Raw genomic sequence first — 57,671 nt, forward strand, 5'->3', positions numbered from 1 at the left:
GCCCGGTGCTCGCGTCCTTCCTGACCGGCACGTTCTTCCCGGAGGCGGGCACGCTCACCGGAGCGGTGCTGCTGCTCGCCGGCATGCTGCTGTTCACCGCGCAGCGCGCCACCGAGCCGCCGGTCGGCGCGCGTTCGAGGGCGCCGTCGCCGCTGCGCAGCCCCGGCATCCGGCCGCTGCTGGCCTGCTTCGTCGCGACCGGCATGGTGTTCGGCTCGATGGAGGTCGGCACGATCGCCTTCGCCGACGCGCACGGCCACCGCGCGGTGGCCGGTGCCGTCCTCGCGCTCCAGGCGGCGGGCTCGTGCGCGGCGGGCCTGGTGTTCGGGGCGCGCAGGCCGGCGGGGGTGCGGCTCGGCCACTGCCTGGCCGCCATGGCCGTCCTGATGGCCCTGCCGTGGGCGGCGGCCGGGGCCGCCGGTTCGCTGCCGGCGCTCGCGGGCGCGCTGCTGGTCGCGGGCATGGCGACCGCGCCGACGATGGTGACGGCGATGACCCTGGTGCAGCGGCGCACCCCGGCCGACCGGCTGAACGAGGGCATGAGCCTGGTGGTGACCGGGCTGCTCACCGGCATCGCCTGCGGCTCGGCGGCCGGCGGCTGGACGGCCCAGCACCTCTCCCCCGGCACCGCCCTCGCCGTCCCGGCCGCCGCGGCCGCGCTCGCGCTGCTCGTCCACACGGCATCGACGGGCGTCCGCCGGAACGTCAGCGCAGACGGACCGGAAGGCTGAGCAGGCCGCGGTGCCGAGGGTTGTCCTGCCACTCGGGGGAACGCTCGCGACCGGCGAGACGCAGGCCGGGGAAGCGCCGCAGTACGTGGGTGAACGCGATCTCGGCCTGCAGGCGGGCCAGCGGTGCGCCCAGGCAGTGGTGGATGCCGTGGCCGAACGCCAGGTGCCGGGAGGCGTCGCGGGTGACGTCGAAGCGGTCGGGGTCCGCGAAGACCGCCGGGTCCCGGTTGGCGGCCGCCAACGCGATCTGCACGAACTCCCCGGCCGGGATCGTGGTACCGGCGATCGTCACCGGCCCGGCCTCGATCCCGACCCCAGCCCCGGCCCCAGCCACCAGCCCGGCCTCGATCCCGACCCCGGACACGGCCCCGGTCACGGCCCCAGCCACCAGCTCGGCCTCGGTCACGGTCCCGGCACCGGCCACCGGCCCGGCCCCGGCCGCCAGTTCGGCCTCGATCCCGACCCCGGACACGGCCCCGGTCACGGCCCCAGCCACCAGCTCGGCCTCGGTCACGGTCCCGGCACCGGCCACCGGCCCGGCCCCGGCCGCCAGTTCGGCCTCGTGTGCCGGATCAGGCAGCGGCACGGTGGCGCGCCTTCGTCACCCGGACGTCCTCGACTCCGAGCAGGCCGAGGAGGGGGACCTTGGCGGAGCCCTGGTCGGGGCTGACGTCGAGTCCCGCGCCGCGCACGAGGTCCAGGAGCAGCTCGGCGAGCGGCATCACCATGTGCCGGCCCCAGCAGCGCTCGGAGGAGTGGCCGAAGGGGAGGTAGCCGGGGGCGGTGTCCGGGTCGAGGGTCTCCCAGCGCTCCGGGCGGAACGCGTGCGGGTCCTCCCACAGTTTCGGGTCCCGGTGGGAGAGGAGCGGGAGGACGAGGACGTCGTCGCCGGCGCCGATCCGGTCGTCGACGGCGGGGTACTCGGGCGACGCGTTGCGCAGGATGTTCCAGGACGGCGGCAGCAGCCGCATGGCCTCGTGCAGGATGTGCCGGTTCGGCGTATCGGGGTCGAAGGGCGAGCCGAGCCACAGCGCGTTCGCGACCAGCGTGGAGACCGTGAAGCACACCGGCGCCGCCGCCCGGCGGTACATGCCCATGGCGTACCGGCGCTCGTGGTAGCCGGTGGCGTCGGCCGTCAGGCCCGCGAGGGCGGTCGACGGGGCGCCGCGCCGGCCGGGCCGCCCCGGGAGCGCGGCGCCCGCCGCGATCACCGACCAGGTGAGCTTGGGAGTCAGTTCGAGGTTGCGGCTCATCAGGATCCGCAGCCGGTAGGGGTCCTGGCCGAGGATCAGGTCCCGCAGGAACAGATGCCCCCTGAGCGGCCAGACCCCGGACAGGTCGACGTCCCCGGGCCGGGGGCGGGTCCTCTGCAGCGCCTCGCGTACGTCGCCGCCGACGGTCCGCATCACCGAGGACGCCTCGCCGCGCGAGATCGAGCGTCCGTGCAGCGGCTTGAACGTGGGCCGCTCGGTCTCGGTGGCCCGGCGGGCGGCGAGGATCCGGTCGGCGGCCTCGTGCCCGGCGACTCCGACGGTGTCGGGTTCGAGCCGGAAGACGTCCTGCCCGAGATGGTCCCGGAACAGGGCGGCAAGCCGTGGATGGAACAACGTGCGGCGCATGCGGGTCTCCGGAAGGGCCGAGGGGCAGGCGGGCGGACACCGGGATCGCCCCCGCCGACGCGGCGGGGGCGACCTCACCGGGTTACTGCGAATCGGCCTAGTACCAGAAGTACCAGGCGCTCGCCTTCAGGCTCTTCTGAGCGGAGACCTTGTTGCGGATGGCGAAGAGAAGCTTCATCACTGCACCCCCTTTCAGGGTGGAGATTCACGCACTTCCTCTTGTGGAGTTCATGCGCAGATGGCTTCACAACACTCCCTCCCGGCCATCAACAAACGATGAACGCCGAGGTCAGACCCGGTAAGCCCGCACCGGCACGACAAAGGCCCCGCCGCTCGGAGCGACGGGGCCTTTGCCCACATGGGGTACCCCCTGAGGGGTTGGTGGAGATGGCGGGAATCGAACCCGCGTCCAACGGTGCGGAATCAGGGCTTCTCCGTGTGCAGTTCGCTGTGATTTTCTCGGCCCCGGCGATCACGCGAACAAGTCGCCGACGGGCCCAGTCACTGTGAGATTTCCCTTTTCACCCCGTGACCGGGATCAAGGTTTAGTTCCCTAGCTGATGCCAGGATCCGGGTCGGGAACAGCCCCGGGCTGACACTTCGCAAGTCGCTACTTAGGCAGCGAGGGCGAAGGAATCGCGCTTGGTGTTGGCGATTATTTTTTGCGACATATGGTTTACGAGATCATTGCCGCTTCCTCGACACGCTTCCCCTGCTTCGACAGCCGCTGTCGAAACCGATCATCCCCATGTTGTGTTTTCAAACTGCACACCGGGTCCAACCGGTGTTGGTGCCATCGTACGTGACCAACCCGGGCCGATGCCACCGTATTCCCGGCGCTCCCGTGCCGGCCGGCCTACACGCCGCGCTGCCTCCGCTTCGCCGCCGCGATCGCGCGGTCCGACTCGCGCCGGTCCTGCTTCTCCCGCAGGGTCTGCCGCTTGTCGTACTCCTTCTTGCCTCGCGCGAGCGCGATCTCGGCCTTCGCGCGGCCGTTGCTGAAGTACAGGGCGAGCGGCACGATCGTGTGCCCCGTCTCCTGGGCCTTGGACTCCAGCTTGTCGATCTCCTCGCGGTGCAGCAGCAGCTTGCGCTTGCGGCGCGCGGAGTGGTTGGTCCAGCTGCCCTGGTGGTACTCCGGGATGTGGGCGTTGTGCAGCCACGCCTCGCCCCGGTCGATCTGGACGAAGCCGTCCGTCAGCGAGGTCCGTCCCTCGCGCAGCGACTTGACCTCGGTGCCGGTGAGCACGAGCCCGGCCTCGTAGGTGTCGATGATCGCGTAGTCGTGCCGGGCCTTCTTGTTCTGGGCGACGATCTTGCGCTTGCCGCCCTTCTCGCCGTCCCTGGCCTTGGCGGCCGCGCCGCCCTGCTTGGGCTGGGACTCCTTGGGTACGTACATTCCCTTGCTCATAGTGCCGTCCATTTTCGCACTACGAAGGGGTCGCGCGGCCAGCCTTTAATCGGGGTCGCCCAGGCCGGTGAGCACGGTCTCGGCCCGCTCCACGGCGGCCTGCCCGTCGGCCTGCCCGGCATCCAGGTCGGGGGTGATCCCGCGGCCGTCGACGCTGTGGCCCAGGGGGGTGCGGTAGTGGCCGACGGTCAGCTCGGCCACCGACCCGTCGGGCAGTGTGGTCGGCATCTGGATGGAGCCCTTGCCGAAGGTGCGCGAACCGATCACCACCGCGCGGCCCCGGTCCTGCAGGGCGCCGGTGAGCATCTCGGCCGCGCTCATCGTGCCGCCGTCGACCAGGGCGACCAGGGGCCGGCCGGTGTCACCGCCGGGGGCGGCGTGCAGGGAGCGCTGGGCGCCGTCGACGTCGTACGTGGCGACGAGGCCGCCGTCGAGGAAGGCGGAGGAGGTCTCCACCGCCTCGTTGACCAGTCCGCCGGAGTTGCCGCGCAGGTCGAGGATGATCCCGCCGCCGGCCGGTGCCGCGCGGACCGCGGCACGCACGGCGTCGCCGGAGCCCCTGGTGAACGCGGCGATCCGGATGACGGTGACCCCGCCGGGCAGCCGGGAGACGGCCACCGGGTCCGTGGACAGGCTGGCCCGGCGCAGTTTCTCGGTCCACGCGCGCGTGCCGCGCTCCAGGCCCAGCGTGACGGTCGTACCGGCGGCCGCGTCGTCGGCGTCGCCGCGCAGTAAGGAGACCACGTCGGTGACCGGGCGGCCGTCGACCCTGCCGCCGTCGACGCTGATGAGCCGGTCGCCCTGGCGGATGCCGGCCCGGGCGGCGGGCGAGTCGGGCTGGACCTTGGTCACCTCGATCCGGCCGTCCTGCTCGCGGCCCGCCGACAGGCCGACGCCGGTGTATCTGCCGTCGAGGGCCTCCTGGAACTCCTGGTACTCGCCCTCGGAGTAGACGGCGCCCCAGCGGTCGCCGCTGCGGCTGACCGCCCGTTCGGCCGCCTCCATCGGGGACTTGCCGTCGGCCATCGCCTCGGCGGCGGCCTTCTGGACGTCCTCGTGCCGGGTGGCCGGCTGCGACGGACCGGCGGCGGACCTGCGCGCGTGCGCGGTGGGGACGGTGTCGATGGTCTCCGGGAAGGAGCCGGTGGCGGCACCGGCGGCCAGCACGCCGGCGAAGACCAATGTCAGGGCGGCCCCGCGGCGGATGCGGCGGGGCGGACAGAGCAGGTCTCGGCACAGTTCTCGGCCTGACATGGCCGTGAGTCTAGGACAACGAAAAGGGCCGCACGGGCAGATGCCCGTACGGCCCTCTTGGCATGCGTCACACCTTCAGGTACTTGCGCAGCGCGAAGAACGCCGCCAGCGACGGCATCAGCACGCTCGTCGCGAGGATCAGCGGCAGCTTCGTCAACACCGCGTCCCAGCCGACGAAGTTGATGAGCTGGAGCTTGTGGGCGAGGTCCATGCCGTGGTCGATCGTGAAGTACCGGCCGACCACCAGGGCGACACAGGCGAGGCCGCCGCCGATGAGCCCGGCGACCGCGGCCTCCATGATGAACGGTGCCTGGATGTAGAAGCCCGAGGCACCGACCAGGCGCATGATCCCGGTCTCGCGCCGGCGGCTGAACGCCGACACGCGCACGGTGTTGACGATCAGCAGCAGGGCGACGACCAGCATCAGCGCCATCACGCCGAGCGCGCCCCGGTTCATCAGGTTCAGCAGCGTGAAGAGGTTGTCCAGGATGCCCTTCTGGTCCTGCACCGACTGCACGCCGTCACGTCCGTTGAAGGCGCTCGCGATGACCTGGTACTTCTGCGGGTCCTTCAGCTTGATGCGGTACGACTCCTGCATCTGGTCCGGCGTGAGCGAACTGGCCAGCGGGGAGTTGCCGAACTGCTCCTTGTAGTGCTTGTAGGCCTCGTCCTGCGACTCGTACGACACCTTCTCGACGATGGGCATCTTGTGCAGGTCGTCGAGGATCTGCTTCTTCTGGTCATCGGTGACCGCGCCCTTGGCGCAGTTGGCGTCCGACTCCGCGTCGTGCTTGTTGCACAGGAAGATCGAGACGTTGACCTTGTCGTACCAGTAGCCCTTCATGGTGGACACCTGGTCGCTCATCAGCAGCGAGCCGCCGAAGAGGGCCAGGGACAGGGCGACGGAGACGATGACGGCGAAGGTCATCGTCAGATTGCGGCGGAGACCGACACCGATCTCGGACAGGACGAACTGGGCGCGCATGGCGGGTTCTTCAGGCCTTTCGGGAACAGGGTGCGGTCAGTGTCAGTGCTGGTAGCCGTAGACGCCGCGGGCCTGGTCGCGAACGAGGCGGCCCTTCTCCAGCTCGATGACGCGCTTGCGCATCTGGTCCACGATGTTCTGGTCGTGCGTCGCCATGATGACGGTCGTGCCCGTCCGGTTGATGCGGTCGAGCAGCTTCATGATGCCGACGGAGGTCTGCGGGTCGAGGTTGCCGGTGGGCTCGTCGGCGATGAGCAGCTTGGGCCGGTTGACGAAGGCCCGCGCGATGGCCACGCGCTGCTGCTCACCACCGGACAGCTCGCCGGGCCTGCGGTCCTCCTTGCCGCCGAGCCCGACGAGGTCGAGCACCTGCGGCACCGACTTGCGGATCTCGCCGCGGGACTTGCCGATGACCTCCTGGGCGAAGGCCACGTTCTCCGCGACGGTCTTGTTCGGCAGGAGCCGGAAGTCCTGGAACACGGTCCCCAACTGGCGGCGCATCTGCGGCACCTTCCAGTTCGAGAGGCGCGCGAGGTCCTTGCCCAGCACGTGCACCTGGCCGTGGCTGCACCGCTCCTCGCGGAGGATCAGCCGCAGGAAGGTGGACTTTCCGGAGCCGGAGGACCCCACGAGGAAGACGAACTCGCCCTTCTCCACTTCCAGGGAGACATCCCTGAGTGCGGGGTGGTTCTGCTTGGGGTAGACCTTGGAGACGTTGTCGAATCGGATCACGGATGCACCACGGGTCGCCGGGGGTAGATGAGCGTGACCATACGCGACCCGGGTGTGCAAGTGCAGTCGCGGGGAGAGCTTGGGCAATACTTGTACGTTTTTGTACCGGGACATGTTTACGTCCCGTGTTCCCTCCCGCGCTTCCGCCCGCTCTCCCGGTGCCCTGCGCACCGCTTGCGGGAACCTGGCACAGTGGAGTGGGAACGTTCTCGTTCCTGTGAGCGTTCTAGAAGTGATGACCGGTGCAAGGAGGGCGAGCGCATGACGTACGACCGGCTGGTGTGCGCGAACTGTGCGGCGCCCGTGAGCGAGGGCCGGTGCCCGGTGTGCCGTGCCAACCGCGAGCGACTTCAGCAAGAGGGCTTCCTCGGCGGCGTGAACCCGATGGCGCTGATCGCGCTGCTGGCGGTGCTGATCACCGCCGTGGCGCTGCTGGCGCACCAGACCGCGTAGCACGCGCGGACGGACGCGAGCGCGAGAACGCCGCGGAGACGGCCAAGGGCCCGGAGCGCCAAGCTCCGGGCCCTTGCGCGTACGGCGTGCGTACGCGGTGTGACCTTGGGGTCACGGTCAGGCGGCGGCGCCGCCCCGGCCGTTCATCAGACGCGGCAGCACACGGAAGCCGATGCCGCCGGCGATCATCGTCGCGGCGCCGATGAGCAGGAACTCGGTCGGACCGGCACCGGTCTCGGCGAGCTGCTTGTCACCGCCCTGGGCCTGGGCCTTGTTGCCGTTGTCGGAGCCCGTGTCGGTCAGGTTCGAGGAGCCCTGGTCCTGGGTGGCGTTGTTGTTGCCGCCCTGGGGCTTGTCGTTGTTGCCGCCGGTGCTGCTCGAACCGCCGGTGCTGGCGGAGCCGCCCGTGGTGCTCGAGCCGCCGGTGGAACCGCCGCCCGAGGTGCTGGTACCGCCGGTGGAGCTGGTGCCGCCGGTGGAGCTGGTGCCGCCGGTGGAGCTGCCGCCCGAGGTGCCGGTACCGCCGGTGCTGCTGGTACCGCCGGTGGAGCTGGTGCCACCGGTGGAGCTGGTGCCACCGGTGGAGCTGCCGCCCGAGGTGCTGGTGCCACCGGTGGAGCTGGTGCCACCGGTAGAGCTGGAGCCACCGGTAGAGCTGGAGCCGCCGGTGCCGCTGTCACCACCCGTGCTGCTCGAACCCCCGGTGGAGCTGTCGCCGCCGGTGACGAGACCACCGATGGTGACGCCGCCGTTGGTCGAGGAGTCCCCGCCGGTGGTGCTGGAACCGCCGGTGCCCGAGTCACCGCCCGTGGTGGAGGTGCCACCGGTGGTGGAGTCACCGCCGGTGGTGCTGGTGCCGCCGGTCGAGGAGTCTCCGCCGGTGGTGCTGGTGCCGCCGGTCGAGGAGTCTCCGCCGGTCGTGGTGCCGCCAGTGGTGCAGACGGCGACCGGGCAGCCGCCGTCGGTACCGCCGCTGTCGTTCCCGGCGTCCGTGTGCACACCCAGGCTGATCGGACCGGCCTGGACATCGATGCCCGCGGCGGAGGCCGCGCCGGCTGCGGTCAGTGACGCACCGGCCGCGATCACGGCGCCCGCGGCTATCCGCGCGACCCGGATCCGCGTCTTCTTCGTCATATGGTTGCTACCCCCAGTAGCTGTTCGTCAATGAGGCGGCGCGTGGGGCGTTGCCGTGATCGACGGGAGGCAGCCGGTGACGAAGCGCGTCAACTCATTCCCCCGGTTCACATGCGCCCCTCGAGTACGCATGCCGCGTGCAACTCTTCCCATTCTTCAAAGCAACGTCAAGGGCATTGCGGGCGCATTGTCCGTTGGGGGTGTTTATGCGGCGCCTTGGAACCTGTAATTGTGACGTAAAACCCAGACATAACGACAACTGCCGCCTCGCGGGCGGCAGTTGTCATGTCGACAAAGTTACTTCTCCTGCTGCTTGCGCCAGCGAATGCCGGCCTCCAGGAACCCGTCGATCTCACCGTTGAACACGGACTCCGGGTTGCCGACCTCGTAGTCGGTGCGCAGGTCCTTGACCATCTGGTACGGGTGCAGGACGTACGAACGCATCTGGTTGCCCCAGGAGTTGCCGCCGTCGCCCTTGAGGGCGTCCATCTTGGCCTGCTCCTCCTGGCGGCGCCGCTCCAGCAGCTTGGCCTGGAGGACGTTCATCGCCGTGGCCTTGTTCTGGATCTGCGAGCGCTCGTTCTGGCAGGAGACCACGATGCCGGTCGGGAGGTGGGTGAGCCGCACCGCGGAGTCGGTGGTGTTCACGCCCTGGCCGCCGGGGCCCGAGGACCGGTACACGTCCACGCGCAGCTCGGACTCGTCGATCTCGATGTGGTCGGTCTGCTCGACCACGGGGAGCACCTCGACACCGGCGAAGGAGGTCTGGCGGCGGCCCTGGTTGTCGTAGGGCGAGATGCGCACCAGGCGGTGCGTGCCCTGCTCGACGGAGAGGGTGCCGTAGGCGTACGGCGCCTGGACGGCGAAGGTGGTCGACTTGATGCCGGCCTCTTCGGCGTACGACGTCTCGATCAGCTCGGTCTTGTAGCCGCGCTGCTCGGCCCAGCGCAGGTACATGCGCTGGAGCTTCTCGGCGAAGTCGGCGGCGTCGACACCGCCGGCCTCGGCGCGGATGTTGACGAGCGCCTCACGGGAGTCGTACTCGCCGGACAGGAGGGTGCGGACCTCCATCTCGTCCAGCGACTTCCTGACGGCGGCCAGCTCGGACTCGGCCTCGGCACGGGTGTCCGGGTCGTCCTCCTCCTCGGCCATCTCGAAGAGGACGGCGAGATCGTCGATCCGGCCGCGCAGCGCCTCCGCCTTCCTGACCTCGGCCTGGAGGTGGGAGAGCTTGCTGGTGATCTTCTGCGCCTCGTCCGGGTTGTCCCACAGGGACGGCGCGGCCGCCTGCTCCTCGAGCACGGCGATATCTGCCCTCATCTTCTCGAGGTCCAGGACGGCCTCGATCGACTCCATGGTCGAGGAGAGGGACTTCAGCTCTTCGGATACATCGACGACTGCCACGCCTCCAGCGTAACGGCTGTGGCAAGGAGCCCGGGCAGGGCGCGGTCAGGGCGCCTGGGTGCTGTGGGTGTCCCGGGCCGGCCCGTCGTCGCCGGAGGAGGAGGCCGCGTAGGCGCCGACGCCCACCACCGCCGCCACGACCGCCCCGGCCACGCCGAGCGTGATCCGGCGCCGCCGCACCACCGCCCGGTGGCGGGCCGAACCCGGCCGGGGCGCACCGGTGGCCCGGGGAGCGCGCGCGGTCCCGTGGGCGCCGCCGGCCAGCTCGTCCGGGCCCGGCACGCGCATCGAGGTGTGCGTGTCCCGGTTGGAGTCCGGCTTGGCGCCCGGCACCAGCGAGACCGCGCCCCGGCGCCGGGCCGGCTCGGCCGGCTCGGCCGCCGGTTCCTGCGCCTCCGGCTCGTCGGCCTGGTCCGGCTCGTCCACCTCCAGGGGCGGCATCCCGGCCAGCATCGGGAGCTGCTCGCGCAGCCGTGCCGCCAGCTCCGAGGCCCGCAGCCGGGAGGCGGGGGCCTTGGCCAGGCACTGCACGATCAGCTGCCACAGCTCCTCGGGGATGCCGGGGAGCGGGACGACGGTCTCGGTGACATGGCGGCGCAGCACCGCGCCCGGGTGGCCGCCGCCGAACGGGGTGAAGCCCGCCAGCAGCTCGTACAGAACGGTGGCGAGGGCGTAGATGTCGACGGACGCGCGCGGGGGCAGGCCCTCGACGATCTCCGGGGCCAGGTAGTCCGGCGTGCCGATGATCTTGGTGGCCTTGGTCCGCTTCGGCGAGTCGATCAGCTTGGCGACGCCGAAGTCCGTCAGCAGGGCGGGGTGCGACCCGCCCGGACCCAGGGGCCCCTGCATGTCGAGGAGCACGTTCTCGGGCTTGACGTCCCGGTGGACGACCCCGGCCGCGTGGGCCGCCGCGAGCGCGTCGGCGACGTCGGCGACGATCGCCACGGCCGACTCGGGGGCGAGCCGCCGCTCGCGCTCCAGCCGGGTGCGCAGATCGGTGCCGCGCACGAGGTCCATGACCAGGGCCAGGTCGTTGCCGTCCACCACGAGGTCGCGCACGGTGACGATGTGCGGGTGCTCCAGGCCGAGCAGCGCGGTGCGCTCCTGGACGAAGCGTCCGACGAGCTCCTGGTCGGAGGCGAGGTCCTCGCGCAGCATCTTGATGGCGACGGGTCCGTCCGGCCCCTCGCCCAGCCACACCGTGCCGGCGCTGCCCCGCCCCAGGATCTGGTTCGCGGTGTACCGGCTGCCGATCTTCCGTGCCAAGACTGCTCCTACAGGCGCGCGTTGTCGCGTGGTGTCGTTAAAACTACGCGTCCGAGGAGCCAACCTTCACCGCGGAGACGGAAATCACCCGCCAGATGTCGACAAATCCGCAAACTCGCGATCGAGTTACGGGCGTTCCGGGATCAATTGCCCGAGGAACCGCCGAGGTCCTTCGCCCACTTGCTGACCTGGCCGACCCAGTGGCTCACCTCGTGCCAGTAGCTGCGGCCCTGGCCGACCCAGGTGTGCAGCGGGGTCAGCTCGTAGATCAGCCAGCTCGCCACGACCAGGATGACGATCGTGAACAGGCAGCCCTTCAGGCAGCCGAGCCCCGGGATCTTCATCGGGTTGGCGCTGCGCCGGCGCGGTTCCCGCGGCTCGCGCGCGGGGCGCTGCGGCTCCGGGGCGTACCGCTGCGGCTGCTGCGGCGGCGGGGCGTACTGCTGGGGCTGCTGCCCGTAGCCGTACCCCTGCTGGTAGCCCTGCTGCCGGCCGCGCGGCTGCGGCTGCCGGGGGCGGGCCTGGGGGGCCTGGCGCGGCTGCTGCTGGGGCCGGGCGACCTGGCGCTGCGGCCGGTGGCGCAGCGGGTCGTCCTCCGGGGCCAGGTACTGGACCTGCGTCTGTTCGTTGCGGTCGCGGGCGGCGCGCAGCTGGTTCTGCCAGGGGTGCGGCTGGTCGGGCTGCTGTCCCGGCTGCCCCTGGGGGCCGGTGCCGGGCAGCACCGCCGTCGGGTCGGCGGCCCCCGTGTTCGGCAGTACGGCGGTGGGGTCGGCGGCGCCGGCCGGACCGCCGGTGTGCGGCAGGACGCTCGTCGCGGCACTCGGGTCGTACGCCTGCGGCGCGTTCGTCGGCAGCACCTGGGTGGGATCGGCGGCGCCGGGCACGCCCGGTACGGCCGTCGGCGCCGGGTCGGGGGCGAGCAGCATGCCCACGCCCTCGGCGGCCGCGATCTGCGCCGCGTTCGCGTGCACGCCGATGCCCTCGGCGACGACGCGCAGCCCGCGCGCGAGGCTCTCGGCGCTCGGCCGTTCGTCGGGGTTCTTGCGCAGGCAGCGCTCTATGACCGTCCACAGCGGGTCCGGGACGGTGGAAGGGCGGCGCGGCTCGGCGCTCAGGTGCTGGTGCAGGACTTCGAGGGCGGTGCTGCCGGAGAACGGCGGGCGGCCGGTGACCAGCTCGTACAGCAGGATGCCGGCGCCGTAGATGTCCACCGCGGAGGTCTGCGGGCGGCCCTCGGCGGACTCCGGCGCCACGTACGCGGGCGTGCCGACGAACTCGCTGGTGCGGGTCAGTCCCGGGGAGTCGGCGAGGCGGGCGATGCCGAAGTCGGTCAGCATCGGGTGCATCTGGCCGTTGTTCTGCGCGAGCAGCACGTTGGCGGGCTTCAGGTCGCGGTGTACGACCCCGTCGGTGTGGCTCGCGGCGAGCGCGTCGGCGATCTGGGCCGTCAGCAGCGCGGCGGCGACCGGGGTGAGCGGGCCGTTCTCGCGCAGGTAGCGGTGCAGGTCGGGGCCGTCGACGAGGTCCATGACCAGGGCCAGCAGATCGCCCTCGACGACCAGGTCGCGGACCCGGACGATGTTCGGGTGGGTGAGCCGGAGCAGCACGGAGCGCTCGCGCAGGAAGCGCATCACGATGTCCGGATCGCTCGCCAGCTCCTCCTTGAGGACCTTGATCGCGAGCGTCTCGCCGGGCTGGCCGGGCACGGCCGCCTCGGCACCTGCGGTCTCCCGCTGGCGGGCACGCCAGACGGTGCCTGTGGCGCCGCGTCCGAGCGGCTCCTCAAGCAGGTACTTGCTGCCGACTGGCCGCACGTCACGCGCTCCCTGCTGCTTGCTTGCCTTCACTGCCGGTGTTCCGACCCACTGTAGTGCCGCCTTCCTGGGCACTACGTAAGCGTTCCCGAGGATGTTCGATGTGTTCGACGGAAAGACGCTCCCACCGGTGCGTCGGTTGCCGGGGAGCGGACGTGACCGATCTCAAGTGATCGTCCGCGAACCATTGGTCAGGCACTTTTGGGGGCAGAGCCGACCAATCAAGATCACTTGTCACCGGGTGCGGGGCGCGGTGTCAGTGGCAGGTGCGAGGATGCCTCCCAGTACTGGCCGACGTGCTCGTGTTGGGGTGGGGATGCAGATCCGGCTGACCGTCGTAGACCCGCTGGGCCCGGCCCCGCAGCGGGGCCGCGCCGCGAGCCGCGACGTGCTGGTCACGGCGCCCACGGGCACGGACCTGGCCGCGGTCGCGTCCGCGCTGGCCGGGGCGGTCGGCGCCGAGGCCGGCCAGGGCCAGGCCGCCTCCGGCCCGGGCCTCGTCCTGTACGCCGGCACCGAGCGCCTGGACCCGCGCCGCCGCACCCTCGGCGAACCCCCGCTGGTCGACGGCGCCGTGCTGTCCCTCGGCGCCCCCGCGGCCGCCGAGCCGCACCCCGAGCTGGACGAAGCGCCGACCCAGCTGCACGTCGTCGCCGGGCCGGACGCGGGCGGGGTCCATCTGCTGCACGGCGGCCGGATCAGCGTGGGCCGCTCGGCCGACGCCGACGTCCCCCTGGACGACCCCGACGTCTCCCGGCTGCACTGCGCGGTCACGGTCGGCGCCGACGGCCGCGTCTCGGTCGCCGACCTCGGCTCCACGAACGGCACGGTGCTCGACGGCGTGCGGATCGAGGAGCGGCCGGTGCGGGTCCCGGCCGGAGGACTGCTGCGGATCGGCGAGTCGGCCCTGCGGGTCGCTCCGGCCGGCGGACCCAGGGCGCGGATGGGCACGGTGCCGGACGGGGAGGGGTGCCTGCGGGTCACCGGCGGCGCGGCGCACGACGGCGCCCCGGGCGCGGGTGCCTCGGGCGCGGGTGCCTCGGGCGCGGGTGCCTCGGGCGCGGGTGGCGCATCCGTCGACGGCGCTGTCTGCGGGGGCGCGGGGCAGGAGCACGGGCGTGCGGAGTCGCTCCTGGTGCCCGGGCAGGGCGGGGCGCCGCGGATCGAGAGCGCGCGCGAGGCCGCTCTGGGCGGGGACACGCACGCGGGGCGCCTCGGCATCGCCGGGGCGGGCGAGGAACCGCCGGGCGACGGCCGCAAGAACACTCCGCTCCGGGGCACCGACGCCCCGCACAGCGCCCGCAAACGCGGGCTCGGCAAGTGGGCCCGGCGGCTGGCCGGGGGCCGCGCGGAGCATCCGGGGGACGCGGATGCGTACGACACCGAGGCGGACCACACCCCCGGCACCGCCCCCGTGGCCGACGCCCCGCGGCAGCCGGAGACCTGGCCGGATCCCGCCGCCCTGCTGCTGACGGCGCTCGGTCCCGGCCCCCGGCTGTGGGAGCGCGGGCCGGGCCACCGGGAGGCGCTGACCGTGCGGGTCGGCACGGCCGACCGGAGCGCGCCGGACGGCTCGGGCCTGCTGCCCGCCGTGCCGGTGACGGCGGCGCTGCGCGAGGCGGGCTCGCTGGGCCTGGCCGGTCCGCGCCCCCGGCTGTCCGGGCTGGCCCGCGCGGTGCTGGCCCAGCTCGCCGCGATGCACTCCCCCGACCTGCTGGAGATCGTGCTGATCAGCGCCGACCGCTCCCGGCCCGTCGAGGAGCGCACGGCCGAGTGGTCCTGGCTGGGCTGGCTCCCGCACGTCCGGCCGGGCCACGGCCAGGACTGCCGCCTCCTGCTGGCCTACGACCGCGAGCAGGCGGCGGCCCGCGCGGAGGAACTGCTGCGCCGGCTGGACGACCACACGGCGGCGGGCAGAAGCGCGGCCCGCCCCGGCGCCGCCCCGGCGCCGGGTCCCGCGGCCACGCGCGCCCCGCTCCCGGACGCCCTCGCCCCGGCCGCGCCCGCGGGTCCGCCCGCCCAGGGCACCCCGCCGGGCGCCCCCTCCGCACCCGGCACCGCGCCCCACCCCGGCGGCCCGGCCGCGCCCGGCGCCATGAGCCGCCCCGGCGCCTCCGGTACGGCTGCCGTCCCGGACGCCCCGGGCTTCCCCCCGTCCGGCGCGCCCTCACCCGCGCCGGGCCGGTCCGCCCACGGCCTGCCCGCCCACGAACAGGCGGCCGGCCATCCCCTGCCCGGCGTCCCGGGGCACACCCCGCCGCCCGGCACACCCGCCCACCGAACCGCCCCCGCCCGGGGAGCGCACGCCACCTTCCCCGCCGGCACCGAGCGCCGCCCCTCCTGGGCGAAGGACGGCGCGGATCCCGCCGGTGCCGACGGTTTCCCCGGCCCCTACACGGTCGTCGTCGTGGACGGCGATCCCGGCGGGACGGCCCTCCAGGAAGCTCTCGCGCGGCTCGCCGTGGCCGGGCCGCGGGTCGGGGTGCACGTGGTGTCTCTCGCCGAGACCGGCCCCGCGTCGGCGGAGTCCCCCGTGGCGGCGACGTACGAGGCGGCCTGCGCGGCGACGCCGACCCTGCGGCACTGCGGTGCCGTGGCGCTGCTCGGCGGGGACGTCGCGACCGCGCTGCATCTGGTGCGGGTCGCGCCCGGGGGGCCGGTGGGTCCCGGGGTGCTCGCCGCCGTCGACGCCGTCTCCGGCGCCTGGGCGGAGCGGTTCGCGCGGGCACTGGCGCCGCTGCGCCCGGACGGCCCGGTCGTCGAGCCGCACGCGCGCGTGGCCGCACCGCTGCCCCCGTCGGCCCGACTGCTGGACGAGTTGGGGCTGGCCCGGGCCACCCCGGCGTCGCTGATGGCGCGCTGGGCGGACGCCGCCGACGACACACAGGCGCTCGGCGGCCGGGCGCGGGCGGTGCTCGGTGCCGGGCCGCGCGGGCCGCTCACCGCCGACCTGGTGGCCGACGGGCCGCACCTGCTGGTCGAGGGACCGCCCGGCAGCGGTCGTACGGAGCTGCTGCGCTCCCTGGTGGCCTCGCTGGCCGCCGCCGAGCGGCCGGACCGGCTGGGCATCGTGCTGATCGACGGGCGGGACGGCGTCGGGGGCGGCGCCGGGCGCGGTGAAGGGCTGCGCGCGTGCACCGACATACCGCATGTCACCACCCACCTCATCGCCAACGACCCCGTGCGCATGCGGGAGTTCGCCCAGTCGCTGGCCGCCGAGCTGAAGCGGCGCGCGGAGCTGCTGGGCCGGTCGGACTTCGCCGAGTGGCACGCGGGACGCACGCTGTCGGGCCGTATCGTCGCGCAGCGCACGGCCTCGGCCGGTTCCTCCGGGGACATAGAGGTCCCGCCCAGCTCCACCCTGCGGCTGCGGCCGGGGGCCGCCGCGCGCGGGCGGGCCGAGGCGGCACCGCCGCTGCCCCGGCTCGTGGTGGTCGTCGACGACCTGGACGCGCTGGTCTCGCCCGCGCTCGGCTCGCCCGGCCGGCCCGCCGCGGGATCGGTGATGCGGGCGCTGGAGGCGGTGGCCCGGGAGGGCGAGCGGCTCGGCGTGCACCTGGTGGCGGCGACCGGCGCGGGGGGCCGTACGGCGGAGACGGAGCCGGCGCGCCGGGCCACGCTGCGGGTCGTGCTGGACGCCCCGACGACGGGTCCGGACGAGCCGGCGCCGGGGCGCGGCCGGCTGGCGTCCGCCGGCGGCCGGACCACCGGATTCCAGGCGGGCCGGGTGACGGGCCGTATCCCGCGCACCGCGACCCAGCGGCCGACGGTCGTCCCGCTGGACTGGGCCCGCATGGGCGACCCGCCGGCCCGCCGGCCGGTGCGTGAGCTGGGCAACGGCCCGACGGACCTGGCGCTGCTGGCGAGCGCGGTGGAGCGGGCGGCCCGGGAGGTGTCGGCGGCCCAGGTGCCGTCCCTGCTCTGACCGCCCCCCTCGCGCCGGTGCGCGTTTCACGTTCAGTTCGAACCCGCTCGCATACACTCTCGGTCACGAGCCGGTCACGATGACCGCTCCGGCCCCGCAGGCGCTCTTGCCCGCCCTGAGCGGCCCGTCGTACACCGGACCGCACGGGACAGTCTTCTTGACGTTCAACGGAGAACGACGAACGGGGAAGTGATGCGCAGCAGGAGCAGCAGCACCATCCGGACACACAGGACCGTCACCACGGTCGCCACCCTGCTCGCGGGAGCCCTCGCGCTCTCCGCGTGCTCCGGCGGCGGCGACAAGAGCGACACGGGGAAGAAGGGCGGCGGGACGACCCCGACCGGTTCCACCGTCAGCCTCCCCGAGCTGAACGGCACCACCCTGGAGATCGCCGCCGTCTGGACCGGCCAGGAGCAGGGCAACTTCAAGCAGGTGCTGGCCGAGTTCGAGAAGCGGACCGGCGCGAAGGTCACCTTCGTGCCCGCCCAGGACCCGATCATCAACTTCCTCGGCTCGAAGATCGCGGGCGGCCAGCCGCCGGACGTGGCGATGCTGCCGCAGCCCGGCGCCATCAAGCAGGCCGTGCGGCAGAAGTGGGCCAAGCCGCTCGGCCCGGACGCCCTGAAGGAACTGCAGAAGAACTACTCGCAGGGCTGGCAGGACATCGGCAAGGTCGACGGCAAGCAGTACGGCGTCTACTACAAGGCCGCCAACAAGTCGCTGATCTGGTACAACGCCAAGGTCTTCGCGAACGCGGGCGCCAAGGAACCGAAGACCTGGAAGGACCTGCTGACCACCGCGCAGGCGGTCTACGACTCCGGGGTCACGCCGTTCTCGGTGCCGGGCGCGGACGGCTGGCCGCTGACGGACTGGTTCGAGAACGTCTATCTGTCCCAGGCGGGGCCCGCGAAGTACGACCAGCTCACCCAGCACAAGATCAAGTGGACGGATCCGTCGGTCCGGCAGGCCCTGCAGACGCTCGCGCAGATCTGGGGCAAGAAGGACTACCTCGCGGGCGGGCAGAGCGGGGCGCTGCAGACCGAGTTCCCGGCCTCGGTCACCCAGACCTTCACCGGCGGCGACCAGCCCAAGGCCGCGATGGTCTACGAGGGTGACTTCGTGCAGGTCAACATCGGTGAGACCAAGGCGAAGGTGGGCACGGACGCGAAGGTGTTCCCGTTCCCGGCGGTCGGCGCGAGCGCGCCCGTGGTCTCCGGCGGCGACGCGGCGGTGATCCTGAAGGACTCCAAGGCGGCCCAGGCCCTGGTCACCTTCCTCGCCTCCCCGGACGCGGCGACGATCCAGGCCGGGCTCGGCGGCTATCTCTCGCCGAACAGGAACGTGCCGATCTCGGCGTATCCGAACGAGGTGCAGCAGAAGATCGCCAAGGCGCTGATCGCGTCCGGCGACGACTTCCGCTTCGACATGTCCGACCAGGCGCCGCAGGCCTTCGGCGGCACCCCGGGCAAGGGCGAGTGGAAGGACCTCCAGGACTTCCTGCGCAACCCGTCGGACGTGGCGGGCACCCAGGCGAAGCTGGAGAAGGACGCGGCGGCGGCGTACGGAAGCGGGAGCTGACCCGGCGATGGCGTCGGCAGCGGCGGCCGGGGCCCCACCGGGTCCCGCCGCACCCCCCTCCGCCAAGAGCCGCAAGAGCGTGACCGGCACCCGCCGGGCCGTGGCAGCGCTGTTCCTGCTGCCCGCCCTGGTGCTGCTCGGCGCGCTCGTGGTCTACCCCATCGGGTACTCACTGGTCCGCAGCTTCGTGGCCGACTCCGGCCACGGCTTCGCCGGAACCGACAACTACAAGACGCTCTTCGTGGATGACAGCATCCGCACCGCCTTCAAGAACAACGTCATCTGGGTGGTGTTCGCGCCCACGGTCTCCACCGCGCTCGGTCTCGTCTTCGCGGTGCTGACCGAACGGGTGCGCTGGGGAACGGCGTTCAAGCTGGTCGTCTTCATGCCGATGGCGATCTCGATGCTGGCGGCCGGGATCATCTTCCGGCTGGTGTACGACCAGGATCCGCACAAGGGGGTCGCCAACGCGGTCTGGGTGGGGGTGCACGACACCTTCGCCCCGTCGTCGGCGTTCCCGAACGCCCACCCGGGCCGCGAGTCGCCCCTGGTCGCACAGCAGGGCGGCTTCATCACCCGGGCCACCGTCCGCACCGGCCAGGCCGTCACCCTCCCCCTCGTGGGAGTCGCCCCCGACCAGATGCCGGACGGCGCGAAGAGAGCCGTGGCCGCCGGGCCGGAGCCGGGGAAGATCACCGGCACCACCTGGCAGGACTTCACCCGCGGCAAGGGCGTCGGCCGGCTCGGCGTGCCCGACCCGTCGGAGCTGGGCTACGCCGGGATGCGGATCGAGGCGGTGAAGGACGGCAGGGTGGTCGCCTCCACCACGGCGGCCGGCGACGGCACCTTCACCCTGCCCGCGTCCGCCGACGGGGCACGGCTGCGGCTTCCGGCGAGCAACTTCAGGCAGCCGTACAACGGGGTCTCCTGGCTCGGCCCGACGCTGGTCACCCCGGCGATCATCGGGGCGTACGTCTGGATGTGGGCGGGCTTCGCGATGGTGCTGATCGCGGCCGGACTCGCGGGCGTGCCCCGGGAGTTGCTCGAGGCCGCGCGGGTGGACGGCGCCACCGAGTGGCAGGTGTTCCGCAAGGTCACCGTGCCGCTGCTGGCACCCGTCCTCGCGGTCGTCACCGTCACGCTGATGATCAACGTGCTGAAGGTGTTCGACCTCGTCTACATCATCGCCCCGGGCTCCTCCCAGGCCGACGCGAACGTGCTCGCCCTGGAGCTGTACCGCAGGGGCTTCGCGGAGGACCAGCCGGGCGTCGCGAGCGCCATCGCGGTGCTGCTGCTGGTGCTGGTGATCCCGGTGATGGCGTTCAACATCCGGCGGCTGCGGCGGGAGCGGGAGGTGCGGCGATGACGGCGACCGCCGACAGCGTGACGAAAGCCGGCCCCGCCCGGACGGTGCGGGCGAAGCAGTCCCTCGGCTCGCGGATCGCGGAGCGGCTGGGCGGCGGTCTGGTCCGCGTCCTCCTGATCCTCGTGGGCCTGTTCTGGCTGGTGCCGACCGTCGGTCTGCTGCTGGCCTCGCTGCGCTCCCCGCAGGACATGAGCGCGAGCGGCTGGTGGACGGTGTTCACCAAGCCGTCCCAACTCACCTTCGACAGCTACCAGAAGCTGCTGGAGAACAGCGACATCACGGGCTCCCTGTGGAACACCGTCCTGATCACGGTCCCGGCGACGCTCCTCGTCGTCGTGGTCGGCTCCCTCGCGGGCTACGCGTTCGCGTGGATGGAGTTCCCGGGCCGGGACTGGTGGTTCCTGGGCGTGGTGAGCCTGCTGGTGGTGCCGGTGCAGGTGGCACTGATCCCGATCGCCGAACTGTTCGGAAAGATCGGCCTGTTCGGGACGATCTTCGGCGTGATCCTGTTCCACACCGGCTTCGGGCTGCCGTTCGCGGTGTTCCTGCTGCGGAACTTCTTCGCGGAGATCCCGCGCGAGCTGCTGGAGGCGGCCCGCCTCGACGGCGCCGGTGAACTGCGGCTGTTCACCCGGGTGGTGATGCCGCTCGGCGGGCCCGCCATCGCGAGCCTCGGCATCTTCCAGTTCCTGTGGGTGTGGAACGACATGCTGGTCGCGCTGGTGTTCACCAAGTCGGGCACCCAGCCGATCACGGTCGCCCTGCAGACACAGGTACGGCAGTTCGGCAACAACGTCGACGTGCTGGCGCCCGGTGCGTTCATCTCCATGGTGATCCCGCTGGCCGTGTTCTTCGCGTTCCAGCGGCAGTTCGTGTCCGGGGTGATGGCGGGCGCGGTGAAGTAGCGGCCCTCCAGCAGCCTTCCGCGAAGGGGCGGGCCTCACTCACGGGGCCCGCCCCTTCGCCGCACCGCGCGGTCCCCCACATGCCGTACGCCGCCGTAACCAATTCACTCCAACGGCCGTTCCTGGTCAGACCCCCCGCGCCGATCGACCACCGATGGATGCCCCTTGCCCAGGTTCAGTGTCATTGTCCCCGCGTACCAGGTCCAGGCCTGTCTGTCCCAGTGCCTGGACTCGGTGCTCGCGCAGTCGTGTGCGGATCTGGAACTGATCGCCGTGGACGACTGCTCGCCGGATGCCTGCGGCGCGCTCATCGACGAGTACGCGGCCGGGGACGCGCGCGTGAAGGCCGTCCACCTGGCCGAGAACCAGGGGCCCGGCGGCGCCCGGAACGCGGGGATGGCGGAGGCGAGCGGCGACTACCTGGTCTTCCTGGACGGCGACGACACCCTCGCCCCGGACGCGCTGCGGGCGCTCGCCGACCGGATCGAGGAGACCGGGGAGCCGGACGTCCTCGTGTACGACTACGCGCGCACCTACTGGGACGGCCGCCAGGTGCGCAGCCGGCTCGCCGGCCGGCTCGCCGAGGAGGGCCCCGCGCCGTTCCGGCTGGCGGACCGGCCGGGAGTGCTCAGGGTGCTGACGGCGGCCTGGAACAAGGCCTGCCGGCGGGAGTTCGTCGAACGGCACGGCTTCGCCTTCCCGCCGGGCGCCTACGAGGACACCCCCTGGACCTTCCCGGTGCTCATGGCGGCGGAGTCGATCGCCACCCTGGACCGGGTCTGCGTGCACTACCGGCAGCGGCGCCGGAGCGGCGCCCTCGTCGGCGCCGACCGTCGCCACTTCGACCTGTTCGCGCAGTACGACCGGGTGTTCGCGCACCTTGAGACGCATCCCGAACTGGACCGGTGGCGACCGGAGTTGTTCCGCCGGATGATCGACCACTACGCGGCGGTGGTCACCAGGCGGGGCCGGCTGCCGCGCGGCAGCCACGCCGAGTTCCTGCGCCGGGCCCGCGCCCACTACCGCCGGTACCGGGTCCCCGGCACCCGGATGCGGCCGCGCCACGCCCTGGTCCGCTTCGGGCTGCGCCGCACCTTCCGCGCGCTCCGGCTGGCCTCGGCCGCGCGCCGGCGCACGCTGCGGACGACGGTGAGGCTGGCCCGCGCCCTGCGCGCCGGGGCGCTGCGGCTGCACTACCGCCTCCAGCTGCGGCTGCCGGTACGCGCCGACCGGGCGGTGTTCGCCGCCGAGGCGGGTCCCGGCGACCCGGGTGCGCTGGAGGAGGCGCTGCGCGCGCACGCCCCGCACATCCGGACCGCGTGGCTCGCCCGTCCCGAGCAGCAGCACGCCGTTGCGCCGGGCCCGCGCCTCGTCCGTCCCGGCACGGCCGCCTACTGGACGGCGCTGGCCCGCTCCGCGTACCTGGTCACGGACGACGTCCTGGAGCGGCGGCTGCGCAAGCGGCGCGGGCAGGTGGTGATCCGGACCGGGCAGGGCACACCGCTCGGGCACATGGGCCTGGATCTGCTGGAGCGTCCGGCGGCGGCCCGGGGCACCGACTTCGCGGCGCTCATGCGGGCCGTCGACCAGTGGGACCACGTCCTGTCCGGCAACCGGTACGCGACGCTGGTCTGGGAGCGGGTCCTGCCGGGCCGGTACCGCACGCTGGAGTACGGCGCCCCGCGCAACGACGTCTTCCAGCGGGCGACCTCGGCGGACGTGACCCGGCTGCGCGAGTCGCTGGGCGTGCCGCCCGGCGCGGTCGCGATCCTGTACGCGCCGGCCCACCGCGACCACCGGCGCACCCAGGGCCCGCTGATCGACCTGGCGGGGGTCGCCCGCCGCCTCGGCCCGCGCTTCGTCGTCCTGGCCCGCACGCCGTACGATCCGGGCGCCGGGGGCGACGCGGGCGGCCGGATCATCGACGTGCGCGACCACCCGAGCGTGCCGTCCCTCTGTCTGGCCTCGGACGCGCTGCTCACCGACTACGCCTCGCTGATGTTCGACTACGCGTGCCTGGACCGGCCGATCGTCGTGCACACCGCCGACTGGGCGGCGTACGAGGCGGCCCGTGGCACGTACTTCGACCTGCGGGCGTTCCCGCCGGGCGCGGTCGCGCGCAGCGAGGACGAGCTGGCCGACATCTTCGCGAGCGGCCACTGGCGCGGCTCGCGCTCGGCCCAGCTGCGCACGGCGTTCCGCGAGCGCTTCTGCCCGTACGACGACGGGCGCGCCGCGGAACGCGTCGTACGGCACGTGATGCTCGGCGAGCCGCCGGAGGCGTTGCCGGCGGTGGTGCCGCTCGCGGAGCGCCATCCGGTGCCGTCGGCCTGCACGCGCGCCCCGGCGGCCACCGTGCCCCGGCCTTCCGGTGGTGTGCCGGTTACTCGATGACGAGGTCGACCTCGATGTTGCCGCGGGTGGCGTTGGAGTACGGGCAGACCTGGTGGGCGGTCTCGACCAGCTTGCGGCCGGTCTCCTGGTCCACGGTGTCGGGCAGCTCGACGCGCAGCGTCACCTTCAGGCCGAAGCCCTCGCCCTGCTTGCCGATGCCCACCTCGGCGGTCACCGCCGCGTCGCTGACGTCGACCTTCGCCTGCCGGCCGACGAGGCCGAGGGCGCTGCCGAAGCACGCGGCGTAACCGGCGGCGAAGAGCTGCTCGGGGTTGGTGCCCTCGCCGTTGCCGCCCAGCTCGACCGGCGGGGCCAGCTTGAGGTCGATCTTGCCGTCGGAGGAGACGGCACGACCGTCGCGGCCGTGGGTCGCGGTGGCGACAGCGGTGTAGAGCGCGTCCATGAGAACCATCCCTTTACGGAGTCGGTGTTCCGGCGGCCACCTGTCCTGGCCGCCTCACGACCACAAGTAGAGCACACAATTAAGTTGTGCACAATCGAATCACCCGCAAAGAGCTACCCTGGACCCATGACCGCCACGACCCGCACCACCGACACCCCCGCGGCCGCCGAGCCCGACTGGCTCCGCCTGGACCGCCAGATCTGCTTCTCCCTGCACGCCGCGTCCCGCGCCTTCAACGGCGTCTACCGCGTCGTCCTCAAGGACCTCGGGCTCACCTACCCGCAGTACCTGGTGATGCTGGTGCTGTGGGAGCGGGGCGACCTGCCGGTCAAGCAGCTCGGCGAACATCTGCGGCTCGACTCCGGCACGCTGTCTCCGCTGGTCAAGCGGCTGGAGGCGGCCGGTCTGGTACGCCGGGAGCGCAGCGCCGAGGACGAGCGCTCGGTCCGGGTCCGGCTCACCGGGGAGGGCACGACGCTGCGTGAACGGGCCCGGGAGGTGCCGCGCCGCATCGTCGCCGCGACCGGCTTCGACCCGGCCGAGATCGCCGACCTGCGCGACCGCCTGGACCAGCTCACCGACACACTGGACGCGGCGGCGGTGGCGGCCGCGGCCGGCTAGGCACGGGACGTACGGCCGCACGGTCGTCCCGCCCCGCACGAGCGTCCCACGCACGGTGAACTCCCTTGCCATGACGGTGAGTTCGACCCGTTCGACGGGGTTTTCGGAGGGCGGCGTCCATTGCCGGTCCACGAACAGCGGCGAGACCTGGGCGCCGGCACCAGCGCGCCCGGCGGCACCGGCGTCAAGGGCAGGGCCACCCCCGCGAGAGTGACACTCCCCCTCCGCGCACCCCGTCCCCGCCGCACCCCGGCCCCGGCGCGGGCCGGCACCCGGCCATGACAGGGCGGCCGCCGCAGTACTCTCGTTCATCCGGTTGTGGCGGACGGCACAGGTGACGAAAAGGGGGCGCAACGAGGGAACCCGGGGCGGATTCCGACCGTCTTCGGGGTCGAGCCGTAAGCCTTTCTTAACCGGGTATTACCGAAGATTTCTACGCTCCCGGCCCGTGGACCCCATGCGACCTGACCCGCACAGCACGCCTGAGACTTCCGAGACGCACGCCGCACCGGCGCGGCCGGCGCAGGTCGGTGTGATCGTCATCGGCTACAACGACGCCGCTCATGTGGGTGATGCCGTGCGCTCGGCGCTCGCGCAGGGTCCGGCCGTCGCCGAGGTCGTCGCCGTGGACGACTGCTCCACGGACGGCAGCGCCGACCTGCTCGACCGGCTGGCCGCCGGGGAGCCCCGGCTGCGGGTGGTGCGCCGCGAGGTGAACAGCGGCGGCTGCGGCAGCCCGCGCAACGACGGCATCGACGCGGTGACCGCCCCGTACGTGATGTTCCTGGACAGCGACGACGTGCTGCCCGCCGGTGCCGTGGACGCGCTGCTGACGGCGGCCACCGGGGCGCACGCCGAGGTCGCGGGCGGGCTGTGCGTGCGCCGCGAGCTGCCCTCGGGGCACGAGACGCCCTGGCAGGAGCCCCTCTATACGGCGCACACGGTCCTCGCGCGCCCCACCGAGCGCCCCCGACTCGTCCACGACACGCTGTGCGTCAACAAGCTGTACCGCACCGACTTCCTGCGCGAGCACGGCATCCGCTTCCCCGACGGCCGCTTCCTCTACGAGGACATCGTCTTCACCTCGCGCGTGCTGGCCGCCGGCCCCCGCATGGCGCTCGTCCCGGACCGCGTGTACGTGTGGCACGTGCGCCGGTCCGCCGAGCAGCTGTCGCTCTCGCTGGACCGGGAGCGCATCGGGAACTGGCAGGCGCGCACGGAGGCGTGCGCGCTGGCGTACGAGACGCTGCTGAACGCCGGGCAGAAGGAGCTGGCGCGGGCGGCGCGGGCCAAGTTCCTCGACCACGAGGTGCGGATGTACGCGCGCGAGCTGGGCTTGCGCGACACGGACTACCAGCGCGCGTGGTGGACGCACACCAAGGAGTACCTCGCGCGCTACGACGCCGCCGACTGGGAGCTGAACCCGGGGGCACCGGGCCGCGTGCTCGCGCGTGTCGTGCTCGAGGCACCCGAGCCGCGCGACCTGCCGCGCCTGCGGGAGCTCGCCGCGCGCCCCGCGCGTCTGCTGCCGCCGTACGCCCGGGACGCCGAGGGCCTCCCCGTCTGGTCCGCGGACCTCCCCCAGGTCTCCCTGACGCCGCTCCTGACCCGCCCCACCGACATCCTGCCGATCGCGGTGGACGCGGAACTGGACGTACGCGCGCGTGGCACGCGGGTGCGCCTGCGGCTGCACGAGCTGTACGGCCGAGTGGCCGAGGCCGGACCGGGCGAGCTGGACGTGGAGTGGGTGGCACGCGAGAAGCGCGGGAACACCGAGCACACGCGGGGGCGCACGACGGTCCCGCTCACTCCCTCCGGCACCGGCACGGACGCGGACGCGGGCAGTTGGACGGCCGAGGCACCGGTCGATCTGGCCGTGCTCGGCGCGGGCACCTGGGACCTGCGGCTGACCGTGCACTTCACGGACGGCGCGCGACGCGAGATCACGGCGCACGCCATGACGGGCGCCGGCCGGCTGCGCCGCCGCGCTGTCCCGAGCCCGCGGCACGGCGTGCTGCTGGTACAGCCGTACGCGACGCACTCCGGCGCGCTGGCCGTACGGCTGGCGAGCGGCGTGGGCGGCGCGGTCCGGGTGGCCCGGCGACGCCTGAAGCGCCTGCTGCGCCGGTGAACAGTCGGTACGCACGCGCGTACCGCCACGCACCTCCCCCCACCCGCTGCTTCACTGAAAGACGCCCGCTGCTCCACCGAGCGGTTCCACGGGCCAACGGACAAGAGGACGGCCTTTCCATGACCTGGCTGATCACCGGCGGTGCCGGATACATCGGGGCACACGTCGTACGAGCGATGACCGAGGCGGGCGAGCGCGCGGTCGTGTACGACGACCTGTCCACGGGCATCGCCGAGCGCCTGCCCGCGGACGTCCCGCTGGTGCGGGGCTCCACGCTGGACGCGGAGCTTGTGGCCCGCACCCTCGCCGAGCACGAGATCAGCGGGGTCGTGCACCTCGCGGCGAAGAAGCAGGTGGGCGAGTCGGTGGACCGCCCGCTGCACTACTACCGGGAGAACGTGGAAGGCCTGCGGGTGCTCCTGGAGGCGGTCACGGCGGCGGAGGTGCCGTCCTTCCTGTTCTCCTCCTCCGCGGCGGTCTACGGCATGCCGGACGTCGACCTGGTGACGGAGGAGACCCCCTGCGTCCCCATGTCGCCGTACGGCGAGACCAAGCTGGCCGGTGAGTGGCTGGTCCGCGCGACGGGCAAGGCGACGGGCCTGTCCACCGCCTCCCTGCGCTACTTCAACGTGGCGGGCGCGGCCACCCCCGAACTCGCCGACACCGGCGTCTTCAACCTGATCCCGATGGTCTTCGAGAAGCTCACCGAGGGCGCGCCGCCACGCATCTTCGGCGACGACTACGCCACGCCGGACGGCACCTGCGTGCGCGACTACATCCACGTGGTCGACCTGGCCGAGGCGCACGTCGCCGTCGCCCGCGCCCTGAGCTCCGCCCCCGGCAGGGACCTGACCCTGAACATCGGCCGCGGCGAGGGGGTGTCGGTGCGCGAGATGATCGACCGCATCAACGCGGTCACCGGCTACGACCGCCCCCCGACGGTCACCCCGCGCCGCCCCGGCGACCCCGCGCGTGTCGTCGCCTCGGCGGAGCGCATCGCCACCGAGCTGGGCTGGCAGGCCAAGTACGACGTCCAGGACATGATCACCTCGGCCTGGGAGGGCTGGGTCCACCACCACCCCGAGGCGGCCCGCGACTAGCCTCCCGGCATGACCGCCGGTTCCCGCCTCGCACGTCTCGCCGAGCGTGCGCTCGGCGCCGTACTCGGCTCCGCCGTGGGTGACGCCCCCGGAGCGCCCTTCGAGTTCGGCCCCGAGGGCGCGTTCTCCGCCCGCTTCCCCCACCCGGGAGGGGGCGGCGAGATGTGCGGGGGCGGCGGCTGGGACCCGGGCGAGGCCACGGACGACACACAGCTGGCGGTGCTGACCGCCGAGTCCCTGCTGGACCGCGGCCGTCTGGACCTGCCGGACGTCTTCACCCGCTTCCGGCGCTGGGCGGCCGCCGACCCGAAGGACATCGGTCTCCAGACGGAGGCCGTCCTGACCGGCGGCGACCCGTGGGACACGGCCGCCGCGCGCCACTTCCAGGCCAGCCAACGGGCCGCCGGCAACGGCGCGCCGATGCGGGCGGCCCCCTCCGCGGTCCACTTCGCCCGGCACGGCAGCGAGGCGACGATGACCGCCGCCCGCCGCCTCTCCGCCCTCACGCACGGGGATCCGGCGGCCTGGGAGGGCGCGGCCGCCCTGCACGAGCTGGTGCGGGTGGCCCTGACCGGAGCGGATCCGCTCGCGGCCGTAACGGACACCCTGAGCGCCCTCCACCCCGCCCACCGTGAGCGCTACGCCGTGGTTCTCGCCCCCGACTGGCACCCGGACCGGGCCACGGAATTCAACGGCGCCGTCTGGCCGTGCCTGGGCTCGGCGGTCTGGGCCCTGCGGACCACGGGCTCGTACGAGGAAGCGGTCCGCGCGGCGATCGACCTCGGCGGCGACACGGACACGGTGGCGGCGGTCACCGGGGCGCTGGCGGGGGCGGTGTACGGCCTGGGCGCGATCCCGGCCCGCTGGACCGAGCCCCTGCACGTACCGCTGCCGGGCTTCGGCGAGCGCGTGCTGCGGGCCGGGGACCTGACGCAGCTGGCAGGCAGGCTTCTCGCTCCGTAGCCCACGCGACCCCCGCGCCGCGCGCCTACAGGGCCTTCAGCGCCCCCGCCGTGGCCCGGGCCAGGTTCTCCAGGTAGCCCTTCGGCGGCTTCGGGGACCTGATCACCACCGCGCGCCAGTACAGGGGGCCCGAGATCAGGTCCAGGGCGAGGTCGGGGTCGATGCCGGCCCGGACCTCGCCTCTCGCCTCCGCCGCCGCGAGGATCTTGCTGGCCACGCCCTCCTGGCCGTCCCGCAGGGCCTTCTGGAAGGCCTCGGCGATGTCGGGGTTGCGGGCCGCCTCGGCCTGGAGGTCGGGGATGATCTGCGAGGCCACCGGGTGGCGCAGGGCGCGGGACGTGACCTCGTACAGGAGGCGGAGGTCCCCCTCCAGGGCGCCCGTGTCCGGGGCCGGGAGGCCCAGGACCGCCATCGCCGAGACCACGTCGAGCACCAGGTGCAGCTTGGAACGCCACCGGCGGTACACGGCGGTCTTGCCGACGCCCGCCCGGCGCGCGATGCCCTCGATGGACATGCGGGCGTAGCCCACCGCCGCGAGCTCCTCGAAGACCGCGGCCCGGATGGCCTCGGTCACATCCTCCCGGAGCACGGCGGCCCCGGCGGGAGTCCTGCGGCGTGCACGCTTCGGGAGCTCGTCGGCGTTCGTCGTCATGACTCACAGCATAGTTGCGCGACGACGATACGGTTGCGTTCCGACGTGGATTGGCTCTACTCTCGCGTTGCGACGATACGGTCTCGTCCTGGCGTAAGAGAACGTGAAGAGAAGCGTAAGGAAACGTCGGACGACCGACCCCGACGCGCCCCGGCGGCCAGTCGGACGCGCACCCCCCTCCCCCGAGCGAAAGCAGCGGATGTGAGCCAGGTCCTCGACACACCGCCCCCCACCCAGGTCCCGGAAGACGATCTCGCGGCACTCGCCGCCCGGCACGGCCTGACGGTCAGCGGTGCCCGCCCGACCCTGCCCGAGTACGTCCGCCAGCTGTGGGACCGGCGCCACTTCATCACCGCCTTCGCCACCGCCAAGCTCACCGCGCAGTACAGCGAGGCGAAGCTCGGCCAGGTCTGGCAGGTCATGACGCCGCTGCTGAACGCGGCGGTCTACTACTTCATCTTCGGTGTGCTGCTCGGCACCAAGCACGGCGTCCCGGACTACATCCCGTTCCTGGTCACGGGCGTGTTCGTGTGGACGTTCACGCAGAGCTCGATCCAGGTCGGCACCCGGGCGATCTCCGGCAACCTCGGCCTGGTGCGCGCCCTGCACTTCCCGCGCGCCGCCCTGCCGATCTCCTTCTGCATCCAGCAGCTCCAGCAGCTGCTGTTCTCGATGGCCGCCCTGGTCGTCATCCTGCTCAGCCTGAGCGTGCCGATCTCCTTCTCCTGGCTGCTGGTGATCCCGACCCTGATCCTGCAGTTCGCATTCAACGCGGGCATGTCGCTGATCATGGCGCGGATGGGGGCCAAGACCCCGGACATCGCCCAGCTGATGCCGTTCATCCTGCGCACCTGGATGTACATGTCCGGCGTGATGTGGAGCATCAGCAAGCTCACCAAGAGCGACCACCTGCCGCACATCGTCACGATCCTGCTGGAGAGCAACCCGGCCGCGGTCTACATCGACCTCATGCGCTACGCGCTGATCGCCAGCTTCCACGCCAAGCAGTTGCCCCCGCACGTGTGGCCGCTCGCCGTCGGCTGGGCCCTGGTCGCCGGCGTCGGCGGCTTCATCTACTTCTGGAAGGCAGAGGAGAAGTACGGCCGTGGCTGAGCAGACTCCCCAGAACCCCGAACTCCCGGACAACGAGGCCGAGACCCCCGAGGCACGCGAGATGCGCGAGCGCTACGAGCGCCTCGCGAAGGCCAAGACGGTCCCCACGATCGTCGTCGACAACGTCGACATCGTCTACCGCGTCCACGGCACCGGCTCCGGCCGCGGCTCCGCCACCGCCGCCCTCAACCGCATCATGCGCCGCAAGCAGGCCGAGAAGGCGGCGGGCGTGCGCACGGTGCACGCCGTGAAGAAGGTCTCGTTCGTCGCCTACAAGGGCGAGGCGGTCGGCCTGATCGGCACCAACGGCTCCGGCAAGTCGACCCTGCTCAAGGCGATCGCCGGCGTGCTCCCGGTGGAGAACGGCCACATCTACACCAACGGCCAGCCCTCGCTGCTCGGCGTCAACGCCGCCCTGATGAACGACCTCACCGGCGAGCGCAACGTCTGGCTCGGCGGCCTCGCCATGGGCATGTCCCGCGAAGAGGTCAGGGATCGATATCAAGACATCGTCGACTTCTCCGGGATCAACGAGAAGGGTGACTTCATCACCCTTCCGATGCGCACCTACTCCTCCGGCATGGCCGCGCGTCTGCGCTTCTCCATCGCCGCCGCCAAGGACCACGACGTCCTGCTGATCGACGAGGCCCTCGCCACCGGTGACCGCAGGTTCCAGATGCGCTCCGAGGACCGGATCCGCGAGCTGCGCGAGAAGGCGGGCACGGTGTTCCTGGTCAGCCACAACAACAAGTCGATCCGCGACACCTGCGAGCGGACCATCTGGCTGGAACGCGGCGAGCTGCGCATGGACGGTCCGACCGAGGACGTCATGAAGGAGTACGAGGCCTTCAGCGGCGAGAAGGGCGCCAAGAAGAAGGCGGCCTGACCCCGAGTAAGCGGCTCGCAAGGGCTTGAGTAAGCACATCACAAGAACGACAGTAAGAAGGCGGCTGGAAAGTTACGTCGAAAGAAACCCCAGGCCGCGGAAGTTCGTCTTCCACTCTGGGCCCCTCGACCGGCCGCCCTCTTACTCCACCCCGGTTATCCTTTTCATACGCTTAGTGACAGTATGTTATGAAGAGTGGCCTGAACCGACGATCTAAGGAGTCCACCGCGATGCCCCAACTCAGCGTCATCGTCTACGGACCGAACGCACAGGGGCACCTGACAGAGCTGCTGGACTCCGTGGAAGCCCACCCCCTCCTCGACGCCGAGATCATCGTCGCCGCGGTCGGCGACTGGGCCCGGGAGACCGCCGAGGGCCACGCCCCCGAGACGATCGTCGTCCCCCTTCCGGAAGGCACCGGGGACGCCGCCGCCCGCGCGGCCGGCGCCGCCCGCGCCTCCGGCCGCTGGCTGCACTTCGTGCACGCCAAGGACGGCCTGCCGGCCGGCGCGCCGCGCCAGCTCGCCGAGCGCACCGCCGAACTCGACGCCGAGCCCGGCGCCCCGGTGGACGTACTCCTCTTCGACCACGTCGTCACCACCTGGCAGACCGCCGCCCGGGCCTCCCGCGACGGCCGCCTGCTCGCCGCCGTCGGCCGCGAGGGCCTCCCCCTGAACGAGGCCGCGGACCTGCTGCGCCTCACCCCGATCCTCGGCAACCGCGCGCTGCGCGCCGACTTCTGGCGGGCGCACGAGGAGCAGCTCACCGCCGACGACGAGCCGCAGGCCGCCCACGCGACCCTGCTGCACGCCGGCCGTGTCGCCTGCCTGAACCAGGCGGCGTACGAGAACCGCGAGCTGCGCCCCGAGAGCCTGCCGCCCCTCGACCCCGAGGACCGCTTCGCGCTCATCGACCGCTACGAGTCGCTGCTCCCGCTCGCCAGGGACCGCCGCGCCACCCGCGCGGTGCTGTACGACCTGATGATGCGCGACCTGGTGCGCACCTTCGCCGGTGAGAACCTCCCCGACGCGGTCGCGCGCGAGTTCTTCCGCCGCGCCTCCCTCGTCGCCGTCCGCTGGCGCCCCGAGAACCACGAGCGCCCGGCGGGCGTGGAGGGCGTGCGGCACGCGCTGCTGGAGGAGGGCGCGTACACCAAGTACCGCGCGTTCCAGGCCGCCAACCGCACCCGCCGCGCCGCCAAGAAGGCCGTCAAGAGCCGGAAGAAGGAGCTGGGCGCCAAGCTGCGCGACCAGCAGTACCAGCGTGCGCTGAGCCGCCCGGTCAACCCTCACCTGGCCGTGTTCGCCGCCTACTGGGAGCGCGGTGTGGCCTGCAACCCGGCCGCGATCGCCGCCAAGACGGCCGAACTGGCCCCGCACATCCACCCGGTGTGGGTGGTGTCGAAGAGCAACGAGGCCCTGCTGCCGCCCGGCACCGACTACGTCATCCCCGGCACCCGCCGCTACTGGGAGACCCTGGCGACCGCCAAGTACCTGGTGAACAACGTCAACTTCCCCAACGCGGTGGTCAAGCGCCCGGACGCGATCCACCTCCAGACCCACCACGGCACCCCGCTCAAGCGCATGGGCCTGGACCAGATGGAGCACCCGGCCGCCGCCAAGGGCCTGGACTTCGACGCCCTGCTGGGCCGTATCGACAAGTGGGACTACAGCGTCAGCGCCAACAGCCACTCCACCCGCATGTGGGAGCGCGCCTACCCGGCCCGCTTCACCTCGCTGGACTACGGCTACCCGCGCAACGACGTCTTCTACACGGCCACCGCCGACGACGTCCGCGCCGCCCGCCGCCGCCTCGGTATCGCCCCCGGCAAGAAGGCCGTGCTGTACGCCCCGACCCACCGCGACTACGAGGCAGGCTTCACCCCGCGCCTGGACCTCGCGGAACTCGCCGACCGGCTCGGCGAGGACACGGTCCTGCTGGTGCGCGCCCACTACTTCTACGGCGGCGCCGCCTCCCCGCTCACCGGCCTGCGCCGCTCCGGCCGGATCATCGACGTCTCCTCCTACGACCCCGTCGAGGAGCTGTGCCTGGCCGCCGACGCGCTGGTCACGGACTACTCGTCGATCATGTTCGACTACGCCAACCTGGACCGCCCGATCGTCGTCTACGCCGACGACTGGGAGACCTACCGGACCACCCGCGGCGTCTACTTCGACCTGATGGAAGAGCACCCCGGCCAGGTCGCGCGCACCCAGGAGGAGCTGACGGAGATCTTCGTCTCCGGCGCCTGGCAGGGCGAGAGCGCGGCGAAGGCACGGGCCGCGTTCCGCCGCCGCTTCTGCGAGTACGACGACGGCCGCGCCGCCGAACGGGTCGTACGCCGGGTGTTCCTCGGCGAGCCGGAGGAGTCCCTGCCCCCGGTGCTCCCGATCGAGGACCGCACCCCCGCCCCGACCCCCGAGGAGGCCTCGGCATGACGACCACGACCACGACCCCTGACGTCACGGTCACGGTCATCGTCTTCAACGACGCGGAGCGCCTGCCCCGGGCCGTGGAGTCGCTGCGCGCACAGACGCACGCGAACATCGAGATCATCATCAGCGACGACCACTCCACCGACGACACGCCCACCGTGGCACGCCGGCTGGAGGCGCAGGACGAGCGCGTGCGCTACCTCCGGCTGCCGGAGAACAGCGGCGGGTGCAGCGCCCCGCGCAACCGGGCCATCGAGATCGCCCGGGCGCCGTATCTGATGTTCCTCGACAGCGACGACGAACTCCCGCCCCGCGCGGTCGAGTTGCTGCTCGCCGCGCACCGCGAGCGCGAGGTCGACTTCACCATGGGCGCGGTCCGCCGCGTGCGCGTGGACAACGGCAGGCGCTCGACGTGGATGCCCCACCTGGTGACCGAGAGGCGCACGGTCGAGGGCATCGAGAAGGACCCGCGCCTGCTGTTCGAGCACCTGTCGACGAGCAAGATGTACGCGCGGTCCTTCCTCGACCGGCACGAACTGCGCTTCCCCGAGGGCATCCACTACGAGGACCAGCTGTTCTCGGCCCAGGCCTACTGCCTGGCGACGGCGTTCACGATCATCCCGGACCCGGTGTACGTCTGGTACATCGACCCGTTCGCGGCGGCCGCCTCGGCGTCCATCTCCAACCAGCGGCACAAGGTCCAGAACGTCGCGGACCGGGTCAACGTCCAGCGCATGATCGACGACTTCCTGGTCGAGAGCGGGCATGCCGGGCTGCGCGAGGACAAGGACTTCAAGTTCCTCAAGCACGACTTCCGGATGTACGCGGGCGACCTGCCCTACCGCGACGAGGAGTGGATGCGCTCCTTCGCCGAGATCATGAACCCGTACCTGGACACGCTGGCCGACGGCGCCTACGCCCGGCTGCCGCGTCCGGAGCGGGTGGTGCTGGGGCTGCTGCGGGACGGCCGTCTGGCCGACGCCCAGCTCGCGGCGCGCGGTCTCGGCGACAAGGTGGCTCCGCGCCAGGTCACGGCCGACGCGTCGGGCGTCCCGTACTGGGGCGGCGAGGTCCCCTCCACCGACCGCGCCCGCCGCGAACTGGACCTGTCCGACCTGGAGTTGGACACGCGTCCGTTCCCGAGCGCGCAGTTCCGCCACGAGATCACGCAGCTCCAGCGGGAACGCGGGGCCGCCCTGACGCTCTCGATCCGCACGTACGACCCGGGCCTGCGCCTGCCGGTCGGCCCGCAGCGCGCGAGCCTCCTGCTGTCCCCCGGCAACCGCCGGATGACGGTCCCCTTCCGCCTCGACCCGATCAGCCCGGGCCTCTTCGAGGGCACGGTGCGTCTGGACCTGTCGGCGGCTCCCGTCCCGCTCCAGGGCTTCGAGGGCCTGCGGCACCCCCAGATCCGGCTCCAGCAGCAGGGTCTGGCCCACTCGGGCGTCCTGCTGGCCCCGCTGGACTTCCCGGCGGTCACGGCGCGCATCGAGTACCGCTCCGGCGCGACCCCGCACGACGTCACGATCGAGCCGGAGGGCCGCAACCCCGGCCGCCTCCAGATCCGCTGGCGTCCGGTGGGCGTGACGGCCAAGGTGATCCGCCCGGTCATCAAGAAGGTGGCGCGACCCAAGATCCGTAAGGCGGCGAAGCTGCTGTCCAGCGTGCTCCGGTAGCTGTTCCGGGCCGTTGTGTCGGAAGGGGCGCGGGGAACTTCCCCGCGCCCCTTCCGGCGTCACACCACCCGGTACAGGACCTGGTCCCCCGGACCCGTCGTCACCCTCTTCAGCCCCGGGCCCGCCAGGCTCTTCGACCCGACGACCCACCGCACCCTGTACTTCCGCAGGATCGCCTGCCGTTCGGCGGCGGACGTGTCCGCGGCGAAGTAGTGCGACACCGCCGCGTCCCGCTGCTTCTCGTCCGGCAGGAAGAAGTCGGGATATCCGGGCGTCACGGTGTACGGCCCGTACGCGGGGATCTGCCGCGCCGGGAACGTCTGTGCCATCACCACGTCGCCGTACTTCGCCCACGGCGTGATCCAGTGGTATCCCACCCACGGTGTGTGGTACTTGTCCGCGACCGGCGCCGGCAGCGCGCTCTTCGGGATCACATAGCCGAGCGTGCCGACCTGCGTCCACGCCCCCACGGCCAGTACGGCGCCGAGCACGCACGCCCAGCCGGTCCGGACCGCCCGCCGCCCCGCCGTCACGGCCTCCAGCGCGGCCGCGAGCTGGGCCGGGATCAGCGCGGCGGGCAGCGCGCGGCCCCAGGAGTAGTGGCCGGTCAGCCCGCCCGCGGCGAACATCAGCGCGCCCAGGGCGAAGAACAGGACCAGCGGGTCCCAGCGGTCACGCCGAAAGCGCAGGACGAGGGCCGCCACGCCCAGCAGGACGAAGCCGAAGTGCCCGGCCAGATGCTCGTAGAGCGGCTTGTGGATGGCCTCCAGGTCCGCGCCCGCCGAGAACAGGGAGAAGAAGTCGTAGTACGGCCACAGGCCCAGCAGCAGCATGCCGAGCGCCAGCGCGGCCGCCAGCCGCAGCAGCACCTCGCGTGAGGGCCGGGCCGCGATCACCATGGCCAGCGCGCCCAGGGACGAGACGACTCCGGTGAACTGGTGGCTGAGCAGGATCACGGCCCAGAGCAGGCCCAGCGCCGCCCAGTGCGCCCATGCCACCGGCTCGCTCGCACGCAGCGCGCGCGTCAGCCACGCCCAGAAGTGGAAGGTGAGGCCGATCGCGAACACGCTCGGGTACGACACCGTCAGCGCCAGCGAGTTCAGGCCCACGAAGCCGGACCAGTTGAACAGCGCCGGGCCCCACAGGAGGACCAGGCTCAGCAGGGCGAGGGCGGGCGCGGCACGGTGGGCGCTGAGGGTGCGGACGTACTGCCACACGCCCGTGACCAGCAGGCCGAGACCGACGACCGCGGCGATGCGCAGGACGACGAACACCGACAGGCCGGTCAGCTTGGCGACTAGGCCCAGCACCAGCATCCACGGCGAGTAGTACGGGCTCGGCGTGTCCGCGTCGACCAGCGGGTTGCCCGGATGCAGCAGGTTGTGGCGCAGACGCTCGATGGTGGCCGCGTGCATGCCGAGGTCGCCCGCCCAGGGCAGGCGGACGATCACGAGGAGCAGCAGCACCACGACGAGCACGGCGACGGCCTGGGGCAGTGCCCGGCCGGCCCGCGCGGTGGGGTTCTGCGGCGACTCCGTGCGGCTCACGGGCTCGGTGTCAGACGGTGCGGCGTGCATCCTGCTGACCCTAGCCGAGGTTTCTTAAGGGTCGGCAAGAAGCGAGACGCCCCGGGCCGCTGGGTGCCCGGGGCGTCTTCGGTACCGGTCCTCGCGTGCGGACCCTACGAATGCGTGCGCAGCAGCGTCCGCATCGTGCGCATCGCCACCGACAGGTTGGCGAGGTCGAAGGAGTCCGAGCTGCGGATCTCCTCCAGGGTGGTGCGCGCCCGGCCCAGGATCGCGGAGTTCTTCCCCTCCCAGGCCTCGAACCGCGCCGCCGGCGTCGAGGTGCCGTTGCCCGCCGCGAGCACGTCCGCGGTGAGCGCCGCGTGGGCCGCGTACAGGTCCTCGCGGATGGAGGCGCGGGCCATGGACTGCCAGCGGTCGTTGCGGGGCAGGTCGCTGATGCGGTCCATCAGCTGGGTGATGTTCAGCCGGTCGGCGAGGTCGTAGTAGACCTCGGCGACGTCGAGCGGCTCCTTGCCCGTGCGGTCGGCCACCGAGACGATGTCCAGCGTCGGGAAGGCCGAGGAGAAACCGGCCACGCGCGTGGCGAGCTCGTCCGGGACGCCGACCGCGGACAGCTCGTCGTACACGTGCTGGTACCACTCCAGGTCGGCGCCGCGCAGCAGCTTCGGCAGCTCCTGCCAGACCCGCTCGACCCGCTCGGCGAAGAACTCGACCGTCTCGGCGAGCTGGAGCGGCTGCGGCCGGTTGTTGAGCAGCCAGCGCGTGCCGCGCTCGACGAGCCGGCGCGAGTGCAGCCGGATGCGGGTCTGGACGTCCGCGTCGACCTTGTTGTCCAGGGCCTCGACCGCGTCCCACACCGGGGCCGAGGAGAAGATGGCGCGGGCCGCGGTCTGCGCCCGGACGATCTCCTCCAGGGAGGCACCGGTCTCCTCGCGCAGCCGGTGCAGATACGTCGTGCCGCCCGTGTTGACCGTGTCGTTGACCAGCACGGTCGTGGTGATCTCGCGGCGCAGCGGGTGGTTGTCGATCGCCTCGGCGAACCGCTCGCGCAGCGCCGTCGGGAAGTAGGCGTGCAGCAGGCCGCGCAGGTACGGGTCGTCCGGCAGCGAGGTGTGCAGCAGCTCCTCGGCGACCGTGATCTTCGTGTACGCGAGGACGACGGCCGTCTCCGGGCTGGTCAGGCCCTGCGCCTGGCCGAGGCGCTCGCGAATCTGGCGGTCGGTCGGCAGGAACTCCAGCGCCCGGTCCAGGTGCCCCTCGCGCACCAGGTGGCGGATGAACCGCTGCTGGGCGTGGAGCATGGCGTTGGCCTGCGAGAGGGCGTTGGCCAGGGCGGTGTTCTGCGCGTAGTTGTTGCGCAGCACCAGGGCGCCGACCTCGTCGGTCATCTCGGCGAGGAGCTTGTTGCGCTGCTTGACGGTCATGTCGCCGTCCGCGACCAGGCCGTTCAGCAGGATCTTGATGTTCACCTCGTGGTCGGAGGTGTCCACACCCGCGCTGTTGTCGATCGCGTCGGTGTTGATCTTGCCGCCGTGCCGGGCGAACTCGATCCGGCCGAGCTGGGTCAGCCCCAGGTTGCCGCCCTCGCCGACGACCTTGACGCGCAGGTCCTCGCCGTCGACGCGGATGGCGTCGTTGGCCTTGTCGCCGACGTCGGCGTTGGACTCGGCCGACGACTTCACGTACGTGCCGATGCCGCCGTTCCAGAGCAGGTCCACCGGCGCGTGCAGGATCGCCTTCATCAGGTCGGCCGGGGTCATCTTGGTGACCCTGTCCTCGATGCCGAGGGCCTCGCGGACGTGGGCGTTGACCGGGATCGACTTGGCGCTGCGCGGGAAGATCCCGCCGCCCGCCGACAGCAGCTCGGTGTTGTAGTCCGCCCAGGAGGAGCGGGGCAGCTCGAACAGGCGGCGGCGCTCGGCGTACGAGGTCTCCGCGTCCGGGGTCGGGTCGATGAAGATGTGCCGGTGGTCGAAGGCGGCGACCAGGCGGATGTGCTCGGAGAGCAGCATGCCGTTGCCGAACACGTCACCGGACATGTCACCGATGCCGACGACCGTGAAGTCCTCGGTCTGTGTGTCCACGCCCAGCTCGCGGAAGTGCCGCTTGACGGACTCCCAGGCGCCGCGCGCGGTGATGCCCATGCCCTTGTGGTCGTAGCCCGCGCTGCCGCCGGAGGCGAAGGCGTCGCCCAGCCAGAAGTTGTACTTCTCGGCGACCCCGTTGGCGATGTCCGAGAACGTCGCGGTGCCCTTGTCGGCGGCGACCACCAGGTAGGTGTCGTCGCCGTCGTGCCGGACCACGTCCTGCGGGGGCACGACCTCGCCGGCGACCATGTTGTCGGTGATGTCGAGCAGCGCCGAGATGAACGTCTTGTAGCTGGCGACGCCCTCGGCCAGCCACGCGTCGCGGTCCTTGGCCGGGTCCGGCAGCTGCTTGGCGACGAAGCCGCCCTTGGCGCCGACCGGCACGATGACGGTGTTCTTCACCATCTGCGCCTTGACCAGGCCGAGGATCTCGGTGCGGAAGTCCTCACGCCGGTCGGACCAGCGCAGACCGCCGCGCGCGACCTTGCCGAAGCGCAGGTGCACGCCCTCGACGCGCGGCGAGTACACCCAGATCTCGAACGCCGGGCGCGGCGCGGGCAGGTCCGGGATGGCCTGCGGGTCGAACTTCATGGAGACGTAGTCGTGCGGCGTGCCGTCGCCCTTCTCCTGGAAGAAGTTCGTGCGCAGCGTCGCCTTGATGACGGTGAGGAAGGACCGCAGGATCCGGTCCTCGTCCAGGCTCGCCACCTGGTCCAGGGCCGCGTCCAGCTCCTCCAGCAGCGCGTCGGTGATCTCCAGGCCGGCCTTCTGCCGGTCCGGCGACATCCGCGCCTCGAACAGCGAGACGAGCAGCCGGGTGGTGTGGACGTTGTTGCGGAGGGTGTCCTCCATGTAGTCCTGCGAGAAGGTCGAACCGGCCTGGCGCAGGTACTTGGCGTAGGCGCGCAGGACCATCGCCTGCCGCCAGGACAGCCCGGCGCCCAGCACGAGCGCGTTGAAGCCGTCGTTCTCGGCCTTGCCGGTCCAGGTGGCGGCGAAGGCCTCCTGGAAGCGGTCGCGGGCGTCGTCGCCGAGGTCCCCGCCGCCCGCCGCCTGGGGCACGCGCAGACCGAAGTCGTAGATCCAGGCGGTCGTACGGTCCGAGCAGCGCAGCTCGTACGGCCGCTCGTCGGTGACCTCGACGCCGAGGCGGCTGAGCACCGGCAGCACCTGCGAGAGGGAGACCGAGCCGCCCTTCTGGTAGATCTTGAACCGGCGTTCCTCGGGACCCGCGCCCACCGGCTCGTACAGGCTCAGGCTGAAGGTCTTGTCCGCGCCGAGCTGCTCCAGGTGGACCAGGTCGGCGACCGCGGCACGCGGCGTGTGGTCGGCCTTGTAGCCCTCGGGGAAGGCGGTGCCGTAGCGGCGCAGCACCTCGGCCGCGCGCTCCTCGCCACACTCGGCGGTCAGCGCCTCGGCGAACGCGTCGGCCCAGGAACGGGCGGCCTCGACGAGACGGGCCTCGATGCGGTCGCGGTCGGCGTCCGACAGCTCGGGCAGCACGGTGCCCGGCGGGACGCGGACGACGAAGTGCAGCCGGGACAGGATCGATTCGGTGTTCCAGGCGGTGAAGTCGACGCTGATGCCGCCGAGCTCCTCCTTCAGGATGTCGATGATCCGCAGCCGGACACCCGTGGTGTAGCGGTCGCGCGGGAGGTAGACGAGGGCCGAGTAGTAGCGCCCGTACTCGTCCTGGCGCAGGTACAGCCGCAGCCGGCGGCGCTCCTGGAGGTAGAGCACGGAGGTGACGATGGACTGGAGCTCGGCGACGGGCGTCTGGAACAGCTCGTCGCGCGGGTAGGTCTCCAGGATCTGGAGCAGGTCACGGCCGTCGTGGCTGTTCGGCGAGAACCCGGCGCGGTGCAGCACCTCGTCGACCTTGCGGCGGACGACGGGGACCCGGCGCACGGAGTCGGTGTACGCGGCGGACGAGAAGAGCCCGAGGAACCGCCGCTCGCCGACGACGTTCCCGTCCGCGTCGAACTTCTTGACCCCGACGTAGTCCAGGTACGACGGCCGGTGCACGGTGGCCCGGCTGTTCGCCTTGGTCAGGACGAGGAGCTTGTGCTCGCGGGCCTTGGCGCGGGCGTCGGCCGACAGCCGCTCGAAGGACGGGCTGACCGGGTGCTGATCGTCCTCGGCGTGCTGCGGGTCGGAGCGCAGGACGCCGAGACCGGTGCCGGGCACGGCGGCGAGCGTGTCGTCGTCGCGCAGCTCGTACTCGCGGTAGCCGAGGAAGGTGAAGTGCTCGTCGGACAGCCAGCGCAGCAGCTCGCGCGCCTCCTCGACCTCGGCCTTGGCCAGGTCGCCGGGTGCGGGGTCGGCGGGCAGCTCGTCGGCGATCCGGACCGCCGTGGCGCGCATCTTCTCCCAGTCCTCGACGGCCTCGCGGACGTCGGACAGCACGCGTAGCAGATCGGCGGAGATCTGCTTCAGGTCGGCGCGGTCCGTCTCCCGGTCGATCTCGACGTGGATCCAGGACTCGAAGTGCGCGTCGTGCGGGAGGTCGCCGCCGGGCGAGGTCGGCAGGACCTCGAGCAGCTTGCCGGTCAGATCACGCCGGACGACGAACTGCGGATGGACGACGACGTGGATGCCGCGTCCCTGCCGGGTCAGCTCATTGGTGACCGAGTCGACCAGGAAGGGCATGTCGTCGGTGACGACCTCGACCACGGTGTGGCTGCAGGTCCACCCGTTCTCCTCCACGGTCGGGGTGTGGACCCGCACGTTCGCCGTGCCCTGGGGGCGGGTCTCGGCGAGACGGTAGTGGGAGACCGCGGCGCCGAAGACGTCGACCGGGTCGCGGTCGGCGAGGTCTTCCGGGGCGGTGTGCAGGTAGTACCGCTGGAGGAACGCGAGCACGGACTCGCTGTCCGGGGTGTCCGGGGAGCCCTCGCCCGCGGTCCCGGTCGGTAGGTGCCCCCCGACCGGGCTGTTCTCAGCTACCCGGGCGGCCCGTTCGAGCAGCTCGGCCTTGGCTTCGTCCAGCTTGGTCTGCATTGTCCTCTGACTCCTGTCGCGCGCCGTTGCGTGACGTAGAAGGAAGTACGGTCTCTTTCCCTCCGGCTCGCCGCCACAGCCCGGGGTGTCCGGACCACTCAGACGCTATGCCGCGAGGTGAGATGAGCGGGGGGAAATCGGCCATTGTCGTCACACCCGCCGGGTGTGACGCTGCTCTCGGCACGGCCATGTCCGGGGTTGCCCGCGGCGTCCCGGGAGCCTTGGTGGCCCCGCCCCGCCCGCGAAGACCAGCGACCGTCGCCCGGCCACGGAGGTGTTCCGTGCAACCCGGGCGCAGGGCAGGGACACGATCGTCCCCGCGAACTATCGCGCTGATCACGCCACAAGGCTATCGCTCCTCACCCCGGGCCCGTCATGAGCCGTATGTGTACAAAACAGGGGGTCGAAGTTTGACGTTCTGCACAGCGGCGGGGCGGGCCCGGGTGACGTATCCGGCGGGGGCCGCCGCGGGTAGCCGGGAGGCCGGTCCGGGTAGGTGTCAGTGTCAGGTCGCGCCACGAGATCCCCGACCCCACCCTGAGAGCACACCCCGCCTGCCCGGAGGAGCCCACATGCCCGCGAAGATCCTGATCGTCACCGGCGACGCAGCGGAGTCCCTGGAAGTCCTCTACCCCTATCAGCGCCTGCTGGAGGAAGGCTACGAGGTCCATATCGCCGCCCCCTCCCGCAAGACCCTGCGCTTCGTCGTCCACGACTTCGAACCCGGCTACGACACCTACACGGAGAAGCCCGGCTACACCTGGCCCGCCGACCTGGCCTTCGCCGACGTCGACCCCGGCGAGTACGTGGCCCTCGTCATCCCCGGCGGGCGCGCCCCGGAGTACCTGCGCAACGACCCCGAGCTGCGCAAGATCCTGAAGGCCTTCTTCGACGCCGACAAGCCCGTCGCCCAGATCTGCCACGGCCCTCTGCTCACCGCGGCGATCGACACCCTGCGCGGCCGCAGGGTGACCGCGTACCCCGCCCTGGAACCGGACATGCAGGCGGCCGGCGCGGGCTTCCAGGACACCGAGGCGGTCGTCGACGGCACGCTGGTCTCCTCCCGTGCCTGGCCGGACCACCCGGCCTGGATGCGCGAGTTCCTGAAGGTCCTGCGGGCCACGGCACCGGCGGGCTGAGCAGCGCGAGGGCGAGCGGCGAGCGGGGGCGGGCGAAGCAGCGGGACGGAGGCGCGGACGCTGCTCCCGCACGCCGCAGCGGTGCCGGTCCCCGGCTACGCCGCTATTCGCCGGGCTTCCTGCACCGCCTCCGCCAGTGTGTCCACCACCGGCACGCCCACGGCCTCCAGGCTGTCCCGGCTGTGCGAACCGCCGGTGTACAGCACGGCCCGGGCGCCCACCTCGTGCGCCGCGACCGCGTCGTCCGCCGCGTCCCCGATCACCACGGTCCGCGCGGGCTCCACGCCCGTCCCGAGCGCCGCCAGATGCCGCACCATGTGCGCGGCCTTGCTCCCCCCGGACGGCCCCGTACGTCCGTCGACCCGCAGGAACTGCGCCTCGATGCCGAACCCCCGCACGAGCGGCACCAGCTCCTCGTGTCCGTACATGCTCAGCAGCGACTGGCTGTGCCCGGCCGTCCGCCATCCCGCGAGCAGCTCCGCCGCTCCGGCGGTCAGCCCGCACCGGCTCCGCTGCTCCGCGTAGTGCCGATGGAACACCCCGTCCATCAGCTCCCACTCGGCCTCGGTCGGCAGCCGGCCGAGCAGCCGCTCGTAGAACTTGGGCACCGGCACGCAGTACAGCGCCCGGTATTCCTCCATCGTGATCGGCGCGAGCCCCAGCTCCGCAAAGGCCGCGTTCGTCGCCCCGATGATCGCGTCATTGTCGTGGAACAGCGTGCCGTTCCAGTCCCAGACGATGTGCGCGCTTCCGTGCATCCCCATGCCGAAAACCGTACTCGCCCCCACTGACAATCACCCCGGCCGCATGCTCCGGGCCGACGCCGGGCCGGGCGTCAGGCGCCCCGTCCGACCAGGTTGGGGATCTCCTGCGTGGCGTACCACAGCAGCTCGTGGTCGTCCGCCCCGTCCACGACGGACTGTGCGTCGTCGTCCCCGCCGTCCGCCGCAGCCAGTGCCTGCGCCGCCGCGGCCACGTCCTGCTCCGCGTCGTCGGCGTCGATGTGCACGGCGGCCGCCTTCGCGAGCGGCACGCTCGACGCGACCGTCACCTCGCCCGGCACGGACGGGTGCGGCCCCCGGTCCCGGCCCGCGCTCGCAGCGCCGTCCGGCACGTCCACGGCGACCACGACCCGGCGCCGCGCCGCGCCCGGATCGGCCGCCAGCCGCCGCAGCGAGGCCAGCGCGGCCTGCCCGAGCGCCGCGTACTCCAGCTCCTCGACGTCCTCGGAGACGTACCACTCGCGCAGCGCGGGCGTGACGGCGTACGCGACGAAGGGGCCGCTCCCCAGCTCACCCGTCTTGTGCGCCTCGGCGAGCGCGGGAAGGGTCAGGGGGACGTAGACGCGCATACCGGCCGCTCTTTCCTGATCAAGGACTCGAAGCCTTCAGGATACGTGCGCGCGTCCCCTTTCGAGTCCCTGCCCACGCGCGTGAAGCCGTGGACACCGGGCCACGCATTCACCCGGTGCACCCCCGGGATTCCGGGGTTCCAGGACTCGCGGGTCCCCCGGATAGGTGAACTTTTCCGTCCCTCCCCGGAGCGCACCGCCACCCTTGCCACCCGGCTCCGCGGCCCCGTACAAGATCCCCACCAGCGAGTTACCGACCGGTATCAACCGAGCCCGCCGAACGGGGACCCCATGAACAAGGTCATGAGCCGTACCGTCCAGCCCCGCCCGCGACACCGCCCGCCGACCCGCCACGACACCCGCCGCCCCGGCGGCGCCCCGCCCCGCAACCTGTCGACGAGGAGCACCCGCGACACACCGCCGGCCGCCAGGACGGCCGGCCCGCCCCTCAGGGCCCCGGAGACGGCCCGGCCCGCACAGCGGCCCACCGACGTCTTCGCGGACCGCCTCCTGGCCGTCCTGAGCGGTCAGCGCCCCGTCCACTGGATGCTCCGCCACACCGCCGGCCGCGCCTACGACGACCTGGCCCGCCTCGCCGAGCGCAGCCCCCTGCGCACGCACGGCTCCCGCCCCGTCGTCCGCGACATCGGCTACTACGTCCCCTGCGAGGGCGCCCTGGAGGTCTTCGCCCGCGTCTCCGCCGGCAACCGGCTCCGCGCTCTGGCCTTCCGCCTGGAACTGGGCCAGGACCTCCGCTGGCGCTGCACCGCGGTGGAAGCCGCAGCCCAGCCCCGGGCAACGCCATAGCCCCCGCGCCACCACCGCCGAGGGCCGTGCGAACCCTCGCCACCGGCACCACGCGAAGGGCCGGGCTCCCCCGAGGGAGCCCGGCCTTGTCCAGCCGTTCTACGACCACGCGTGCGTCACTTCTTGCGGCGCCGTCCGCCCTTGGCCTGGCGACGGCGCTCGGCGCGCGTCAGGCCGTCGGACTCGGACCGCACCGGCTCGTCGTCCTCGAGGTCGCGCTCGACGACGCCGCCCTCGCCGTCCACCGTCGGCGCGGAGAAGTGCAGATCCCGCCGCTGCGGCACGTCCAGACCCTTCGCGCGGATCTCGGGACGGGCCCCCGCCTGCGCGGGGACCGTGTCCTGGACGCCCTCGGCAACCGGCTCGGCGGCCTCGACCGGGACCTCCTCGACCTGCTGCTCGACCTGGACCTCCAGGTTGAACAGGTAGCCGACGGACTCCTCCTTGATGCCCTCCATCATCGCGGTGAACATGTCGAAGCCCTCGCGCTGGTACTCGACCAGCGGGTCCTTCTGCGCCATCGCGCGCAGGCCGATGCCCTCCTGGAGGTAGTCCATCTCGTAGAGGTGCTCGCGCCACTTGCGGTCGAGGACCGACAGCACGACCCGGCGCTCCAGCTCCCGCATGATCTCGGAGCCGAGCTGCGCCTCCCGGGACTCGTACTGCTCGTGGATGTCCTCCTTGACGGACTCGGAGATGAACTCGGCCGTCAGACCGGCCCGGTCGCCGGCGGCCTCCTCCAGCTCGTCGATGTCGACCTTCACCGGGTAGAGCTGCTTGAAGGCGCCCCACAGCCGGTCCAGGTCCCAGTCCTCCGGGAAGCCCTCGGCGGTCTCCGCGCTGACGTACGCGTCGATCGTGTCGTCCATGAAGTGCTGGACCTGCTCGTGCAGATCCTCGCCCTCCAGCACGCGGCGGCGCTCACCGTAGATGACCTCGCGCTGCCGGTTGAGCACCTCGTCGTACTTCAGAACGTTCTTACGGGTCTCGAAGTTCTGCTGCTCGACCTGCGACTGCGCGGACGCGATCGCGCGCGTGACCATCTTGTTCTCGATCGGCACGTCGTCCGGCACGTTCGCCATGGACATCACCCGCTCGACCATCTGGGCCTTGAACAGGCGCATCAGGTCGTCACCGAGGGAGAGGTAGAACCGGGACTCGCCCGGGTCGCCCTGACGGCCGGAACGACCGCGCAGCTGGTTGTCGATACGGCGCGACTCGTGCCGCTCGGTGCCGAGGACGTACAGCCCGCCGAGGTCCTCGACCTCCTCCTTCTCGGCCTTGACCGCCTGCTCGGCCTTCTCCAGGGCGGTGGGCAGCGCCTGCGCCCACTCCTCGATGTGCTCCTCGGGGTCGAGGCCGCGCTGGCGCAGCTCCGCCTCGGCGAGGTCCTCGGGGTTGCCGCCGAGCTTGATGTCCGTACCACGGCCGGCCATGTTGGTCGCCACGGTCACCGCGCCCTTGCGGCCGGCCTGCGCGACGATCGACGCCTCGCGCTCGTGCTGCTTGGCGTTGAGCACCTCGTGCTGGATGCCGCGCTTGGAGAGCTGCTGCGAGAGGTACTCCGACTTCTCGACGGAGGTCGTGCCGACGAGGATCGGCTGGCCCTTCTCGTGCTTCTCCGCGATGTCGTCGACGACCGCCTCGAACTTGGCGACCTCGGTGCGGTAGATCAGGTCCGACTGGTCCTTGCGGATCATCGGCTTGTTGGTCGGGATCGGCACCACGCCGAGCTTGTAGATCTGGTGGAACTCGGCGGCCTCGGTCATCGCCGTACCGGTCATGCCGGACAGCTTCGAGTAGAGGCGGAAGAAGTTCTGGAGGGTGATCGTGGCGAGCGTCTGGTTCTCGTCCTTGATGTCCACCCCCTCCTTCGCCTCGATCGCCTGGTGCATGCCCTCGTTGTAGCGGCGGCCGGCGAGGATACGGCCGGTGTGCTCGTCGACGATCATGACCTCGCCGTCGATGACGACGTAGTCCTTGTCCTTCTTGAACAGTTCCTTGGCCTTGATGGCGTTGTTCAGGTAGCCCACCAGCGGGGTGTTCACCGACTCGTAGAGGTTGTCGATGCCCAGCCAGTCCTCGACCTTGCTGACGCCGTTCTCGTGGATGGCGACGGTGCGCTTCTTCTCGTCGACGTCGTAGTCGCCGGTCTCCTCGACGCCCTTGAGCGGGTTGCCTGCCTCGCCCTTCTTCAGGCGCGTGACCAGCTTGGCGAAGTCGCCGTACCACTTGGTGGCCTGGTCGGCCGGGCCGGAGATGATCAGCGGCGTACGGGCCTCGTCGACCAGGATGGAGTCGACCTCGTCGACGATGGCGAAGTTGTGGCCGCGCTGCACCAGCTCGTCCTTCGACCACGCCATGTTGTCGCGCAGGTAGTCGAAGCCGAACTCGTTGTTCGTGCCGTACGTGATGTCGCATTCGTACTGCTCGCGGCGCTGGGCCGGCGTCATGTTGGCGAGGATGCAACCGACGGTCAGGCCCAGGAACTTGTGGACGCGGCCCATCATCTCGGAGTCGCGCTCGGCCAGGTAGTCGTTGACCGTGATGAGGTGGACGCCGTCGCCGGACAGCGCGTTGAGATACGCGGGCAGCGTGCCGACGAGGGTCTTGCCCTCACCGGTCTTCATCTCGGCCACGTAGCCGAGGTGGAGGGCGGCGCCACCCATCATCTGCACGTCGTAGTGCCGCTGGCCGAGCACGCGCTTGGCAGCCTCACGGACGGTGGCGAACGCCTCGGGGAGCAGGTCGTCCAGGCTCTCACCGTCGGCGTACCGCTGCTTGTACTCCTCGGTGAGGGCCCGCAGCTCGGCGTCGGAGAGGTCGACGAAGTCCTCTTCGATGGAGTTGACCTGGTCCGCGATGCGGTGCAGCTTGCGCAGGATCTTGCCTTCGCCTGCACGCATGATCTTCGAGAGGACGGACACGGGGGTTTGTCTCCTTGCCGGTCGGGCCTGGGACGGTCGGTTTCCATTGGACGTACTGAGCAACGGCCATCGTATGCGAGGACCCGGCTGGGCCGGGAGGCCTGGCGGCCCGACGGCTTGCCTCATCCAGGACAACGGACGGGGCACGGGGATAGTGCCGCATCGGAGCGAGGAATTGCGCGAAATGTGATCACGCGCTCACGCATAGCGAAAAACGATGGCCCGCGCGCGGGACGCCCAGCACAATCGGTCGATGGAACCCGTCACTCTCACCACGGACCGCCTGGTCCTGCGCGCGGTCGGCCCGCACGACACCCGGGCGGTCTACGAGGCCGCCCAGGATCCCGGCATCCAGCGCTGGACCACCGTCCCGTCCCCCTACCTGCCCGAGCACGCGAGCGGCTTCACCCGGCAGCTGGTCCCCGACGGCTGGGAACAGGGTTCGATGTTCACCTTCGGCGTCTTCCTGCCGGGCGGGGAACTCGCCGGGATGCTCGGTCTCACCATGCGCTCGCTCGGCGTGGCGGAGGTCGGCTTCTGGGCGACGGCGGAGCACCGCGGCCGCGGCTACGTCACCGAGGCCACGCTCACGGCCTGCCGGTGGATCTTCACCATGGTCGGTGTCGACCGGGTCGAATGGCGCGCCGAGGTCGGCAACCACCCCTCCCGCGCGGTGGCCGAACGCGCGGGCTTCACCATCGAGGGCACCCTGCGCTCCGCGCTGAACAACAAGGGGGTCCGGCGGGACTGCTGGGTCGGCTCGCTGCTCCCCTCGGACCTGGGTCTGCCCTCCACGGCGCCGTACCTGCCGGCCCGCGGCTGACCCGCTGGGGGCGAACGCCCAGCTCAGCACGGATTGTCAGTGGCAGCCTCTAGGGTCCGGGGCATGACGACCCTTCCGCGCCCGACCACCTCCCTCACCGCGGACGACGCCCGCCGCATCGTCCTGCGGGCCCAGGGTTTCCTCGGCGCGCCCGACCGGCGGGCCGGTGTCCGCGGGGTGCTGCGCCGCCTCGGCGCGGTCCAGCTCGACACGATCTCGGTCCTGGCCCGCTCCCACGAACTCGTGCCCTACGCCCGTCTGGGCGCCGTCGGCCGCAAGGCGGTCGAATCGGCCTACTGGCGCGACACGCACGCCTTCGAGTACTGGTCGCACGCGGCGTGCCTCCTCCCGGTCGAGGAGTGGCCCCACTTCGCCTTCCGCCGCCGCGCCTACCGTCATCGCCCGCACTGGAACCACGAGCTGCCCGCCGGCGCGTACGACCAGGTCGTCAAGCAGCTGCGCGCGGAGGGCCCGCTGACCTCCACGGAGCTGGGCGGCGCGAAGAGGACGAACGACTGGTGGGACTGGTCGGGCGCCAAGGTCGCCGTGGAGCGCGCGCTGATGTACGGCGAGGTGGTGTGCGTCCGGCGGCGCGGCTGGAAGCGGGTGTACGACCTCGCCGAGCGTGCGATCCCGGACACACTGCTGCACGACGAACTGGACGACACCGAGTGCCTGCGCCGCCTGGTGCGGCTGGCCGGCGAGTCCCTGGGCGTGGGCACGCGCGCGGACATCGCCGACTACCACCGTCTCAAGGGCGAGCAGGTCGAGGCGGTGATCGCCGACTCAGGTCTGGTGCCGGTCGAGGTCGAGGGCTGGGGCAGGCCCGCCTGGGCCGACCCGGCGGCCCTGGTGACCCCGCCGCGCGGCCGGCACCGGACCACGCTGCTGTCGCCGTTCGACTCGCTGATCTGGGAGCGGGCCCGCACGGAGCGGATCTTCGGCTTCACCCACCGCCTGGAGGCGTACGTCCCCAAGACGAAGCGGGTCCACGGCTATTTCGCGATGCCGGTGCTGGCGGGCGGCCGGCTGGTCGGGCGGGTGGATCCGGCCCGCGAGGGCCGCACGCTGGTGGCCAAACAGGTCACTGTGGACGACGCGAAGGCCGTCCCCGCGGTCGCGCAGGCCCTGGTCGAGGCGGCGGGCTGGGTGGACTTGACGGACGTCCGCGTCGAGCGCGTGACGGTACCGGAACTGCGCGAGCCACTGGTCAGAGAGCTCGCCCGCGCCCTCGGCTGAGCTCCGCCGGGCCCGCCGCCGTCATGCCCTACCGGATCTCGAGGATCTTCTCCCGCATCGCGTAGACCACCGCTTCCATCCTGGAGTGCAGCTGGAGCTTCTCCAGGATGTTGCGGACGTGGTTCTTCACGGTGTTCTCGGAGATGAACAGCTCTTTCGCGATGTCCCGGTTGTTCATCCCCGTCGCGACGAGCTTGAGGACCTCCAGCTCCCGGTCGGTCAGCCGCGGCGCGGGCACCAGCCGGCGCTCGTCGGTGCGCTGGATCATCGACTTGAACTCGGTGAGGAGCTTGGACGCCATGGACGGGCTGATCTGCGACTGCCCGTCGGCCACCGCGCGAATGGCGGTGGCCACCTCGTCCGTGGAGATCTCCTTGAGGAGGTATCCGGTCGCCCCCGCCTTGATCGCGTCGTAGAGGTCGGCCTCCTCGTCGCTGATCGTCAGCATGATGATCTTGGCGCTGGGAACGACCTCCTTGATGGAGGTGCAGGCCTCGATCCCGCCCCGCTTGGGCATGCGGACGTCCATCAGCACGATGTCGGGCAGCAGGTCGGCGGCCTTCTCCACGGCCTCGGCGCCGTCGCCGGCCTCGCCGATGACCTGGATGTCCTCCTCGGCCGCGAGCACGATCTCCAGGCCCCGCCGGAAGAGGGCGTGGTCGTCCACGACCAGGACTCTGATCGGCTCGCTGCGTGAAGGGCCCGCGTCCGGGCTCCTGTTGATGACACCGTCGTCGGCGTCTTCGTCCCGCATCGGTCCGAAGGTGTCCGCCATCGTTCCTCCCCCTGAAGGCTGTGGCCTGTTGTCCCGCGCCATCGCCAACCCAAGGCAACGGCCCACCGGTTGGGCCGGTTCGGCCATGATTTCATGCCCGGGCGACGCAGAGGTGACATGCGGGGCGTGAACTGGTCGCACACCGGTGCCCCCGGGGGCGCACACGCGCCGCCAGGGGCACCGTTTCCGCTTCTTCCGGGTGGATCAGCCGCCCAGCGTGCCCCCCGCCGCGGGGGCCTGCGCCTCAGCGACCATCTGGTCCTGGTCGAGATGGATCACGCCGTAGTCGTAGGCGTGGCGCCGGTAGACGACGCTCGGCTGCTTCGTCTCGGCGTCGACGAACAAGTAGAAGTCGTGCCCGACCAGCTCCATCTCGTAGAGGGCCTGGTCGAGGGTCATCGGTGAGGCGACGTGGGTCTTCTCGCGGACGATGAGGGGGCCCTCCCCCTTGATCTCCAGCGAGCCGATCTTCTTCGTCGGTACCCCGTCCATGTCTTCCTCGTGGACGGGCAGGCCGTTGCCGTTCAACGTCGCCGCGCCGGGGACGTGGTCGGGAACCTCGGCCGCCGAGATCCGGCGGGCTCCTCGCCGCGAGAAACGCTTGTCGTGCTGCTTGCGCAGCCGGGCGTCCAGCTTCTCCGCCGCCAGGTCGAGTGCCGCGTACGGGTCGCTGGCTGCCGCTTCCGCCCGGATCACCGGGCCGCGGGAGCGGAGGGTGATCTCCACTCGGTCACAGCGGTCGGCCTGTCGGGGGTTGGGCTCCTTGGACACCTCGACGTCGAGGCTGATCACCTTGCCGTCGAGCTTCTGGATCTTCTCCAGGTTCAGCTTCTCGGCCACGTGCTTGCGGAACCGCTCGGGCACCTCGGTCTTGCGGCCCTTGACGACGATGTCCACGCAGAACTCCGTTCCCGGATCGCTCCGCTCGGTCGGCGGAGCATCTCCCTTTTGCACCAGGTCCGGTGAGCACCGGACCTCGGACTCGGTGACTTCACCTCCTCCTCCCCCATGGGCGAGATCTCCACCCCATGCGCGCGGGTGATTGCGGAAAACCCGCGCCACGGCATTCGGATATGAGAGGTGTGGCCTGCGCCTTTCCTCACAACCGAACATATCTCGCCTGGACGGATGTCGTCACCCTCTACTGCGGCGTACCTCCGTTCAGGTGAAATCCCCCTCTCACTACCTGCAACGATGCAGGTTGACGGTCAGTTCCTGTTTATTTCGAAAGAATCCCGAGGAGCGGCGACCACGGCCGCACGGAGCGCGTACCCAAGGGCGTTCGATGCCGTCATTTCTGGTGCACCATGCACCCACTTCCCGTCGTCCGACCGCGTTCCGCTCCGTCGTTCTCCCCTTCCTTCCCGAGTTACGGCCGCGTACACGGAGGTTCTCACTCCGCGCCCCTCTTCTCGACTCGACAGGGCCGTATCCCGCAGTGCCCGCGCCGCCTCCGCGAGGCTGGCGCCGGTGGTGATCAGGTCGTCCACGAGCACGATCCGTCCCGCGTCCAGCAGCCGACCGCCGCCCGCCGTCACCTCCAGCGCGCCGGAGAGGTTCTCCAGACGCTGTCGCGCGTCGAGTGCGGCCTGGTCCGCCACCGCCCGGCGCTGGCGCAGTACGGCCGCCACCCGGGCCGGTGTCCCGGTACGCCGCAGCTCCCCGGCCGCCGCGAGCGCCATCCGTCGCACCGGATCGTGCCCACGCGCCCGCACGGCCCACCGGGCGGAGGGCACCGGAACCAGCACCACGGTCCGCTCACCCGCGGCGCCGCCCGACCCGTCGCCGGTGGCTCCGGCGTCCGGACGGACGCGGGCACCGCCGCCGTTCCGGCCGAGCCCCGCCCGCACGGCCCCCGCCAGAGCCGCCCCCAGCACTCCCGCGAGCGCCAGCACGCCCCGCTCCTTGTGCGCCAGCAGCAGCTCCCGTACCTCCTGCGCGTACGGCGCCGCCGCGTACACCACCGGCAGCCCGGCCGGCTCCGGCGCCGGTCGCACCCGCCGCGGTGCGCGCCCGTCCAACACGGCCCGGCACCGCGGGCACAGCACCGTACGCGGTGCTCCGCAGCCCGCGCAGTCGGCCGGCAGCACCAGGTCGGTGAGGTCCCGCCACCACCCCCGCATGCCCACCACTGTGCCAACGCCGAAGCCGCCCTGCCACCCCTGTGGACAACGCCCTGTGGACAACTCGGGGCACCGCGCGACGCCCGTCACCCACACGGGTGAACAGGGAGACGACGGGGTGCGGGACGTGAGTGCGGGACGCGGCGTTCGGCGCGGTTGCGGCCGCGCACGCCCCGCAGGTGACAGGACCGTCAGCCCGGATAGACCGGTGCCGTTCCGTCCTTGTCCACCTTCTGCCACTGTGCCCCGGACGGCAATCGTACGATCCCGTCGTCCTCGGAGTAGGCCACCAGCGGCACCCGCTCGTCCTCGGACGCGGCGATGGACTTGACGCCGGTGAGGGCACCGGGCGCCGGACCGTCCAGCGTGGAGCCGTCGACCTGGACGTACCGCATCTGCAGCACCCCACCCTGCTCCCTGCCCACCGCGAGCAGCCTGCTGTCCCCGGCCCACGACATGGCGCTGACCTGCTCCAAGTCCGGCGCCGCCGACCGCAGTTCCACCACCGAGGTGCCCTGTCCGGTGCCGCCGTCGCGCTGGATCCGGCCGATGAGCAGGGACTGCTTGCCGTCCTTGTTCTCCACGACCAGTGCGATCCGTACCCCGTCGGCCGCCACCCGGGCGTCCTTGATCTGGCCGGACAGCTCCGGGATCGCGACCTCCTGTGCTTTGGCGGTGCCCTGCTCGACGACGTACAGCCGCGCGTGGTGCGGGTCGCGGTCGGCCACCCACAGGTCGCCGCGGGCGTCCCAGCTCGGTGTCGTCAGCCGGTCGCTCTGGGTCGGGCCCGCGCTGGTCACCAGCGCGTTGCCGAGCGAACCGCCCGACGCCAGCGACGTCACGTACAACGACTTCCCCGCGTCACCGACCCCGGCGGCACTGTGCTCGTCGCGCGAGACGGCAACCGACTCCAGACCCTTGTCGCTCTCACCGAACACACCCGGCACCGGAAGCGCGCCGGTCCCCGTGCTCCCCGTCGGCATCCGCACCAACCGGTGCTTGTCGTCGAGGAAATACAGGTAGTCGGGGCTCTTGGCCGACCCGTGCCAGGCGGCGGACTCGGCGCGTTCCTCGCTCAGGTCGCACAGCCTGCGGCCGTCGGCGCCCTCCAGCTCGACCGACTCCAGCGTCGGCGTCAGGTTCCGCAGCGTGAACAGCACCTGCGTCGCCATCTCGGTGCACTTGCCCGGCGCGACCTGGGACGCCTTGAGGTTCAGCGGCACCGTCAGCTTGTTCTGGTCGTCGGGCGCCAGCCCCGACACGTCCTTCTGCAGGGCCGTACCGGTCGGGAAACCGGACCTGACGACCGGGCCGAGCCAGCTGGTCGGGCCGTTCAGCAGCGAGCGGACCATCTGTGTCATCGCGTCGACCTTGCTGCGCACGAACACCGGGTCGGCCACCGCCACCGGCTGTCCCGTCGCCCCGGCCGTCGTGTCCGAGGCGAAGTAGTACTTGTCGACGGACGTGTAGTTGCGCTGGAAGTCCGACTTGCCCATCACGACGCCGTCGGGCAGTCCGTCGATGCGCCACTGTCCGGTCTTGGCACTCCGCGTGAGGTGCACCTTCTTGCGGTAGGAACCGTCGGCGGGCTGGTACGCCTGCTGCGCGTCCACGGTCGCGACCCGGGTGCCCGCGAGGACACAGGTGACGCTGTCGGTCGGCTCCTGGCCGGCGCCCGCGCGGCAGTCGGTCTCGATGCTCGGCCCGTTCGCGAGGACCGTGGTCGACCGCTCCGGCCGCCACGTGCGCGCCGCGTCGTCCGACAGGTACTTGCGAGCCGTGTCGTACGAGGGATCGTCGCTGGTCAGCGCCTCCAGGAAGCCCTGCATGATCTCGGCCGGACCCGCGCCCTCGGCCGGCGGCATCGCGAACACCCGCACCCCGGTGTCCTGCCGGGGCGTGGACTCCACGTTCCGCAGGTCCCCGCTGTCGGGCATCGAGGCGCACCCCGCCAGCAGGACGACTCCCACAGCGGCGTACGCCACCGCGCGCCCGGGTCTGTGCCGGGCGCCCCCCTTGCGGTCAGCGGCCACGAAATGCCTCCCCTGGCTGGGTCGAGTCCTGCGGCGGGGCCGCATCCGCACTGGCCGCGGATCCCGCGGCGGGCCCGTCGTCCGGGCGCCGCACACCGCCACCGGGGCGGGGCACCACACGGGCGCCATTGCCGTTGCCGGGCAGGGCGGTCGGGTCGGCGGCCGGGGTCACCCCGGCCAGCCGCGGCGCGATCGGCGCGCGCGGCGGCAGCGCGGGCGCCTGGGCGCCGCCCTGCTGCACCGGAACCGTGGCCCGCTTCTCCCCGCCCCCGCCGGGCAGGCCGGCCTCGTCCAGACCGCGGTTACGGCGTGAGTCCTTGGGCTCCAGCGGTATCGGCGAACCCCGCAGCGGCTCGTCGGCGGTCCTCGGCAGCGTCAGCCGGAACTGCGAGCCGCCCCCCGGCTCGCCCCAGGCCTGCAGCCAGCCGCCGTGCAGCCGCGCGTCCTCCAGGGCGATCGACAGCCCGAGGCCCGTACCACCGGTGGTACGGGCGCGCGCCGGGTCCGCCCGCCAGAACCGGCTGAAGACACGCGTGGCCTCGCCCGGCTTGAGCCCGACGCCGTAGTCGCGCACCGCTACGGCCACCGCGCCGCCCGCGGAGGCGAGCTTGACGACGACGTCCCTGCCCTCGCCGTGCTCGACGGCGTTGACCACGAGGTTGCGCAGCACGCGCTCCACTCGGCGGGCGTCCGCCTCGGCGACCACGGGCTGCTGGTCGCCGAGCACGCGTATGTGCGTGCCCTTGCGCTCGGCGAGCGGCTCGGCGCCGCTGACCACGCGCCGGACGACCTCCCTGAGATCTATCGGCTCGGCCTCCAGCGCCGCCGCGCCCGCGTCGAACCGGCTGATCTCCAGCAGATCCGCCAGCAGCGACTCGAACCGGTCCAGCTGGTCGGCGAGCAGCTCGGCCGACCGCGCGGTCACCGGGTCGAAGTCCTCACGCGCCTCGTGGATGACGTCGGCCGCCATCCGGACGGTGGTCAGCGGTGTGCGCAGCTCGTGCGAGACGTCCGACACGAACCGACGCTGCATCCGCGACAGGTCCTCCAGCTGTTGAATCTTCACCTGGAGGTTCTGCGCCATCTTGTTGAAGGCCTCGCCGAGGCGCGCGATGTCGTCCTCGCCGGTGACCTTCATCCGCTCCTGCAACCGCCCGGCGGACAGCCGCTCCGCGATCCCGGCCGCCATCCGCACCGGCGTGACGACCTGCCGCACCACCAGCCAGGCGATGGCGCCGAGCAGCACGACGACGAACAGCCCGGCGGTCGCGAGCGTGCCCTTGACCAGGCTCAGGGACTTCTCCTCCTGCGTGAGCGGGAAGAGGTAGTACAGCTCGTACGGCCGCCCGTTGGGGTCGCTGACCTGCTTGCCGATGACCAGCGCCGGCTGCGATTCCTTGCCGTTGGAGTAGACGATCCGCGTGTAACTCTGGGCGGCCGTCGTACCGCTGTTGACCCGCTCGCGCAGGTCGGCGGGCACGCTGGAGGTCGGGTTGACGTACCCGGAGCCGCGCGGGCTGCGTCCGCCGCCGCTGTCGTCACCGACGGGCAGCGTCACCACGTCGAAGGCGCCCGCGCCACCGCTGGACAGCGAATCCACGAGATCGCTCATCCACGGAATGACGTTCTGCGCCTGCCGCCCGTCCGCGGTCGAGGTGCCGTCGCCCGAGGTGGTGGCCGCGTTCGTCCCCGTGGCGGTCCCGCTCGCCGCCTCGTCCGCCTTCTGCTTGGCCACCGCGAACCCGCCGGTGGCCTGGCTCTGCGAGGCCTTCACCTTCGCGTCCAGCAGGCCGTTGCGCACCTGCCCGATCACGACGAAGCCCAGCAGCAGGACGACGCCCAGCGACATCAGCAGGGTCGTGGCGACGACCCTGAGCTGGATGTTGCGCCGCCACAACCGCATCACCGGCAGCAGCGGACGGCGCACCCAGCGCAGGAACAGCCGCAGGACCGGGCTGCCCTGGACCCCGCCCTGGAGCAGCCCGCCCTCGAAGAGCCGCCTGAACCGCGCACCGGCACTCCGGCCGACAGGCCGCCCCTGACGGGCCCCGGACCGGCCGGGAGCCGAAGCGGCGCTGTCCCCGGACATGTCAGCTCGGTCCGGCCTTGTAACCGACACCACGGACAGTCACCACGATCTCCGGCCGCTCCGGGTCCTTCTCGACCTTGGAACGCAGCCGCTGGACATGCACGTTGACGAGCCGCGTGTCGGCGGCGTGGCGGTAGCCCCACACCTGCTCGAGCAGCACCTCGCGCGTGAACACCTGCCACGGCTTGCGCGCGAGCGCGACCAACAGGTCGAACTCCAGCGGGGTCAGCGCGATCGACTGCCCGTCCCGCTTCACCGAGTGCCCAGCCACGTCGATGACCAGATCACCGATGGTCAGCTGCTCCGGCGCCGGCTCCTCCGACCTCCGCAGCCGTGCCCGGATCCGGGCGACCAACTCCTTCGGCTTGAACGGCTTGACGATGTAGTCGTCGGCGCCGGACTCCAGGCCCACGACGACATCGACGGTGTCGCTCTTCGCCGTGAGCATCACGATCGGCACCCCGGACTCCGCCCGGATCAGCCGGCACACCTCGATGCCGTCCCGTCCGGGCAGCATCAGGTCGAGCAGCACCAGATCGGGCTTGGTCTCCCGGAAAGCGGCCAGCGCCTTGTCGCCGTCGGCTACGAAAGACGGCTCAAAACCTTCACCACGCAGCACGATGCCGAGCATCTCGGCCAGTGCGGTGTCGTCGTCGACGACAAGGACTCGTCCCTTCATAAACGACATCATCCCATTAGCTAATCGTTACCTGGCGTGACCTCGCACACAGCTCCGCAAGAGCCTCGGCGGTCACGGGCGAAACGGCTCCCCCTTCGGTGACGATGGCCGTCACCAGC

General features: G+C 71.9%; 44 protein-coding genes and 1 other RNA gene (2 of these 45 cut by a window edge). 19 read left to right on the plus strand and 26 right to left on the minus strand.

The annotated features are described in order from the left end of the window. Nucleotides 1-731: the 3' portion of an MFS transporter gene (locus BIV23_RS28655; RefSeq protein WP_071383864.1), read on the plus strand. 496 nt of this gene lie to the left of the window's left edge; 731 of the gene's 1,227 nt are visible here — the last part of the coding sequence; its start codon lies beyond the left edge, outside the window; its stop codon occupies nucleotides 729-731. On the opposite strand, the gene BIV23_RS53630 is transcribed toward BIV23_RS28655, so the two are convergent. The 8 genes from BIV23_RS53630 to ftsE all read right to left on the minus strand — a co-directional run bounded on the left by BIV23_RS53630 (nucleotide 706) and on the right by ftsE (nucleotide 6,732). After that, on the minus strand, nucleotides 706-1,317 hold the full coding sequence (locus BIV23_RS53630) for a cytochrome P450 (protein ID WP_071383865.1): 612 nt from the start codon (nucleotides 1,315-1,317) through the stop codon (nucleotides 706-708). The genes BIV23_RS28655 and BIV23_RS53630 overlap by 26 nt on opposite strands. After that, nucleotides 1,304-2,350: a cytochrome P450 gene (locus BIV23_RS28665; RefSeq protein WP_071383866.1), complete on the minus strand. Its 1,047-nt coding sequence runs from the start codon at nucleotides 2,348-2,350 to the stop codon at nucleotides 1,304-1,306. The genes BIV23_RS53630 and BIV23_RS28665 overlap by 14 nt, the downstream gene beginning before the upstream one ends. A 97-nt stretch (nucleotides 2,351-2,447) precedes the next feature. Next, nucleotides 2,448-2,528 (minus strand): tryptorubin family RiPP precursor, encoded by an 81-nt coding sequence (locus tag BIV23_RS54060; protein ID WP_218161885.1) that lies wholly within the window; start codon nucleotides 2,526-2,528, stop codon nucleotides 2,448-2,450. Nucleotides 2,529-2,729: 201 nt separating this feature from the next. Further along, nucleotides 2,730-3,098: a transfer-messenger RNA gene (gene ssrA, locus BIV23_RS28670) on the minus strand. Between the two features lie 108 nt (nucleotides 3,099-3,206). After that, entirely contained in the window at nucleotides 3,207-3,749 is a 543-nt protein-coding gene (gene smpB / locus BIV23_RS28675; protein WP_071383910.1) for an SsrA-binding protein SmpB, read from the minus strand. A 57-nt stretch (nucleotides 3,750-3,806) separates the two neighbouring features. Next, a complete protein-coding gene (locus BIV23_RS28680) occupies nucleotides 3,807-5,015 on the minus strand; it encodes a S41 family peptidase (RefSeq protein ID WP_177240065.1) in 1,209 nt (402 codons plus the stop codon). A 67-nt stretch (nucleotides 5,016-5,082) separates the two neighbouring features. Next, complete coding sequence (gene ftsX, locus BIV23_RS28685) at nucleotides 5,083-6,000, minus strand: permease-like cell division protein FtsX (protein WP_071383868.1); 918 nt, start codon at nucleotides 5,998-6,000, stop codon at nucleotides 5,083-5,085. Nucleotides 6,001-6,042: 42 nt separating this feature from the next. Then, nucleotides 6,043-6,732, minus strand: coding sequence for a cell division ATP-binding protein FtsE (gene ftsE, locus BIV23_RS28690; protein ID WP_071377746.1), 690 nt, complete (start codon nucleotides 6,730-6,732; stop codon nucleotides 6,043-6,045). Nucleotides 6,733-6,993: 261 nt separating this feature from the next. Here ftsE and BIV23_RS28695 point away from each other — a divergent pair, with 261 nt between their 5' ends. Next, complete coding sequence (locus tag BIV23_RS28695) at nucleotides 6,994-7,185, plus strand: hypothetical protein (RefSeq protein ID WP_071377745.1); 192 nt, start codon at nucleotides 6,994-6,996, stop codon at nucleotides 7,183-7,185. 117 nt (nucleotides 7,186-7,302) lie between these two features. On the opposite strand, the gene BIV23_RS28700 is transcribed toward BIV23_RS28695, so the two are convergent. The 4 genes from BIV23_RS28700 to BIV23_RS28715 all read right to left on the minus strand — a co-directional run bounded on the left by BIV23_RS28700 (nucleotide 7,303) and on the right by BIV23_RS28715 (nucleotide 12,803). Beyond that, nucleotides 7,303-8,319, minus strand: coding sequence for a hypothetical protein (locus BIV23_RS28700; RefSeq protein WP_071383869.1), 1,017 nt, complete (start codon nucleotides 8,317-8,319; stop codon nucleotides 7,303-7,305). 297 nt (nucleotides 8,320-8,616) lie between these two features. Continuing rightward, nucleotides 8,617-9,723, minus strand: a complete 1,107-nt coding sequence (prfB, locus tag BIV23_RS28705) for a peptide chain release factor 2 (protein ID WP_071383870.1) — start codon at nucleotides 9,721-9,723, stop codon at nucleotides 8,617-8,619. Nucleotides 9,724-9,768: 45 nt separating this feature from the next. Next, nucleotides 9,769-10,989, minus strand: coding sequence for a serine/threonine-protein kinase (locus BIV23_RS28710; RefSeq protein WP_071383871.1), 1,221 nt, complete (start codon nucleotides 10,987-10,989; stop codon nucleotides 9,769-9,771). A 143-nt stretch (nucleotides 10,990-11,132) separates the two neighbouring features. Next, nucleotides 11,133-12,803 carry a serine/threonine-protein kinase gene (locus BIV23_RS28715; RefSeq protein WP_071383911.1) on the minus strand — a complete coding sequence of 557 codons (1,671 nt, stop codon included), beginning with the start codon at nucleotides 12,801-12,803 and terminating at the stop codon, nucleotides 11,133-11,135. A 316-nt stretch (nucleotides 12,804-13,119) separates the two neighbouring features. On the opposite strand from BIV23_RS28715, the gene BIV23_RS28720 reads away from it, so the two are divergent. From BIV23_RS28720 to BIV23_RS28740, 5 genes are all read left to right on the plus strand, one after another. After that, nucleotides 13,120-16,728: an FtsK/SpoIIIE domain-containing protein gene (locus tag BIV23_RS28720; RefSeq protein ID WP_071383912.1), complete on the plus strand. Its 3,609-nt coding sequence runs from the start codon at nucleotides 13,120-13,122 to the stop codon at nucleotides 16,726-16,728. Between the two features lie 192 nt (nucleotides 16,729-16,920). Further along, nucleotides 16,921-18,306: an ABC transporter substrate-binding protein gene (locus tag BIV23_RS28725; protein ID WP_071383872.1), complete on the plus strand. Its 1,386-nt coding sequence runs from the start codon at nucleotides 16,921-16,923 to the stop codon at nucleotides 18,304-18,306. A 7-nt stretch (nucleotides 18,307-18,313) separates the two neighbouring features. Then, on the plus strand, nucleotides 18,314-19,672 hold the full coding sequence (locus BIV23_RS28730) for a carbohydrate ABC transporter permease (RefSeq protein ID WP_079173433.1): 1,359 nt from the start codon (nucleotides 18,314-18,316) through the stop codon (nucleotides 19,670-19,672). Beyond that, nucleotides 19,669-20,577, plus strand: a complete 909-nt coding sequence (locus BIV23_RS28735; RefSeq protein WP_071383873.1) for a carbohydrate ABC transporter permease — start codon at nucleotides 19,669-19,671, stop codon at nucleotides 20,575-20,577. Before BIV23_RS28730 ends, BIV23_RS28735 begins: the two co-directional genes overlap by 4 nt. A gap of 165 nt (nucleotides 20,578-20,742) precedes the next feature. After that, nucleotides 20,743-22,971 carry a bifunctional glycosyltransferase/CDP-glycerol:glycerophosphate glycerophosphotransferase gene (locus tag BIV23_RS28740; RefSeq protein ID WP_071383874.1) on the plus strand — a complete coding sequence of 743 codons (2,229 nt, stop codon included), beginning with the start codon at nucleotides 20,743-20,745 and terminating at the stop codon, nucleotides 22,969-22,971. On the opposite strand, the gene BIV23_RS28745 is transcribed toward BIV23_RS28740, so the two are convergent. Further along, nucleotides 22,961-23,374 (minus strand): organic hydroperoxide resistance protein, encoded by a 414-nt coding sequence (locus tag BIV23_RS28745; protein WP_071383914.1) that lies wholly within the window; start codon nucleotides 23,372-23,374, stop codon nucleotides 22,961-22,963. The genes BIV23_RS28740 and BIV23_RS28745 overlap by 11 nt on opposite strands. A 126-nt stretch (nucleotides 23,375-23,500) precedes the next feature. Between BIV23_RS28745 and BIV23_RS28750 the strand changes: the two genes are divergently transcribed. From BIV23_RS28750 to BIV23_RS28765, 4 genes are all read left to right on the plus strand, one after another. Continuing rightward, nucleotides 23,501-23,995 (plus strand): MarR family winged helix-turn-helix transcriptional regulator, encoded by a 495-nt coding sequence (locus BIV23_RS28750; RefSeq protein WP_071383875.1) that lies wholly within the window; start codon nucleotides 23,501-23,503, stop codon nucleotides 23,993-23,995. A gap of 457 nt (nucleotides 23,996-24,452) precedes the next feature. Next, a complete protein-coding gene (locus tag BIV23_RS28755; RefSeq protein WP_079173434.1) occupies nucleotides 24,453-26,126 on the plus strand; it encodes a glycosyltransferase family 2 protein in 1,674 nt (557 codons plus the stop codon). A gap of 119 nt (nucleotides 26,127-26,245) precedes the next feature. Beyond that, nucleotides 26,246-27,226: a UDP-glucose 4-epimerase GalE gene (gene galE, locus BIV23_RS28760; protein WP_071383876.1), complete on the plus strand. Its 981-nt coding sequence runs from the start codon at nucleotides 26,246-26,248 to the stop codon at nucleotides 27,224-27,226. Between the two features lie 9 nt (nucleotides 27,227-27,235). Then, nucleotides 27,236-28,189 carry an ADP-ribosylglycohydrolase family protein gene (locus BIV23_RS28765; protein WP_071383877.1) on the plus strand — a complete coding sequence of 318 codons (954 nt, stop codon included), beginning with the start codon at nucleotides 27,236-27,238 and terminating at the stop codon, nucleotides 28,187-28,189. A gap of 25 nt (nucleotides 28,190-28,214) precedes the next feature. Here the strand turns inward: BIV23_RS28765 and BIV23_RS28770 are convergent, their stop codons facing one another. Continuing rightward, nucleotides 28,215-28,841: a TetR/AcrR family transcriptional regulator gene (locus BIV23_RS28770; RefSeq protein ID WP_071377735.1), complete on the minus strand. Its 627-nt coding sequence runs from the start codon at nucleotides 28,839-28,841 to the stop codon at nucleotides 28,215-28,217. 201 nt (nucleotides 28,842-29,042) lie between these two features. On the opposite strand from BIV23_RS28770, the gene BIV23_RS28775 reads away from it, so the two are divergent. From BIV23_RS28775 to BIV23_RS28790, 4 genes are all read left to right on the plus strand, one after another. Continuing rightward, a complete protein-coding gene (locus tag BIV23_RS28775) occupies nucleotides 29,043-29,954 on the plus strand; it encodes an ABC transporter permease (protein ID WP_071383878.1) in 912 nt (303 codons plus the stop codon). Nucleotides 29,955-30,015: 61 nt separating this feature from the next. Continuing rightward, nucleotides 30,016-30,840, plus strand: a complete 825-nt coding sequence (locus BIV23_RS28780) for an ABC transporter ATP-binding protein (RefSeq protein WP_071383916.1) — start codon at nucleotides 30,016-30,018, stop codon at nucleotides 30,838-30,840. A gap of 230 nt (nucleotides 30,841-31,070) precedes the next feature. Then, nucleotides 31,071-33,278, plus strand: coding sequence for a CDP-glycerol glycerophosphotransferase family protein (locus BIV23_RS28785; RefSeq protein ID WP_071383879.1), 2,208 nt, complete (start codon nucleotides 31,071-31,073; stop codon nucleotides 33,276-33,278). Next, nucleotides 33,275-34,951 carry a glycosyltransferase family 2 protein gene (locus BIV23_RS28790; protein WP_071383880.1) on the plus strand — a complete coding sequence of 559 codons (1,677 nt, stop codon included), beginning with the start codon at nucleotides 33,275-33,277 and terminating at the stop codon, nucleotides 34,949-34,951. The genes BIV23_RS28785 and BIV23_RS28790 overlap by 4 nt, the downstream gene beginning before the upstream one ends. A gap of 59 nt (nucleotides 34,952-35,010) precedes the next feature. Here the strand turns inward: BIV23_RS28790 and BIV23_RS28795 are convergent, their stop codons facing one another. Together BIV23_RS28795 and BIV23_RS28800 are read right to left on the minus strand one after the other, a co-directional pair. Next, complete coding sequence (locus BIV23_RS28795) at nucleotides 35,011-36,528, minus strand: hypothetical protein (RefSeq protein WP_425443538.1); 1,518 nt, start codon at nucleotides 36,526-36,528, stop codon at nucleotides 35,011-35,013. A gap of 104 nt (nucleotides 36,529-36,632) precedes the next feature. Continuing rightward, nucleotides 36,633-41,567: an NAD-glutamate dehydrogenase gene (locus BIV23_RS28800; protein ID WP_071383881.1), complete on the minus strand. Its 4,935-nt coding sequence runs from the start codon at nucleotides 41,565-41,567 to the stop codon at nucleotides 36,633-36,635. Nucleotides 41,568-42,139: 572 nt separating this feature from the next. On the opposite strand from BIV23_RS28800, the gene BIV23_RS28805 reads away from it, so the two are divergent. Then, complete coding sequence (locus BIV23_RS28805; RefSeq protein WP_071383882.1) at nucleotides 42,140-42,706, plus strand: DJ-1/PfpI family protein; 567 nt, start codon at nucleotides 42,140-42,142, stop codon at nucleotides 42,704-42,706. 95 nt (nucleotides 42,707-42,801) lie between these two features. Here BIV23_RS28805 and BIV23_RS28810 read toward each other — a convergent pair whose 3' ends face one another. Further along, the gene (locus BIV23_RS28810) at nucleotides 42,802-43,470 is read right to left on the minus strand and encodes an HAD family hydrolase (protein ID WP_071383883.1); all 669 of its coding nucleotides are present in this window, start codon (nucleotides 43,468-43,470) and stop codon (nucleotides 42,802-42,804) included. A gap of 71 nt (nucleotides 43,471-43,541) precedes the next feature. Further along, a complete protein-coding gene (locus tag BIV23_RS28815) occupies nucleotides 43,542-44,057 on the minus strand; it encodes a DUF6912 family protein (protein ID WP_071383884.1) in 516 nt (171 codons plus the stop codon). Nucleotides 44,058-44,348: 291 nt separating this feature from the next. On the opposite strand from BIV23_RS28815, the gene BIV23_RS28820 reads away from it, so the two are divergent. Next, complete coding sequence (locus BIV23_RS28820) at nucleotides 44,349-44,864, plus strand: Rv3235 family protein (RefSeq protein WP_071383885.1); 516 nt, start codon at nucleotides 44,349-44,351, stop codon at nucleotides 44,862-44,864. Between the two features lie 116 nt (nucleotides 44,865-44,980). On the opposite strand, the gene secA is transcribed toward BIV23_RS28820, so the two are convergent. Beyond that, nucleotides 44,981-47,791, minus strand: a complete 2,811-nt coding sequence (gene secA / locus BIV23_RS28825) for a preprotein translocase subunit SecA (protein WP_071383886.1) — start codon at nucleotides 47,789-47,791, stop codon at nucleotides 44,981-44,983. Nucleotides 47,792-48,044: 253 nt separating this feature from the next. On the opposite strand from secA, the gene BIV23_RS28830 reads away from it, so the two are divergent. Together BIV23_RS28830 and BIV23_RS28835 are read left to right on the plus strand one after the other, a co-directional pair. Continuing rightward, the gene (locus BIV23_RS28830) at nucleotides 48,045-48,614 is read left to right on the plus strand and encodes a GNAT family N-acetyltransferase (protein ID WP_071383918.1); all 570 of its coding nucleotides are present in this window, start codon (nucleotides 48,045-48,047) and stop codon (nucleotides 48,612-48,614) included. 63 nt (nucleotides 48,615-48,677) lie between these two features. Beyond that, nucleotides 48,678-49,853, plus strand: coding sequence for a winged helix-turn-helix domain-containing protein (locus tag BIV23_RS28835; RefSeq protein ID WP_071383887.1), 1,176 nt, complete (start codon nucleotides 48,678-48,680; stop codon nucleotides 49,851-49,853). Nucleotides 49,854-49,881: 28 nt separating this feature from the next. Here BIV23_RS28835 and BIV23_RS28840 read toward each other — a convergent pair whose 3' ends face one another. The 7 genes from BIV23_RS28840 to mtnA form a co-directional block, all read right to left on the minus strand. Next, nucleotides 49,882-50,628 (minus strand): response regulator, encoded by a 747-nt coding sequence (locus BIV23_RS28840; protein ID WP_071383888.1) that lies wholly within the window; start codon nucleotides 50,626-50,628, stop codon nucleotides 49,882-49,884. 204 nt (nucleotides 50,629-50,832) lie between these two features. Then, a complete protein-coding gene (gene hpf / locus BIV23_RS28845; protein ID WP_071383889.1) occupies nucleotides 50,833-51,525 on the minus strand; it encodes a ribosome hibernation-promoting factor, HPF/YfiA family in 693 nt (230 codons plus the stop codon). 311 nt (nucleotides 51,526-51,836) lie between these two features. Beyond that, nucleotides 51,837-52,751 (minus strand): ComF family protein, encoded by a 915-nt coding sequence (locus BIV23_RS28850; protein ID WP_071383890.1) that lies wholly within the window; start codon nucleotides 52,749-52,751, stop codon nucleotides 51,837-51,839. Between the two features lie 191 nt (nucleotides 52,752-52,942). Next, the gene (locus tag BIV23_RS28855) at nucleotides 52,943-54,784 is read right to left on the minus strand and encodes an LpqB family beta-propeller domain-containing protein (RefSeq protein WP_177240066.1); all 1,842 of its coding nucleotides are present in this window, start codon (nucleotides 54,782-54,784) and stop codon (nucleotides 52,943-52,945) included. Continuing rightward, a complete protein-coding gene (mtrB, locus tag BIV23_RS28860) occupies nucleotides 54,774-56,873 on the minus strand; it encodes an MtrAB system histidine kinase MtrB (RefSeq protein WP_177240067.1) in 2,100 nt (699 codons plus the stop codon). The genes BIV23_RS28855 and mtrB overlap by 11 nt, the downstream gene beginning before the upstream one ends. A gap of 1 nt (nucleotide 56,874) precedes the next feature. Beyond that, complete coding sequence (gene mtrA, locus BIV23_RS28865) at nucleotides 56,875-57,564, minus strand: two-component system response regulator MtrA (protein ID WP_191870552.1); 690 nt, start codon at nucleotides 57,562-57,564, stop codon at nucleotides 56,875-56,877. Between the two features lie 4 nt (nucleotides 57,565-57,568). Continuing rightward, nucleotides 57,569-57,671: the 3' end of an S-methyl-5-thioribose-1-phosphate isomerase gene (gene mtnA, locus BIV23_RS28870; protein WP_071383921.1), read on the minus strand. The gene runs 1,040 nt beyond the window's last position; only the last 103 of its 1,143 coding nucleotides appear in the window; its start codon lies beyond the right edge, outside the window — the gene reads right to left on this strand; the stop codon is at nucleotides 57,569-57,571.

Origin of the sequence: Streptomyces monashensis (assembly GCF_001866665.1) — a bacterium.
GTDB lineage: Bacteria > Actinomycetota > Actinomycetes > Streptomycetales > Streptomycetaceae > Streptomyces > Streptomyces monashensis.

Excerpts from the sequence above, each read along its gene's own strand:
- BIV23_RS28665 (WP_071383866.1), bottom strand. The coding sequence starts at position 2,350 with ATGCGCCGCACGTTGTTCCATCCACGGCTTGCCGCCCTGTTCCGGGAC.
- BIV23_RS54060 (WP_218161885.1), bottom strand. The coding sequence starts at position 2,528 with ATGAAGCTTCTCTTCGCCATCCGCAACAAGGTCTCCGCTCAGAAGAGC.
- smpB (WP_071383910.1), bottom strand. The coding sequence starts at position 3,749 with ATGTACGTACCCAAGGAGTCCCAGCCCAAGCAGGGCGGCGCGGCCGCC.
- BIV23_RS28680 (WP_177240065.1), bottom strand. The coding sequence starts at position 5,015 with ATGTCAGGCCGAGAACTGTGCCGAGACCTGCTCTGTCCGCCCCGCCGC.
- ftsX (WP_071383868.1), bottom strand. The coding sequence starts at position 6,000 with ATGCGCGCCCAGTTCGTCCTGTCCGAGATCGGTGTCGGTCTCCGCCGC.
- BIV23_RS28695 (WP_071377745.1), top strand. The coding sequence starts at position 6,994 with ATGACGTACGACCGGCTGGTGTGCGCGAACTGTGCGGCGCCCGTGAGC.
- BIV23_RS28700 (WP_071383869.1), bottom strand. The coding sequence starts at position 8,319 with ATGACGAAGAAGACGCGGATCCGGGTCGCGCGGATAGCCGCGGGCGCC.
- BIV23_RS28720 (WP_071383912.1), top strand. The coding sequence starts at position 13,120 with ATGCAGATCCGGCTGACCGTCGTAGACCCGCTGGGCCCGGCCCCGCAG.
- BIV23_RS28725 (WP_071383872.1), top strand. The coding sequence starts at position 16,921 with ATGCGCAGCAGGAGCAGCAGCACCATCCGGACACACAGGACCGTCACC.
- BIV23_RS28730 (WP_079173433.1), top strand. The coding sequence starts at position 18,314 with ATGGCGTCGGCAGCGGCGGCCGGGGCCCCACCGGGTCCCGCCGCACCC.
- BIV23_RS28735 (WP_071383873.1), top strand. The coding sequence starts at position 19,669 with ATGACGGCGACCGCCGACAGCGTGACGAAAGCCGGCCCCGCCCGGACG.
- BIV23_RS28745 (WP_071383914.1), bottom strand. The coding sequence starts at position 23,374 with ATGGACGCGCTCTACACCGCTGTCGCCACCGCGACCCACGGCCGCGAC.
- BIV23_RS28750 (WP_071383875.1), top strand. The coding sequence starts at position 23,501 with ATGACCGCCACGACCCGCACCACCGACACCCCCGCGGCCGCCGAGCCC.
- BIV23_RS28755 (WP_079173434.1), top strand. The coding sequence starts at position 24,453 with ATGCGACCTGACCCGCACAGCACGCCTGAGACTTCCGAGACGCACGCC.
- galE (WP_071383876.1), top strand. The coding sequence starts at position 26,246 with ATGACCTGGCTGATCACCGGCGGTGCCGGATACATCGGGGCACACGTC.
- BIV23_RS28765 (WP_071383877.1), top strand. The coding sequence starts at position 27,236 with ATGACCGCCGGTTCCCGCCTCGCACGTCTCGCCGAGCGTGCGCTCGGC.
- BIV23_RS28770 (WP_071377735.1), bottom strand. The coding sequence starts at position 28,841 with ATGACGACGAACGCCGACGAGCTCCCGAAGCGTGCACGCCGCAGGACT.
- BIV23_RS28780 (WP_071383916.1), top strand. The coding sequence starts at position 30,016 with ATGCGCGAGCGCTACGAGCGCCTCGCGAAGGCCAAGACGGTCCCCACG.
- BIV23_RS28785 (WP_071383879.1), top strand. The coding sequence starts at position 31,071 with ATGCCCCAACTCAGCGTCATCGTCTACGGACCGAACGCACAGGGGCAC.
- BIV23_RS28790 (WP_071383880.1), top strand. The coding sequence starts at position 33,275 with ATGACGACCACGACCACGACCCCTGACGTCACGGTCACGGTCATCGTC.
- BIV23_RS28795 (WP_425443538.1), bottom strand. The coding sequence starts at position 36,528 with ATGCACGCCGCACCGTCTGACACCGAGCCCGTGAGCCGCACGGAGTCG.
- BIV23_RS28800 (WP_071383881.1), bottom strand. The coding sequence starts at position 41,567 with ATGCAGACCAAGCTGGACGAAGCCAAGGCCGAGCTGCTCGAACGGGCC.
- BIV23_RS28805 (WP_071383882.1), top strand. The coding sequence starts at position 42,140 with ATGCCCGCGAAGATCCTGATCGTCACCGGCGACGCAGCGGAGTCCCTG.
- BIV23_RS28810 (WP_071383883.1), bottom strand. The coding sequence starts at position 43,470 with ATGGGGATGCACGGAAGCGCGCACATCGTCTGGGACTGGAACGGCACG.
- BIV23_RS28815 (WP_071383884.1), bottom strand. The coding sequence starts at position 44,057 with ATGCGCGTCTACGTCCCCCTGACCCTTCCCGCGCTCGCCGAGGCGCAC.
- BIV23_RS28820 (WP_071383885.1), top strand. The coding sequence starts at position 44,349 with ATGAACAAGGTCATGAGCCGTACCGTCCAGCCCCGCCCGCGACACCGC.
- BIV23_RS28830 (WP_071383918.1), top strand. The coding sequence starts at position 48,045 with ATGGAACCCGTCACTCTCACCACGGACCGCCTGGTCCTGCGCGCGGTC.
- BIV23_RS28835 (WP_071383887.1), top strand. The coding sequence starts at position 48,678 with ATGACGACCCTTCCGCGCCCGACCACCTCCCTCACCGCGGACGACGCC.
- BIV23_RS28840 (WP_071383888.1), bottom strand. The coding sequence starts at position 50,628 with ATGGCGGACACCTTCGGACCGATGCGGGACGAAGACGCCGACGACGGT.
- BIV23_RS28850 (WP_071383890.1), bottom strand. The coding sequence starts at position 52,751 with ATGCGGGGGTGGTGGCGGGACCTCACCGACCTGGTGCTGCCGGCCGAC.
- mtrB (WP_177240067.1), bottom strand. The coding sequence starts at position 56,873 with ATGTCCGGGGACAGCGCCGCTTCGGCTCCCGGCCGGTCCGGGGCCCGT.
- mtrA (WP_191870552.1), bottom strand. The coding sequence starts at position 57,564 with ATGATGTCGTTTATGAAGGGACGAGTCCTTGTCGTCGACGACGACACC.